This window comes from Cysteiniphilum marinum (assembly GCF_014857925.1).
Lineage (GTDB): Bacteria > Pseudomonadota > Gammaproteobacteria > Francisellales > Francisellaceae > Caedibacter > Caedibacter marinus.
Window position 1 is genome coordinate 1 of sequence record NZ_JACYVZ010000008.1, and the last position, 57,671, is coordinate 57,671.

A 57,671-nucleotide genomic window follows, 5' to 3' on the forward strand; every position below is an offset into this window, starting at 1 on the left:
CTAATTAACAAGCTACATGGTATTTTCAATAGTCTAGGTTATAAGCTAAAGAAAGAGACTCTTACCACCCAAAAGGGTCTTAATGGCTTGTTGCAATATGATTTAGACGAACTCACCAAGCTTGAAGTAAGTATATTCAAGCAGCAAATTGAGCAATTAACCCAAGGAATTAAACAGATGGATATTCTATTGCAAGGTGCTGGGGAGAAGCTATCTGGTTTTGAAAATATTAACAGCATAAAAGGGATTGGTCAGAAGTCAGCTTCAATTTTGCTTTCTTGTATTGGTGATATTAAAGACTTTGAAAATGCGGATAAGTTGGCTGCATATTTTGGTATTGTGCCGCGAGTATCTAACTCAAATGAAACGGAACGTAGCGGTCGGATTACCAAACGAGGGACAAAATTGGGCAGAACGACACTTGTTCAATGTACTTTGGTTGCAATTAGATACAGTGATTTCTTGAGATCTTTTTATGAGAAAATTAAAGCCAAGAAAGGTTCAGGTAAAGCAATTATAGCGACAGCTAGAAAGCTGTTAAAAACAATTTATTTAACACTTAAAAATAATTGGGTTTTTGAAGATTTCCCCAACTATGTTTTGAGAAAAAATTAAACATTTAACCAACTGAAGAGTTGAAAATTAACATAGGAGAATGGAAATGATAAGGAATATGGCATTAATTACATTAGCAATGATCTCAGGTGTAAGTATTAGCAATGCGACTGAGCTTATTAAACAATATCAAATGATCCGTCATCATATAGAGGGTGATCAAACGAATATCATGCAGTCCAAATCACTTGTAGGCAGCCCACTGGCGGTGATTGACTATGCTGAGCTTGGTGTCGGTGTCATGCCGCTAGATAATGCATTAGCGGCGGTTAATTGTATCGAATTACCCAAAGATGATGAGGTTTCCTTTGGTGTCTCTGAAGGGAGTCTGAGCTTGAAGTTTATAAAAGAAGAAAAAGAGCTTGCTCAAGAGCTTAATATCAACTCAACAATTAAAGGTAATTATGGATTATTATCGGGCAGTTTACAGGCTTCTTATCTGAGTTCACAGCAAAACAAAAGTAATGCATTAAGGCTTACTTTTTTATCGAAAACCTATCGCAAAGTGCGTTTAAATTCACCTGTGAAACTCAATCAAGATGGTCAGATGTATCGCCAGACACCACAGCTATTTGCAAAACGCTGTGGTAGTAGTATTGTTGTTGGGCAGTCATTAGGTTCATATTTGTTAGCGTCAATCAATATCGATATGGAATCTTCTGTTGCTATGAGTGAGTTTAAGTCGCAGCTTGATATCAGCTATGCTACCTTTGTTGATGCATTGATGAGTGTCAAAGCAGCATCAAAAAAGCTTGGTCTTAAGACGAGCATTAGCATTACGATTAAGCAAGTTGGCGGCAATCCATCATCAATTAATTCGATTCTAAATAAAGCGGGTGTTAAGGACGGATTTTTATATTGTAATGCTGATAATATGGATAAGTGTATTGGGATTGCTAATGCGATTATGGAGTATATTGCTGATGATAAAACAACCACGGGTTATTCGTATCAGTTACAGCAAATTGACAGAGCAAAAACGTATTCACAATTAAAATCAGCAGGTGCAGTTAATATCGGGTTACCTTCAGAGATTGACAGTAGTAGTATTGTTGAAGATGCGAAAGCACCAGAGTATTTTGATGAAAAATCAAAAAAGCTCTTTGATGTATACAATGCGCAGGCAAGCATTTATTCGGCAGCACAAAGTTTATCAAGTCTCACAGAGGATGGTAGTGATCTGCGTCGCATATTGACTCATTTTAAAGAGATTGCCAAAAGTAATATGACGACCATTGAGCACAATTTAAATCAATGTATGGGTGAATCAGGTTTTGATCATTGTAATGCGGATGTGAAGCTTGCCACATATGATAAATCCTCCCTTAGTGCACTAGAGCTATTTAAGCATGTCGGTGTGTTAAAAAATAACTTCAAACAATATGCGCTTTATCCATGGACATCATTGCTACCAAGTAATCAAAGTTGGATTGTGGCCGTGAAAAATTCTGTTGATCAAGCCGGTGCAAGTGCTCAAAAACGAGTGTTATTATCCGGGGATTTTGGCACACAAAGTAATTATATTTATCAAGGGGTCGCACCCGTTGCTAAGCTTGGCAAGCGTTATGATAACCAAGATTTCTATGCACAGAATGCAGATGAATTTAATTTCAATGGTCATTATTACTATTTAACCTTTGATCAGTTATCACAAGATGGTTTGCAATTTGAGGCACCAAGTTTGGGTATCAATGGTCTTCCAACAAAGAGTGCCACGGTTTATTTATGGGACCCTGACAATACTTATGGCTATGGAGGGTTGATGTCATTTAATTATCACTACATCAAAAACAATAGTGATTATCAGGATATTATCGAGCATATCGTCAGTTAAGGAGAGCAAAATGAAGATAAAACATATATATAGTTTGGGTTGTTTGTTACCTGTGGCAGCCTTGGCAAATGTTGGTATTGATGTCACGGTTAAAAATAATTGCGTTAACCCGATTGAGGTGACAGCAAAAGAAACGCACTTAAAAAAAGTTATTGCCCAAGATAGCGAGGTGTCATTAGGGCAAATTGCAACAGCAAGTTACGATTCACCACCGTTAAATGAAGAGATTACAGTTAAAGAATCAGGAGATTCTATTATAAATGTCATTGGCAAAATCCGCTTGAAATTAACGCCAGGGCTGTGGACTAATACCATGTATGTTGCCCCTTTACAAGGTGCGCTGACGATGTCTGTTTATGATTGGTGGACAGAAAATCTCAATGAGACATCAACTTGGTGGAATCGCCCAAGTGGCACGCCAAAAGTACGCATCAATGTTTGTTAAAATCTAGGAAGGAGTCATATATGTTTCGTACAAATAAAAAAACATTATCAGCTGTTATGGCATTATCTTTAATGGGATGTGCAGCACTAAGCAATGCGGATGCAAGATCAGAATTAATCTTAGAGAATAATTGCCCTTATCCAGTGACTTTTAAGCTAGATGGCGATAATGCCGGATCAAGTTTCAGTACAGAAGTTTCACCCAATCAATATTACTTAGCGGGTAGATATACCAATAGCAATACGTTTAGCCATACGACTTCAGATATTCATATATCTTTTGCACCTTCTATAGATGCCAAGGCGCGATCCGGTAGCGTTCAATACTTGTTAAGTAATGATTGGACAAGCAATAATGCAATCTTTAAGAAGCTCAATGGTGAGATTGAGGTTGAACATGGTAATCTTGCTCAGGATTATCAAAAATCATGGCATAGCTATACCTTGTCAGGGAACTATAATATTCCAAGCTTTACCGTGTCTGCTTGCTCAAGTGCATTAGCTATCAAGGGAAGTGCGCTTGAACATGTCAATCGTGTCTTAATTTTTGGCGATAGTTTAAGCGATCAAGGCAATATTTATAAGTTCTCAGGCGGGTTAATTCCGAAATCCACCCCTTACTATACTGGCATGTTTTCTAATGGCAATGTATGGGCAGTGCAGCTTAAAAATATGCTTAAGCCTTATGGCGTTGAAGTGAGCAACTACTCGGTTGGTGGTGCCACGGTTGTATTGTCACCAAGCTGGGCAAGCCAAGGCTTACCTTATAATCTAGCGGCAGAAGTTAAACTGTATCAGTTAGATAAGCAAAGCTGGCCACAAGGTGAGAATAAACTGGCAATCTTCTTTATTGGTGCAAACGACTATCTCACCGCCGATAAATCGATGAGCAAAGAGGCAATGGATCATGCGGTGAGTCAGGTTGTTGGTAAGATTATTTCCTCAATTGGCGAAGTTGGTGCAGATAATGCATTAATTATTGGATTGCCAAATTTAGCATTAACCATTGAATCAAAAGAGCTAGGCAATGAAGCTGTGTTAAGTTATATGAGCAACCTACATAACACTTTATTAAAGCAGTTTGCAGCGTCTCAAAGCAATGTTAAATTTATTGGTATTGATGAAATGTTTGAATCCATGTTAAAAGACCCAGAGCAGTTCAATCAAACCTATCACACGCGACTAGACCCCAAGGTGATAGGGCAATCTTGTTGGCAAGGTGGATATTTTACAACACATTTAAATGCCGAATCTGAGGATCCAAATGCTTTTTATCGAATGTTGCTAATGAAAAATGCAACGGGTGAAAATAATCTAGAATACATTAATAAAGTGCCATTATCTGCTGATATCAAAGCAACAATTATGGCTTCAACCAGTGGACAAATGTGTAATGACCCATGGCGCTATGCTTTCTGGGATCATGTTCACCCAACGTATCAGGTACAAAAAGCACTGTATCAGTATGTAATGCATCAGATTGGGGTTAAATAACTTGAGAATGCCTATATGTAAAGCTCAATGATAGTCAAGGTGCTAGTGTAGTTCATTTTGATGCTAGTATTTGTGATGAGCGCCATTTTGGGTAGTTGACTGCTGAAAAGCGCTTTGGTTGTGAACAATGGCAAGCTTGAAGTTCCCATCAACATATTGCTTCATCAAGAAATTAAGTAATGTCTGGTAAGGCAAGCCTTCATGCTCAGCCTTTTCTTTAAAAGCAGCAAGCGTTGCTGGATCTGGCTTAAAAGAAATTGGCTTTCTGACTTTTTGCATGGTTGCCTTAGCCATTTGCTCAAGCTGTGCTTTGCGTTTTGTAAACTCATCCTCTGTGATGGACTTGTATTCTCCATGCTTATCAGCTTGCATAATAGTTTCTTCAATGGCATCAAGCGCTTTTATATTATTTTTTTGGGATGTATTACGCATTTGTATCGCCTCCAAATCGTTTAGTTTGCTTACGGTCTGCATAAGCGGTAATCAATCTTAGATTATTGTTACGCTGTTCTGTGGCAACAGAGTAAACATAGTCATCAATACGAACGCGCAGAATGCTTTGATTAGAATGGTTAACATTATCGTCAATCGCTAGTAAATCACCATTTTCAATTGCCGCAACAATCTGTTCAAATGAAATATGTCTTTCTTGTCTGAGCTGTTTATTTTTCTTTTCATCCCATTCAAACATTTAAGGCTGCTGTTCTTTAGTACCTATGATTATTTTAGTAGATACTCAGTATATATCAAGAGGGTTTAGTGTGAAGCAAGTTTTGAGCTAACAATTCGATTAAGGCTAATGCCTCGTTCAGTAGCTGTAATTGCAAGCTTTTACATACTCGGTGGGAATTGCTGGAAAAAACTAAGGATGCTGATTCGTTTCAAAAAAATGAGACAGATGCTACTATGGGATAGATGTGCCATTTATGGAGCGGTTACAAATAAATGATCACTTTGGTTTTGATGTGATGGATTTGTTTTAATGAGTATACTTTAAATTAGTCGGAATCGCGCTTTATTAAGCGTGAATTGATGATAAAATTTTAAAACAGGGTTTATATCATTATTAGTTTTCTTCATTTGGCTATAAATTAATTGAGCTTGTTCATAAGATGGTTCCTCACCAAAATCCGTACTGATTTCACTTAATGTTGTTGCAATTTGAATCCATTGAATATTACTGATAATGTCAGTAATCAGATCTTTTCCTCTGAAAATATGATGTTCAAGTAAGCTAGAAGGTAAGTTTTGACTTGAGATAAATGCATCTGACTGCTGAGGGTCAGGAATAACAAGTGTGTCTTTTTTCTTAATACGTATGAGTACAACATCACTTCCTTGAAGATATTTTGTGGCATAAGTCAAAAAATTATCTTTTAATCCATATAGATCAAAGAAATATATATGCGTAGCACACATATAAGCTTCGGCATTCCATTTTAACTTAGCCAATACCATACAGGCTAGAGCAAAGGTAGAATTAGGGTTATCATATATTAAGGTTTGTAATATACTTTGGCGTTTTTTATTTTCTTTTACCATCTCATACAGCCTCATGAGGCTGATGCGAGCATTTTTAATTTTATTTTTTTTAAATGCGGGAAGGGTGTCAAATGCTAATCGAAAATGTTCAATTGAGTCAGTAGAAAGCTGACAAAAAAGGGTTAAATCAAGTGGTTTTACTTTGTTTTGTTCAGCTGATTGTTTATTTATGATAGTTTGTTGAATATCATATTCAAATTTATTGAAAAGTTCAGCGATATAGTCTGAGCAATAGAGTCCATTTTTTGCTAAGTTTTGTAGATTTAAGTCATAAGCATCATAGTTTTTAGCAATCTTTTCAAATATTGAGTTATCAATAAATTCGCATACTTTATAGTTCAGTTCACTTGTTGTAACGTCTGAATTTATAAATATTTTACTGGCTTTTTGCAATAGTTGATTATAATCTGCCTGTACTCGTTTGTATCTACCTTCAGCTAACGCGCCATGTTCATTTTCACGAAGTTTAAAAGTGCGGTTGTATGACGTAGTAAGTCCAGAATGTTCTATGAATTCTCTAAATGTTGATAAGCGAGTAATATGATAATAATAATCATCACGTACTTTTTTATTTTTGGTATAACATAACCATTCAGATGGTATTTTTTTATAATTAAAGGACATAAATAACCTCAAAATTTAACTGTAAACAAATGCTTTCATGATGTTGAGTGATGATAGCTAGACTAAATATCCTACTTCTTTGTTGGTTTTTATAATAACTAGTGATTTTCCTAATGTTTTTAGGTTATAGATTGATGTTGATACACTTCATTTAATTGGTACTTTTACTAGCTGTTTTTATTTGATCAGAACTTATAATTTTACGTATATGGATTTATCTAGAGAAGTATATTGGAGATAGCATATATGCTAAGCAGTAGAGATATTAAAAAAATGGCAGACACAGAAGGAAATGGCGTACTTGGTAGTGGTGGCGTGTGTAGGGCATTAACTACCCATGTGGTTACGAGACTTATATAAATTAGGATTAGATTCATCTAAAGAGGGCTACTTTCTTATTCTTTATGAGGGGCATGCGGTTGCTGCATATAAGAGCCATCGGTTTTTTAAGTCAGATGCATGCTTTTTTTATGATCCAAATATGGGAATATATTATGGAAGCTCAGTCAGTAAGTTGATTTGATATGTAAATAATGAAATTGTTACAATAGACCCTAATTTCAATACAAATATCACAAAAATTCTTAAGTTTGTTTGGTAGCAAACTAGTGGTGAGGTAAATATATAAAATGAGAAAAGTTATATCATATGAGCAGCCATCAGGCTATTGTTTTGGGATTTCAAACTATTTTTTACAACAAGCTGCTTTACATGAAGGTAAGTTATTATTCATGAATGAACAGGAGGTAAACGACTTTATTACTCGTGTTATTAAAAGGCTTAAAAGATTAAATAGCTCATATTTGCGGATGATTCAATTAACTGAAGCACGAGAGGATACCTTAGGGTTTGGAGAAAGAAGTTCAAACTTAAGACAAACAATTAGTCACTCTCAACATTTTACAGGTGGAATTACTCGTAAAAGGAATGAGTTTTCAACAGCATTACCAGTTAATGGGGGTGGATTTTGGGGGAGATTGACAAATTCAATAGAGCTAAGTACTGCAACATCTTCTATTGCTCTTTACAATTATAACCCAATGAAGATGTATATATTATCCTTTAATGATAACTATGGCCATACTGGGCATGCCACAGCTATTTTATCAATCTTATTGGATTCAGGCATTGAAAAAGTATATTTTTTTGACCCTAATCAAGGAGTCTATGATATAAATAATCATAGGTTATTTATTGATAATCAAATCCAACTTCAATCAGCAAATGGAACTTTAAATCTTAATATTGCAGCTTTGCTAAATAACAATCAAAGAGATCTCATAGGTATTGAATCAGCACTATCAACTACTAAAAAAGTAACAGCAATAAACGTTTTTTTAAAACAAATTGAGATATCATCAATTCAAGATGTTAGATGGAACAATTTTGATTTTATGTTAGGTCATTTACTTGAAATGCTTAAAATTTTTGAAGCAACGACCACTACTGAAGTCAAACAGAATAAGCTAAAAAACTATATAGGCTCGATAGTCAGCCCAATAAGACCTGCTTTGGCGCAATTAAAGCAGCGCTATGCTGCCCAACAGCTATCGATAGCAGGTGAGAGGTATATGTATACTTTGCTATTACATTTAATAGCATATGCTATTGGTGCAAGACAGGAGTATAAAAGGCTTCCTACAAATAGTTATTCATCTTTAGCTTATGAGATGGCTTATTATGCTTATCGAATAGGGATGTCGTTAAAGTTGTTAAATAAGTCGCATATTTTACCTGATAATGTTGACGTTGGGTATGTTTTAGAGGCCGCTGCTCGGTTATATAAAAATGCTAATGGCCTGTCTCATTTAGATACCCTAATAACTTGTCAAAAGAATCAGCTTCTTTTTAAGGTCAGAAGTTTGTAAGTATTATAAAACTCAGCTGTACCTTTATTTTAAAGACCAACATCCCTCTCAATAAAATACCCATGAAACTTGCCAATTAAAAAGGCAAGTTTTGTTAATTTGTAGCAGCCAAATTTTTGTTTGATATTGGCAATATGCCATTCAACGGTTTTGCGTGATATCCCTAAGATAGTGGCGATTTCACTGCTAGATTTCCCTTCGACAAGCCAATTTATACATTCCATTTCACGCGTCGATAAGTCGATATTGGCGTCAGTGGCTCCTGTGGTTTGTGCATATTTTACAAAAAGACTTTGATGAATGTCGCGCAGATTCATCGAAAAGCCGTAAAGCTGATTATTTTTATGATGCGTTGCACAAAGCATGGTGTTGTGAATGAGTTGGTTATTGTCGTTACGATATGCTTGCTGCTCAATAAAATAGTAGGGCTCATTTTCATTTTTAGTAAAGCAAAATGTATCATGCTCACGAAATTTATGCGCTGATTCACACCACGGTAAATCAACATCTTTACGCCCAATAATGCTTGTTGCTCTGGCGGCTTGTGTATGATATTCATTAGCATACAAATAGCTGCCAGATTGATCCTTAATAATTACTGAAGCTGGTAGATGCGCAATCAGTTGCTTTATCGTCTGTCTATCATCATGGTTACGCTTTTCACGCTTCACAACTTTAACACTAATATAACGTTCGCTAATGCCTTGATGGTGCTGATACCATCTTAATGTGAGTGTTTCATCCGTCGTATTATGATAACTTGTAAGCTCATTGTGGGGATGTGTTAGTAGCTTTTCAATGTTATCAGTAGCATGAGATAAGTTGATTGGTAAATCTAACAGCATCTTGGCGTAGTCATTATAAAATGTAATGTTTAAGTTTGGTGTGCTAATAATGAGTGGAATATGCATATTGTCACAGAACGAAATAATAGTCTGTCGAGTGTCCATAAATTAAGTGTGTGGGTGATATTTTTGGCGGATTATAGGTGGAAAAAAGTGGAGTGTAAAATTTATATAAAAACCTGTAGAAAGCTTGCTATAACAGCCAATTGGTTGTGATCTTTTCAAGATTATGAAAATAATAGTTGTAGTAAATATTCTAACATTTTATCACTTTTATTATTTTATAAAGTGGGCATGATATTTGCCAATCATAAATGCTAATTTACTGGTTTTATAACAATTTAGTTTGCGCTTGGCATTATCCAAATGAAATTCCACGGTTTTATGGGATATATTTAATTGACTGGCAATGGCTGATGCTGTGTGACCTTGGACCATGAAATTAACACAGCGAATTTCTGATTCGGTTAGGTTGATGTCAATATCAGGCGCATCTGCTTGAGCAACCTCAGATGCCAATAGTGCCTCATGTGCTTTGGACATATTAAGGGCGGCACCATAAATATAATCTTGACCATCGATAGTGGTATAAAATTTCATGGTGAGAACAAGTGCGTTATGCACGTGCTCATACACAAAAAGGCTGGATTTGGTTTGTAAAAGTTTTAAATCATTCTGTGCTATTTTATTACCGTCTTCGTCACCAAAAGCATCATAGTGTGAACGTCCAATAAGAGAATCAAACCCAGCTAATTGATTATGGTATGCATTACTATACACGTAAACACCTTGTGCTGTTTTTATAAAGATTGATATTGGTAATGCTTCAAATAGATTGGTAAGCCCTTGGTGTGTATTTTTCAAATATTTAGTAACGATGCGAATACTAAAACAATAATATTCATGATCGCTACTAAGCAAATCCCAGCGCAATTTGAAATCATACGTTTTGTTGGTAATCATACTATAGAAAGTCTTACCTTTAGCGAGTAATTGGATATCTGCAAAGTTTAGATTGATCTCTTGTTGTAGTGAGTCATCAAAAATATGTGGAATATACAGATTATAATATGCTACAGAGAAATCATGTCGACATACGATAAGCGGAATTTGCATATTTTGACAAAAGTCGATATAACACTTTGTGGTAGTTGTTTTATTGATCATAGCATTACACGAGATATCAATGTTTAACAAAGTTGGTGTGATATTTTCCTAATAAAAATGCAAGGCTTGATGCTTTTTTACAGTGCAACTTTTTTCTAAGCTTTGCAAGATACCATTCAACTGTTTTTTGTGAACGATTTGTCAGTTGGGCAATTTCCCAAGCACTTTTACCTTGAGACATCCAATAAGCGCATTCAAACTCCTGTGGCGAGAGTGATGTATCATTGACATCAATTGGAATTTGTTCCATTTGCTGTAAAAGTTTTGTATGAATAAAGCTAAGATTGATTGATGAGCCGTAAAGATCTAAACCATCACTTGTTTTAATTGATAAGAACGTTGTTTTTTTGCTGTCAATGGTAACGGTTTCAAAAAAGTAATTCGGTGCAATATCGCTAATAACCTTATAATCATTTTGGGTAAGGCGCTCGGCATAGTCATACCAGATGAGCTCATGATCGGTTTTATTGTTGATGCTTTTCACACCTGCAAGGCGGCATAGGTAATCATTACCGTACATATAAATACCTTTTGCATCTTTCACATAATTGGCAATAGGAATTTCCTTGGCAAAATGTTTTAAAATTTGCCGATAGGATTTAGGCAGCTTCATAAGTTCAGCGATATTAATACCTATCCAATAGTGGTTTTTAGATTGATAAATAACATTCAAGCGTAACGTGACCACTTGACTGTTTGTTTCATGTGTTATGTATTGGGTGCCTAAACGCGATAAACTTTCAAATGAAATTAAGCTGTGAAATTCATTTAATGGTAAATTAATTAGATCAAAGTTTGCTGTGGTCTTAATGGGTTTTCCCAAATCGTTATAGCAAACAGCAACGATATTTAGTTTGTAACAAAAATCCTCAATATTTTCTTCTATACTCACGCTCGAATTGCTAGGTACCCCATGAACTGTAGCAAAACTCATAAAAAAGCTCCTTATTTTGTGATTAAAGCAAACTCATTTTGCTGTTTCTTTATGGTATGTTGCCATCGGCTTATGATCCACTGGGAAAAATACTGGGAGAAGATAGTCTATTGGTTATGCAACATTTGTGCTTACCAATAGACTGTAACTTTTAGCATATCTTCTTCCTAATTTCTTAAGGGAAAGGTGATCAAAATGAATGTTATCTTCATTAGCCAATAACAGCATTGATGAGGCAATACTCAGGTTGTTGGTTTGTTTTGCAGCTAGATGTAGCTGTTGATTAACGGTTGTGCTAAAAGGAAATCGATGATCTAGAAAACTCCCGAGTTCTCCTGTAAAATATCAATGATAGAAATACGTTGATACGCCATTGATATGCGTTTGTTTATGTTAAGCTTTCTGCTGCACTACGCCATTGAGTAGTGACTTCTTTGGCTTGGTTTTTAGTGTCTTCTTGTTCGCTATAGCGATCGTGTAAAAAATCATGCTTGCCTTGAAAAAGCAGACAGTATTTGAATAACTCCTCCATCACATCAATCACACGATCACGGTAATTAGATAACTTCATAGTGCCATCATCATTAAATTGCTTATATGCCATGGCAACAGATGACTGATTCGGGATTGTGATCATTCGCATCCATCGACCAATCGTGCGCATTTGTGTTAGTGTATTAAATGACTGAGATCCACCATTAACCTGCATAAGTGCAAGTAGTTTTCCTTGGGTTGGTCTAACGGCATCAATGGATAATGGCATCCAGTCAATGACATTTTTCAATACAGATGATATTGAACCATGTACTTCAGGGGATACCCATACCATTGCATCACACCAATCGATAAGCTGTCTTAAGTATTGCACAGATTCAGGCAAAAGCGTTTCATCAGGTGATTGTGTCAGTCCAATATCCGCCAATGGTAATGTGTGAGGATGAAATATTTTAGCTTCAGCACCAAAGGTGCTAATAATTCGCATGCTTTCTTCTGCCAGTAGGCGACTATATGAAGTGGTACGTAATGAACCATAAAGAAATAAAATGCGTGGCGCCCTTATCTGTTCATGATTTTGGTATAAGTGATGTCTAACGGATGTAATACTATGATTTGGTAAAGTGGCTTCAGTCATATCTTGTTCTTTATTATTTGCTTGTTTTAAGCGCATATTAAAGCAATCATTATCGAAGTCACTATGACGGAAGAATGTCACGGGTTTTTAGTCGATTTTTCTCGTATGTTTTAAGACAATAATCGCTTTAAATCTTTGTGTGAAATAAGAAAGGGGACGGGGATTGTTCGATGCATTTGCTTTTCTTCGACCAGAAATTCGGTTAATTGTTTCTTGTGTCCGTCAAATTGCAATTTGGATTTTGCGCGATAAATATAATCATCAATGGTTTTATGACTTAAATGGTAAAAATAGGCAATTTGCTTTGATTTAAATCCTAATGAACTTAGGTACAAGATCTCAAACTCCCGAGGTGTTAATGCGTCAAATTCAGTCGTTAAAATGAGTGAAACTTCACCTAAGGCACAGCTTTTTACTGATTTTAATTTCATTGAAAGTAAAATAGCAAGCTCAGTAATTGCCGCTTGTGACAATGCCTTCCAACCCAAGAAATCTGTACCAATAAGCGTATTATCTTCGTATTTAGGCGAGCGTTTAAAAATAACACTTTGTAAACCGTTGTGATAATAGTGGGTGTCTAAGCAAAATAAAGATGTATTCAAACGCTCAATCATTCGATCTTGATAAATAAAATGATCAGAACAGCCAAAGACAGAGGATTCACTATCAGAGCGCCCAATAACATGATCTGATGAACCATAAAGTTTAGCGCAATGCTCACTTGCTTGAGTGTATATTGATTGCTTGTCTTTTGATCCGATACAGACAAGCTCTTGTGTTGAGATTAAACCAGATGGTAAATTCATAGTCCAAAAGCAAAGTGTTAAATAATGTGTATATCATATCAAAAGTGGGACTTGTTTGCATGAAATATCTTCAATTCACATCTATCCTCAATGATTAGTTCCATAAAGTAAATTACATAAAAATAAAAACTAAACTTCAAAATCACTGGTGCCTACGTCAAAAGTAAGTTAAAATGCGCCCGTTTTTGTGTTTAGCACAAATTCGTTTAGCACAAATTCTAGAGCAACAATAATTAATATAGAAAATTTTGGAGAATAATAATGGTCGTAATTCGTATGGCTAGAGGCGGCGCTAAGAAGCGTCCTTTTTATAGAATCGTGGTAACAGATAGCCGTAAAGCGCGTGATGGTCGTCCTATCGAGCGTGTTGGTTTCTTTAACCCATTGGCAAAAGAACATGAAGAGAAAGTACGTGTTGATCTTGAGCGTGTAGACTACTGGTTAGGTACAGGTGCTAAGATGTCTGATCGTGTCACTTCTATTGTTAAAGAAGCGCGTAAAGCAACAGTACAAGCTTAAGTAAAAAGCACTAAGCACGCTAAGTGCTTATGTCGAGTTTTTTAAGAAACGCCAATCACGCTCGTATTGTTGATTGGCGTTTTTGTTTTATACCGCTCGTAAATCATTTTGTGGTGTTCAATGTCGAAGAAGTTTTTGATGCTTGTGGGTGATTGAATTGCAGGTAATAGCTGGGACTATTGCCAAAGTTAAATCACCCACAAGGGCTTAAAATTCAATGGCAGAAATGCTATAAAATGGTTTATGGGCGGTAGTATGTATTTTATTTGTTTTAAAACTGATTGCATAATAAGGTTGTTAACATGTCACAACAAGATAATGCACAAAGTGATGAAATGATCATCATTGCCAAGGTAGGTGCAACATATCGTTTAAAAGGCGAATTAAAACTATATGTCTTAAGTGATTCGATTGAAACGGCGTTGTCTTATGGTCAGTGGTATATCAAAAAAGCAAGTGATCGCACGTGGGCAGTGTTAACAGGTGAGTCTGTCAGTCGCATAGGTGATAAGATTGTGATTCAATTTGCCGATGCCAATGTTAAAGAGATTGCAGCGAAATATACCAATGCTTTAATTGCTGTGCCAAGATCGGTGTTAAAAGAGACAGCAGAAGATGAGTACTATTGGGTAGATTTAATCGGTATGCAGGTTGTCAACAAAGAAGGGCAGTCATTTGGCAAGGTTGATGATATTTTAGATACAGGTGCCAATGAGGTGCTTTGTTGTAAACATAAAGATCAATCGTATTTAATCCCTTTTGTGAATGACTATGTTATTGAGGTCAATAAGGATCAGAAGCGAATAACCGTTGATTGGCAATACGACTATTAAGAGAAAGCACAATGATTAACTTTGCAGCGATTACGATATTTCCTGAAATGTTTGATGCGATTACCCAATATGGCGTTTCAGCACGCGCATTTCAGCTTGAAAAAGCGGGGTTTATGACCATTAATCCACGTCAGTTTGCAACCAATCGCTATCAGACAATTGATGATCGCCCTTTTGGTGGTGGGCCTGGCATGGTGATGATGTATGATCCACTGCAAAAAGCCATTCTTGAAGCCAAAAAAAGATTGAACAAACCCGCTAAAGTTGTATACTTGTCGCCGCAAGGAAAACCCTTAACTCAAAACTTGGTTAAAGAGTTTGCTTGTGAAGATGCTTTAATCTTGCTTTGTGGTCGTTATGAAGGTATCGATGAGCGTTTGATTGAGCGTCATGTTGATGAAGAAGTTTCAATAGGTGATTATGTCTTAAGCGGTGGCGAGCTACCGGCAATGACATTGATTGATAGCATCGTGCGTTTATTGCCTGGTGTATTAAATGATCAAGCGTCAGCTGTTGAAGATTCATTTTACGATGGTTTATTAGATTGTCCGCATTATACGCGCCCTGCAACACATGTCGATGCAGGTGATGTACCCGCGGTACTGTTATCTGGAGATCATCAAAAAATTCATCAATGGCGACATCAACAAAAGTTGAAACGCACTTTTCTACGGCGTAAAGAATTGATTGAGTGCCTATGTCTATCGAATGAAGATAAGCAATATCTTGAGCAATTAGCCCAAGATGAAAAACAATAAATGTGATAGAGAATGCACAATTAGGAGAAAAAAATGAAGAATAAATACTTAGAAATGGTTGAAAATTCACAACTACGTACTGACTTACCAACATTCCATCCTGGTGATTCAGTAACGGTTAACGTATGGGTAAAAGAAGGTGATAAAGCGCGTATTCAGGCGTTTAAAGGCTTCGTACTTGCGATCAAGAATCGTGGTATCAACTCTGCGTTTACTGTACGTAAAATGTCATCTGGTGAAGGTGTTGAGCGTACATTTCAAACACACAGCCCAATCATTGACAGCGTCGTTGTCGAAAGACGTGCTAAAGTTCGTCGCGCTAAGCTTTACTACATGCGTGGCTTGACTGGAAAAGCAGCAAGAATCAAAGAAAAAGTATAATTTTCAAGGTTGGCATCGCCAACCTTTTTTGTTTTTATGACTTGCTTTAAATGAACCTTTCAATTTTTTATTAAAGTAAGTTTTCCTCATATTATAAAAGTTTTTCATTATTATATTTTTTGATCCAAAATATTGGTTAACGTTGTCTGAAATATTGATTAAAATAGTTTTAATGTACTTAGATAATTTCAGAGTTTTGAGTGATCTCAAAGGATAATATGAAAAATGGTTATTTAACGCGAATGAAAGTTAGTGGGTTTAAATCTATTGCTGATTTAGACAGTTTAGAGCTTGGAAGTTTAAATATTTTAATTGGTGCTAATGGCGCAGGAAAGAGTAACTTTATTCAAATTTTTCGTATGCTGATGTCAATGAGTGAGGGCAGCTTTACGTCATTTATTAGTAGTCGTGGCAGAGCTGATAACTTTCTTTATAATGGTCCAAAAATTACAGAAAGAATAAAAGTTTCTTTTGAATTTCAGTCAACAAACAATATGGAAGCGAGAAATTACTATGCTCTTGAATTAGTGCCAACAGTAGAAGAGGATTTTCTAATTGAAGAAAGTAGAGCATTTCAAAAGAACCCTTCCATAGGTTTTGAATTTGAGACTGACGAAATGGATTCAAAGCTGCATGCAGAAAATATAGGATGGTCATGGCCATCAAAGGATACATGGCACAGCTATGGACTACCCAGTAGAGAGAGCAGAATTTCTGAGTTAAAAAGTGAGAGGTCTGCAGATGGCAAATATAATGGCATTGGATATTTTGTGCATCGTTCGATATCTAACTGGGTTGTATATCACTTTCATGATACAAGTGCTAACTCACCAATGCGTCGATCAGATATTGTTGAGAATAATAAGAAACTTTATGGTAATGCAAAAAATATCGCATCATTTTTATTAAATTTAAGAAATCACTCTCATGATTCTTATATGGAAATTCTTAATGCTATTAGATAATGAGTGGCTTGAAAGTATAGAAAATTTAATTGCTGTTAAAAATGCGTGATTACTCCGAAATCATTAATCAATTTATCGATGATATCTGGCTAAGTGAAGGCTTAAGCCAAAATACCTTATCCTCTTATAAAACCGATTTGAATCATCTGCTTAAATTCTATCAAACGCATGATGTAGTTAATCTGAAACTTTCAGAGCTACAAGTCTTTTTAGCCAAGCGTTTAAATGAGGGCTATAGCGCCCGATCTAATGCACGAATGATTTCGACCTTGCATAAATTTTACGGGTGGTGTTACGCGCAGCAAAAGATCACCATAGATCCAACACAGAAGTTAATATTACCCAAATTACCCAAAAGTCTACCTAAAGATCTATCTGAAGAAGATGTTGAGAAATTGCTAGATGCACCTGATTTAACAACAGATATCGGCATTCGCGATAAGGCGCTATTAGAGCTTATTTATGCCACGGGTTTGCGTGTCAGTGAATTAGTTAATTTAACTTTGGATGATGTTAATTTACGCCAAGGTGTTGTGCGTGTAATGGGTAAAGGCTCAAAAGAGCGTTTGGTACCAACCGGTGAATATGCTTTGGAGTATTTACATAAATATATTAATGAAGTACGTGATGGTTGGCTACAGGGTTTAAAGATTGATAAATTATTTGTATCGCATCATCGAAAAGGTATTACCCGTCAGACGTTCTGGCACCGTATTAAGTTTTATGCTGATCTTGTCGGTATCAAAAAAGAGATTTCACCGCATACCTTGCGTCATGCGTTTGCAACACATTTACTAACCCACGGGGCTGATTTGCGCTCAGTGCAAATGCTTCTGGGGCATAGTAGTGTCTCAACGACGACGATTTATACGCATATCTCGCAAGTGCGATTAATGAATTTATATAAAGAACATCACCCGCGTGCTTAACTTGTTTAAATAATTGGGAAGAAGAAAAGTAGCATGTATGGACTGCAGTTAATATTTGCTCAAAAACACGTACCCTGAGCATCAGACGAAGTGGGCACGTTTGGAGGTAAGGTGCTTAGTAATGATAGAGAAATAAGTTGTGTTATTGTTTCACCTCGCCCCTTGTGGGATTGCTCGTGCAGCATAAGCTGCGCGGGTGAGGGGGAATTGTAAAGGCTTCGACTTACGCTCAGCCAACGCTTATGTAGTAGAGAACAAGTGTTTATTAAACTTCGTTTGTATTAAGGTTTGATGGTTCAAGTAATTTACGCACTTTAACAATCTTAACCCAATAGATAATATAGATCACCATGCAAGCCACAGATGCAAATGGCGATATGATTGGGATAAAGGTAACAATGGGTAATATCACCAAAGCTAGCCCCAAGATAAATAAAGTATCACCTCGTAGTTTAATGGTCATATCTTGATACTTTTTAAGCGCATTGCCAACACCAAAGGGTAAGACGATCCACTGGAAAATATAACCGACGACTGGAATAAGAAAAAGCCAAGCAAACCATGGCTTGGTGACTTGCTTATCCTTATCGATGATTTTCAGCAGTTTATAAACGCTCCATGAAAAGGCAATCGAGAAAATATAGAAAACAACGATCATAATAAGTAGCGCAATGCCCATGCCTAAAATGGCGTGTGGGTCGCTTGATAAAGTGGTGGTTTGGGTGGTAATGCTTTCCTGACTCATCGTATGTTAGCTCCATATGTTTGTAAATAGTTATTGCATTGCAAGTATGGCAAAGTCTTGCTATTTTTCAAATTGCATCTAGCTTTAAAAGCTTAATATTTTCATTATGATCGATATGAATATAACTTCCTGTAGTAAACCAGTCACCTAAAACATAGCGTGTATAGTTTTTTTCATGGTGGGTATTAAACAAGTGGGTATGCCCATGAATTAATAACTTATTGTCACCTAAATATCGTTTTATGCCTTTTGGCGTTACATCAATTATTTTGTATTTTTTGTTTTTCTGTTTGCTTTTAGTGCGAATTTTTTGTGCGATGCGTTGGCGTGTTTTTGCTGATAGGGACAGATAAAGTTTTTTAACCAATGGATTGCGGACAATATAGCGAAACATTTGATAGCTTTTATCATCAGTACATAATAAATCACCATGCATGAGTACGATGTCTTGATGTTTTAATTGCAAAAGATACGGATCGTTAATAAGGGTTACCTTTGATTTTTGTGCAAAGGTTTTGCCAATTAAAAAGTCACGATTACCATGCATGAAATAAATCGTTAAACCTTTCTCATGCGCATCAAGAAGTGCCTTGATAATACCTTCTTGCATGTGGCTTATTACATCATCACCAACCCAGTAATCAAAAAAATCACCCAAGATAAAAAGGGAATTGCCTTCGTGGCTAATGTTGTTTAAAAACGTCTTAAACAAATCAATAGTTTGTGGCCGTGATTCATTTAAATGCAAGTCAGCAATAATGTAGTAATTCGTTATCATCATAAAGCGAAAGCTTAGTCATACATAAATCATAAATGTTCTTGAGTCACTTGGTAAGTGCTTTTTTAGATTTACATTATTTTTTGTTTCGAAACTTTGAAAAAGATGTATACCCACCACAAACCATTTTACAGAATTGCTTGCTTTGCATTTTGCATACTTTTGACAAGCTATCTTGCAACTAGATGCTGCACAATGATCTGCGATGAGTATATAGAAAATAAAAATTAAGAAATATGATTTGAAATTGCGTTTAACCCATTGAGCAGCATTTCAGGGGATTGCATTACCAATAGCTGTACTGACTGTTTATCTAAGGTAATACAACCATCAATGCCAAGCGCAAATAAGGTACTTGAGCTGACCTTATCAGTCGTTTTAAGCTCGATATTAAGGCGCGTTAATGAACACATGCTGACATTAACAATATTATCATTGCCACCCAGTGCGTTAACAATAGCATCGATGTCATAGTACTTGGTGTCTTCGGTCACTGTTTTTACGGTTTTTGAAGTTGTTTCGGTGTGATTGCCTAGTATATCTTGGGATATGCTTATAAATGATATATCAGCAGAATGAGGTAACGCTTCATTCATCTCACCTGCGATTAAATCCGCCTCAGGTCCTAGGATCACTTGAACGGTTTTACTGTCAGGCACAACAATGCCGCGCGCACCAAGTTTTTTAAGCAATGCTTGATTGATATTACTACTGTCTTTAACTTGTAAGCGTAAGCGCGTTGTGCACGCATCGATATTATCTAAGTTGTTTTTCCCACCTAAAGCACCAATAAAGTTAAGCGCACGTGACTCAGTCAACTGTGGAGCTTCCTTTTCATCTTCTTCAACCACTTCATCGACCTCGCGACCAATCGTTAGCAGGTTAAACTTCTTAATAAAGAAACTAAATAAGAAGTAATAAACAACAGCAGTCACCGCACCCACAGGCAGCAATAACCACGGATGTGTATCCATCTTAAAGAAAAGCACATAGTCAATGAGTCCTGCTGAAAAGGTAAAGCCAAGTTTGACACCTAGTACATACATTACGACCATTGAAATACCAGTAAGTAGGGCATGTATTAGATATAAAACGGGTGCCAAAAACATAAAGCTATATTCAATCGGCTCAGTCACTCCAGTTAAAAAAGCAGTTAAGGCGATAGAAAATAACATACCAGCAACAGCCTTTTGCTTGTGGCTATGGGCATGGCGATACATTGCAAAACAAGCTGCAGGTAAGCCAAACATCATAATGGGGAAGAAACCTGCCATAAACGCACCTGCTGTTGGGTCACCTGCCATAAAGCGTGCAATATCACCATGAACAACACCCGCGGCGCCATGAAATGAACCAAATTGAAACCACACGAGATTGTTTAAGATATGATGTAAACCAAACATCAATAAAATACGGTTAAAAAAACCATATAAAAACAAACCAATCGAGCCTGAACCAATTAACCAATTACCAAAGGCATTGATACCGTCTTGAATTGGTGGCCAAATAAACCCAAAGAGAAAGCCCAGTAATACCGCAGTAAGTCCTGTAATAATCGGCACAAAGCGTTTACCGCCAAAAAATGCAAGGTATTCGGGGAGTTTGATTTCATAAAAGCGGTTATAAAGCATACCAGCAATAATACCGATAACAATACCTCCAAGCACACCAGTATTAACGCCGGTATCAATGGTATTGATAACACTGTTCATAATAAAGAAGCCAACGACTGCAGCAAGGGCAGCAGCACCATGGTTCTTCTTAGCAAAGCCCAAGGCTACACCCACAGCAAATAAAAGTGGTAAGTGAGCAAAGATCGCATTACCAGCATCAGCAATGGCTTTGATGTTGAGTAGATCGGGTTGTCCAAATCGCAGTAAAATACCAGCAACAGGTAATACTGCAATTGGCAGCATTAAAGCGCGACCAAGTTGTTGCAAATTTTGAAAGTTAAATTTCTTAGCCATTAGTTTTCCCCCTCATTGAAACTAATTTGTTGACGCACAAGTGCTCTTACAGCTTCAGCTGAGTCGAGTTTCAAAGCGTGTTGTGCTAGCTTTTGGCAATCAGTCAAGTTAAGTCCACGAATCAACGCTTTGTTCTCAGCAAGCATATTGCTGCGCATTGATAAATGATCAATACCTAGGCCAATAAGTATCGCAAGTGCTTCTTGATCTGCAGCCATTAAGCCACAAATGGACAGCTTAGTATTGTGCTTTTGTGCAGCAACATTGACCATGTTAATGGCATGAATAACCGCCGGATGCAAATGATCAATTTCAGCGGCAAGCACATCATGCTCACGATCCATTGCTAAAAGATATTGTGTCAAATCATTGGTGCCAATTGACATAAAATCAACTTCTTTGGCAAATAGCTCAGCTTGAAAAACAACACTTGGCACTTCAACCATAATGCCCAAGGGCTGTTTTATGCTAATACCAAGTTTCAGACGTTCTTCTTCATAAATGGTTTTGATCTGACGAAACTCAGAAATATTTGTAATCATTGGCAGCATAATATGCGCGTTTGGATTTTGTGTGCGAATGATTGCACGCAATTGTGTGCGTAGAATCTCAGGGTGCTTCAAGCATAAGCGTATGCCGCGAACACCTAAAAAGGGGTTCATCTCATGTGGCATATTTAAATAATCGATTTGTTTGTCGCCACCTGCGTCTAAGGTGCGAATAGTAATAGGTGTATCATTAGTTGCATCTAATACTTCATTATAAATACTTAATTGCTCATCTTCAGTTGGCGCTGATACGCGGTCATAGAAAATAAATTCGCTTCTAAAGAGACCAACACCTTCAGCCCCTGATTGCGCGAAGTTGAGACATCCTTCAGGTGACTTGATATTCATATAACAATGGATCGTATGATCATCCTTTGTTTTAGCTGGTTCTGTTGCTTTAGCGCGTATTACTGCTAAGGCATCATTTAAAGTAGCGATCTTAGCTTGATATTGCGTTATTGTATCAAGATCAGGATTAATAAGGGCATAACCATCCGTTGCATTTAAGATAACATCTTGAGCACAGTGGTTAAATAAACTGCTATCCACTTGGATTAACAAAGGTAGGTTATTGTTATTGGCAATAATCGAAACATGAGAGGTACGTCCGCCTTTAGTTGAAATAAAACCGACAACATTTTGATCTGCCTCTAAAATATCTGATAAGGTAAACTCATCTGCGATAAGAATGGTTGGCTTGGTATAGTGCGTTTTAGTCGGTGCGCTATTAGTCAGTAGATAGAGTACTTGTTTGCGAATATCTTTTAAATCGGCAACACGTTCTTGCAGTAGGGTGTTTTGAGTCTTCTCTAAAATGGTGATTGATTCTAAAATTGCATGATCCCAAGCATATTCTGCTGTTTTGCCTTGAGCTAGAAATTGAGTGACGTTGTTATTAATATTCGCATCATTTAAAAGCTCTATATGTGCGCCAAGCATTGCATGCTTTGCTTTATCATGTGCATAAGTAGTCATTTGTGCTGATAGTTGCTTCTCATGTTTTTCTTTTGCTAATGTAAAGCGCTTAAGCTCTTGTGCTTCTGGTACATTTGTCTCATCGGCATAGTTAAAGCTTTCTTCATTAATCCGCTGCAACTCACCAATAACAAGCCCTTTGGCAGCAGAGATACCAAAGTATTTATTACCGTTAACTTTAGCCTGATTAAGTTCAGATTTTGTCGGTTGTGCTTCGGCTATGTGATCATCGACAAAGTTAACAAGTGCATGTTCTAATGCGCAAGCTGCTTTTTCCGCATCTTCACCGCTGACAGTCAATGTGATTTTGTCATTGAATTGCACATTTAGTCCCATCAAAGCGACAAGACTTTTAACATCAGCACTGATATCACCTTTGTATATCACTGCAGTAGCATCAAATGATTTTAATGTATGTGCTAATAATGCCGCGGGACGTGCATGCAGGCCATGTGGGTTTTTGATAATAATACTACGTGTCACAAAAATCTGCTCTTGTGTCTTTGATAATGGCTTATTACTATCATTATGTGCTGTGCTATCTAAGGTGATGATTGGCATTTGAGCCGAGCATCTTCCTTTTATCTTCAATAAAAGATCATCTTCTTGATAATCAGTGATAATTACCGGTGTAATTAAGGATTTAATCTTTTTACTGATAGTGGTTAAATCAAAGCTAAGTAGTAGTGTGTTGATATCAACCTGATCATTGATTGACACATGTAGATCAATTCCTTGGCCATTAAGGGCAACACTCTCAAGCCCCAAGTGAATCAGTACATCATAGCCTGATTCAGTAGCAATGGTAATGGCGTGCTTGGTCTTAGCTATATTTTTAACAATGCCTGTTACTGGCGAGTAGATGTTTTGATCCAAAGGCTCAATTGCAAAGCCATTGCCAACCATTTTTTGTGCAAATACTGGATCTGGTACTTGATCCAATTCAACAATAAACCCATTAACGGGTGCGTATAATGTTAATCCCATTGTCTATCCCTCACTCTCATTGTTTTATACCCCGTAATTTTACTTGGCTTTGTACTCACTAGAGTTACTAATATTTTACAATGTTTAGCCAAATCAAAAGTAGCTATAAAATACATCTTATGTAGTTTATTTTCAATAAATATGTATTATTTACTGTGATGTATACCATGGGTGTAGTATTAAGTATGGGTGTGAATCCTTTCGTACTGTTTAGCTTTCATTGATTGCTAAACGTATACGGACAAGCAGTCCATTGGGTTGTAAGTTTTTAAAACTAAGCTCTCCGGAATTAAACTCAATAGCCACTCGAGTAATAGCCAGTCCCAATCCATGACCATCAATGTTTTGATGGGCGTCGTGTTGTGCACGTGTAAATGCACAAGCAATATTTTTTAAGTCATTTTCTGAAATGCCAGGACCATTATCTTTAACATCAATGACAATGTGATCATTTTCAATATAAGCATTCAATGTGTAATTAGGTGCATACTTTACCGCGTTATTGATGATATTTAGTAATGCGCGCTTTAATAAATTAGGGTATCCCAAGAAAAAAGTATGTGCTGTTAGCTGATTGTCAAAAGTAAAGTTATAACCACGTTGGCTAAGCTGCTGATATACGTTATCGAGAAATGCGCATAAATCAAAATTCACTTTGGTATTGTTATTACCACGTTCAGCAAAGGCCAAAGAGGAGTCAATGATCATTTGCATCTCATCGATTTCTTGACTTAGGATTGCTTGCGCTTTTTCATTATCAATAATGTATTTTAAGAGTTTTAATTTAGTCAGCGAGTTTTTCATATCATGCGACATTGACGATAACATAATCGTTTTTTCTTGTAACAATAATTGAATTTGCTGTTTAAGGATGAATACATCTTTATTGAGATATTTTGGTAATTTATTGGTTTGTCTATCAGCAGTTGCTGAGTTTAATAATAATTTAGGCAGAACAAAGCGCGCCAAGTACCACATGAAAAATAGTAAAAGAATAATCGCAATGCTAATACTAATACTGCTACTTAAAAGATAAGGCAAGTCATCATCAGGGTTTAAAAAAACATAAAAAGTAATAATCTTATGTTCTTTATCATCGTTAATTGGGCTGGTAATAAATAATTCATGATGCCTCAATAAATCAGAATGCATTTGATCAAATAATTCATTGCTTACAAAGGTACTCTTTACTTCATAGGCGCCAGCAACTTTTTGAAAGATAATATTAAATTGATTGAGCTGTGTACTTCGGTCGACTTTCGTTTGAAAGTAGACAAAACGTGGCTCAACATTAGCTTGCGTTAAAAATTGATTACGAATGCGCAGTAAACTAAACAGCGAGTTTTGTACTAATGAATCCTCATATTTTGAGTGATAATGTAGGTGAATTGCGGTAATAAATAAGCTATTGAGAATGACTAGAATCAGCATAATGCTAATGAGTTTTGGAAAGCTAATATAATTCTTTAGAAAAAGTGTTGTGAAGTGTTTATTTATCTTTGGTGTGAATTCATTTGGCATGCTTTTTCCATTAATTACATATCAGATCCTTTTGCAGCTTAAGTATAGAGCGCCAAAGCGATAATGCAAAAATAGTAAAATTGAAAAATTGAAAAACGGATTAATGGCTAAGCAAGCATTGAAATCGCAACGATAAACATCATCAAAATAAAAATCTTGCGTAAAAACTGACTCGGAAGAATATGCACAAGCTTAGCACCCGTCAGGCCGCCAATAAGACAAGGGATTAATGCCGAGGCAAAGATGACTAAATTAGCGTAGCCAAAGTTATGCCAACTAATGCCCATTGCCGGAATGCCAAGGCAAATAAGCCAAATGCCAGCAATCGACGAATAGGTAAATACGATCACGGTTGATGTGCCGATGGCTTTTTTAATTTTGATGCCGCATAGTGCGAAAAAGGGCACGGTAAATACCGAGACGCCTGTGAGTGTTGAAATGCCTCCGACAAAGCTTGATAGCGTACGATATAAAGACCGGGGGACGTGGCGTTCAGTGTCTTTTTCTTTATGGAAAAACAACAACCAAATAGCAGCGATTAATACGACAATGGCAAAGGTATACCTTATTTGATCACTGTGAATGATCGAGGCAATAAAGGCGCCGATTAATGCACCTGCTGTCATGAAAATGATACTTTTTTTGTAAAGAGCAGCATCAAAATTTTTGTATTTTACGATTTGCTTATAACTAGCAATGATACCTAAGGGAATTGAACATAGTGAGCCAGTGGCAATGGTCATTTGCATCGCTTGGGGCATGTCGGCATAGAAATGGCTAATAATCCAGAAAATGGCAGGTACTGATAGCAATCCAAAACCACCACCAAAGATGCTGGATAAGCAGCTTGCAAAAAATCCAACTAATGCTGAATATAAGATAATCATATGTGCTGGCGTGTTTATTTGAAGTGGCTTATTGTAGGTTTTTTTTACCTAAAGTAATACAAAGGTGACTGCAATTATTGAGTTTATGCCATATTTTTTATTAATATGAATCGCTGTTATGGTTCTTAAGGTATGTAAATAGATGCAATTTAGAAAATTAATGTTATTAACTTCATCGATGCTGATATCATTGTCCAGTGTTGCAATGAATAAAACAGATTTAGCTAATTTCAATAAAGCGGAAAGCCTGCTTCAGGCGAAAAATTATAAAGACTACTATCAAGTCAAGGCAAAGCTTACTAAAACACCGTTATATCCCTTTTTGCAATATCAAGAAATCTCTGTTGACCCTGATGAGTTTAAAAAAGAAACTATCGACGCTTATTTAAAGCAAAATCAAGGCAGCTTCTGGGCAAGTCAATTGAAAAAAGATTTGGCAAACTTCTATCTGAAGCAAAAAGATTGGCAGAAGTTTTTAGATTATTATGACAATAACTTGGGCTTTACGGGTAAGTGTTATGCTGTTGTTGCCGAGTATAACGTTGGTGATAAAGAAAAAGCGATTAATGATTTTACTACTCTGTGGCTATCGCGTGCTAATTTGCCCCGAGCTTGTGATGACTTTGAATCTACTTGGGAAAGTAAAGCTGATTTAAGTGAGCGTCAAATTAGGCTCAAAGCCTATGCGCTAGCTTCTTCAGGTCGTGTTAAAGAGGCTCTGAAATGGATTGATAAAACAACGAATAAAGAACTTCAAGGCTTCTATGAATTATGGTTAAAGGCTACACAAAACCCTAAAAAATACATGGATGATTGGACGGTTCAATACCATCATATTAATGGTTTCTCATCAGCTGTTATCAGTGTCATGGCGAACTTATCGGCTAAAGATACACATTATGCTGAAGATTTTTGGCTTGCCTTTAAACAGAAGCATCTGCTCGATAATAAAACGATTAACCTAATCAATGCGGAAATTGCGATTGATTATGCCAGAGCGCACAACAAAAAAGCGATTCAATGGCTAAAGGATATCGAAAATGAATATGCCACAAGCTTATTATGGCAGTGGCGTTTACGTACGGCAATATACTGGAATGATTATAGAGAGTATTTAAATTGGTATAACAAGTTACCGCAATCGCTTAAATCAAAGGATGATTGGCGTTATTGGCAGGCGAAAAGTTATCAAGCCTTAAAGCAAGATGACAAAGCCAAACCAATTTTAACAGCGCTGGCAAAAGAGACGAGTTATTATGGTTTTTTAGCCGCCGATGATTTAGATTTATCATATGCATTAAATAATAAACCTGTTAAGGTGGATCAAAAAACCGTAGACGAGATGGCAAATAATCAGACGGTTTTGCAGATCTTTGATTTATACCAGATTAAAGAATATGGTTTATCGTTTGCCTTATGGCGCTTTAGTCGAAATGGCTTCACCAGCGAGGAGCAATTAGCCATTGCCAAGCTTGCCGCGCAACAAAGGATTTATCAGATATCAACCAGTGCCTATGCTAATGCGGGAAATTGGAACAATCTAGCAGGTTTATATCCGCTGGCATTTTGGTCGGATGTGCAAAAGGCAGGTAAAGAGTTTCATATCAAACCAGAGGTGATCATATCAATGATGCGTCAAGAATCTGCTTTTCGTGTGCATGGTGTATCTTCGGCAAGTGCCACAGGGCTTATGCAGCTTTTACCAACGACAGCGGCATTTCTAGCAAAAAAATATCGTATGAGCTATGAGGATGATGATTTATACAAACCTAATAAAGTGATTATGTTAGGGGCTGCTAATTTAAACTTTATGGATCAATTGTTTAACAATAATTTGATTATCGGTATGGCAGCATATAACGCAGGGCAAGGTAATGCAGCAAACTGGTTACCAGCACAACAACTAGATGCAGATCAATGGATTGAAATCATTCCCTTTGGCGAGACGCGCAAATACGTTAAGAATATCTTGCGCAATATGGTGGTCTATAATCAGGCGATATTAGGTAATAAGAAGTTTCGATTAGCGCAGGTAATGCAACCAATATCACAAAAAGATAAAACTTAAAAATAGGATGCTTAAACCGTTGCCTAATTCCCATCTTTTCAAGAGGGGTGGCAGCCGTAGGCTGACGGGGTGTTTATAAAGCCATAGTTTTTCTAAAGTGCGTAACTTCAGTTTATAACAGTTCTTATGGTCGGTAACATTCTTGATTTTGACCTGCTTTACTGCTAGATTCACGATCATTTATGATTATAGACACTAAAGCATGAACACTAAAAATTTATCCTCACTAATATGGTCTGTTGCAGATTTATTGCGCGGTGATTATAAACGCTCTGATTTTGGCAAGGTGATTTTGCCCTTTACAGTTTTAGCACGTGTTGAGGCAGTTCTTGCGCCAACACGGCAAGAGGTGATCAATGAATACAATAAACACAAAGATTTAGGCATTTCACTAGATAGGATATTAAATTCTAAATCACAAAACACGTTTTATAACACATCAGAATATACACTAACTAAACTGAAAGCTGATGCGGATAACTTAAGCGCAAATCTTATGACTTACCTTGATTCTTTTAGTGACAATATCAAGGATATTTTCAATCGATTTAAGTTTCTAGATCAGATACATTACCTAGATGAAGCAAACTTGCTTTATAAGGTTATTGAGCGCTTTACAAGAGAGGATTGCGACTTAAGTCCTCAAGCGGTTTCAAATTATGAAATGGGTAACTTATTTGAGGAGTTGATTCGCAAGTTTGCTGAGGAGTCTAACGAGACCGCAGGGGAGCATTTCACCCCTAGAGACATTGTGCGCTTGGCTACGTCTTTAGTATTTAGTGCGGATAATGCAATCTTAACGGATCAAGGTGTGGTGCGTTCACTCTATGATCCAACCGTAGGCACTGGTGGTTTTTTAACATCCGCCAGTGAGTATATCGCAGAGCTTAACCCTAATGCACATTTAAAAACTTATGGGCAAGAGTTAAATCCCGAGTCATTTGCTATTTGTAAGGCAGATATTTTAATCAAAGGTGAAGATGCGGATAATATTAGATTTGGCAATACCTTAAGTGATGATCAACTTCAATCTAAAAAGTTTGATTATATGCTTTCAAATCCGCCCTTTGGTGTCGAATGGAAGAAGGTTGAAAAGGCAGTCAAAAATGAACATAAGAAGCTAGGATATAACGGGCGTTTTGGCGCAGGATTGCCACGAGTTAGTGATGGTTCATTACTATTCTTAATGCACCTTATTTCAAAAATGCGTCCTGTAACAGAAGGTGGAAGTCGCATTGGCATTATTCTTAATGGCTCACCATTGTTTACAGGTGGGGCTGGATCTGGTGAGTCTGAAATCAGGCGTTATGTGCTTGAAAACGACTTGTTGGAAGCCATTATTGCTTTGCCAACGGATATGTTTTTTAACACAGGCATTTCTACTTATATCTGGATATTAAGCAATAAAAAATCACCTAAGCGCAAAGGCAAAGTGCAACTGATTAATGCCACAGATAAAGACAGTCCCATGCGTAAGTCACTGGGATCGAAACGTAAATACTTAGATGAAGATGCTATTGCTGAGATTGTTCAAGCGTATGGCAACTTTGAACAAACTAAGACAAGTAAATTATTTGATTATACTGAGTTCGGTTTTAGACGGGTCACTATCGAGCGACCATTAAAGCTTGCCTTTTACCCGAAAGACGAGAATAACCTCAATGCGCTTAAAGAGGATAAAGCATTTTTGAAGCTTAAAGATGAGCAGCAGCAAGAAATACTGAATGCCTTAAGCAATTGCAAAGATGAGTATTTATCAAAAGATAAATTTACAAAAGACTTAAATGCTCTAAAGGTCAAAGTGACCGCAGCACAGTTTAAGCTATTGCAAAAACATCTAGCTAAGATAGATGATGATGCAGAAGTTTGTTTTGACAACAAAGGTAATCCAGAAGCCAATACGGATTTAAGAGATTATGAGAATATCCCACTCAAGCAGGATATATATAATTACTTTGCAAAGGAAGTCAAACCACATGTACCTGACGCTTGGATTGATGAGAGTAAGCGCGATGAAAAGGATGGAAATATTGGCATTGTTGGTTATGAGATTCCCTTTAATCGTCACTTTTACGAGTATAAACCGCCCCGCGCGCTAGAGGAAATTGACGCGGAATTAGATGCAGTAACTAAAGAAATATTAGAACTTTTAGGTGAGGTACATTCATAATGGCACAATTTAGATTAACCGCTAAAATGGCAAGCAGGCTTAAAATAGCCGACTTGCCACAACCGCAAGCGCAGTCTTTGCCTTTTTATGATGATTGGGCAGTTGACTTACTAAAAATCCAACGCAAAGATGTTGCGGTGTTTATGCATATCGATACACGAGTTGTATTAGCTATTCCATTATTTGAAATAGGTGGAGCGAAATATCTCTTTGATTCGCTGCCATTAATAATCGAACGGGAAATTAATGAACTTGAAATACGAGGCTTTGAAGACTATGGTTGTCAGATTCGTGATTATTTTGAGCCGAAGTTAAATAAGCTTACGTTTTGTAAAACAGATAATCGCAGTGTTACCACGCACCTTAATCAATTTAAACAAATTTTAGAGTATGAGTGTTCGCGCCATGGTGAAGTCAGTCAAATGGTCTGTGATAAAACCATGGATTACTGGCAAAGTGCTTTAATTACCAATCCACATACCAAAAAAGGTTATACAAGACCTATTGAACTTTGGCAATCTTATCTTGATGGCGATTGCGTTAATGACGGTGGTAAGGTAAATAATATGGATAATGTGATTCCCTTTCCACAAGGAGACAAGTTGTGAGTGGCAAACTAAAGCCTTATCCACAGTATAAAGAAAGTGGTGTTGAGTGGTTGGGGGAAGTGCCTGAGGGTTGGAATAATGTGTCGCTAAAGCGTTGTCTTCTTATCAATCCTAGAAAGTCAGAAATAGCATCGTATACGAATTTTGATTGTAGTTTTATTCCTATGGAAAAACTGAAAACAGACGTAATTAAACTTGATTTGGTAAAATCAATTAAAGAAGTATATGAAGGATATAATTATTTTCGCGATGGTGATATTTTGATGGCAAAGGTTACCCCTTGCTTTGAGAATAGCAATATAGCTATTGCAAATGATCTATATAATGGTATTGGCTTTGGATCAAGTGAAATTTACACATTGAGACCATTAACTGATGTGTCAACAAGATACTTGTTCTATCGTTTGCAGGAGTCTGTTTTCATGATAATGTCAATTTCAGAAATGACAGGTGTAGGAGGTTTAAAAAGAATTCCTCAAGAGTATGTTGCTAACTACATAGTTTCCTTGCCACCACTTAACGAACAAACCACCATCGCTAAATACCTAGACCAACAAACCGCAAAAATAGATCAACTTATTGAGAATTATCAAAAGCTAATTGCGCTTTCTAAAGAAAAGCGTACAGCTTTAATTACCCATTGTGTGACCAAAGGTTTAGATCCAACGGTTAAAATGAAAGATAGTGGTGTTGAATGGTTAGGAGATGTGCCTGAGCATTGGGAAATCAAAAATGTAAAAAGGTTTTTCAGAATGATTACTGATCCTGCACCTGTAAATAATGATTTAGAATTGCTATCTGTATATACAGACATTGGAGTAAAGCCACGAAAAGATTTAGAGGCTAAAGGCAATAAGGCGACAACTACAGATGGTTATTGGAAAGTAAAAAAAGGTGATCTTATAGTCAATAAACTATTAGCTTGGATGGGAGCTATAGGGAGGTCAAACTATAACGGTGTCACAAGTCCAGCATATGATATTTTGAGACCATGCAAGGATACTGATAGCAATTATTATCATTACTTATTTCGTTCTAATATTGTCCATCAAGAATTTAAAAGATGGTCAAGAGGTATCATGGAAATGAGGCTCAGGCTATATTTTGAGGAGTTAGGCAATCTACCTATGCCTTTTCCACCTAAAGATGAACAGACTAAAATAATCAATGTGATAGAAGAACAAACCATAAAAATAGACCAGACCATTATCAAAGCTGAACAGGCAATTGAACTACTCAAAGAAAAACGCACCGCCTTAATTACCGCGGTAGTTACAGGCAAAGTGGATGTCAGGGAGTGTGTTTGATGTCAGTGGAGAACCAATCACAATTTATTATTTATCAGACTGAGGCAGGTAAAACAAAAATAGAAGTCCGCTTGCACGATGAAACTGTCTGGTTGTCTCAAAAAAACATGGCGGAGCTGTTTCAAGTTACACCTCAAAATATCACTTTACACCTTAAAAATATTTATCAAGAAGAAGAACTTGATCAAAATTCAACTTGTAAGAATTTCTTACAAGTTCAAAATGAGGGCGGAAGAAAAGTGGAGAGAGTTCAAAAACTCTACAACCTAGACGCTATTATATCTGTGGGATATAGAATTAAGTCACATATTGCAACAAGATTTCGTCAGTGGGCAACCAAGCAGCTTAAAGAGTATATTATTAAGGGCTTTGTGTTGTTAGATGATGAGCGTTTGAAAAATCCTGATCAGCCTTTTGATTATTTTGATGAGTTACTCAAACGTATCCAAGATATTCGCACATCTGAAAAGCGCTTTTATCAAAAAATAACGGATATATACGCCACCAGTGTTGATTATGATCCGACACTTGAAACGAGTATCACCTTTTTTAAAACTGTTCAGAATAAATTGCATTGATCAATTACCAAAGGGAAGAGGCAAGAAATGAGTACAAAACACCACGAGAAAAAAATGGAAGAGCAAGTTGTTTTAGATATGTGCGCACCCGAGTGCGGTTGGGTTGAAGGCATTTCAAGTGGCTATAATAAATCTTTAGCGTTATATACCGAGGATTTACTTGAGTATATTAAAACGACACAACCTGAAGCCTATGAGAAATATCAAAACCGCTTCAAAGACAAGGCGGATGATGAGATTAGCAAACTCGTTGCTAAGAAGATTCATGACAAAGGCGCTCTTCAGTATTTTAGGCATGAAATAAAAGCCCATCCAGCAAGATTGAAACTGTGCCAATTTAAACCACAGCTACATAATGAAACTTTAGAGCGTAATTATCATGCCAATATTTGTCGCGTGGTTAGACAAGTGTTTTATTCTGAAAACAATAAAAACAGCATTGATTTGGTGTTATTCGTCAATGGTATTCCTGTGGCAACCATCGAGTTAAAAACCGACTTTACACAAACGGTTGACGATGCGATTGAGCAGTATAAATCAGATCGCTTACCCAAAGATCAGCTAACACGCAAAGATGAGCCATTGCTTACTTTCAAGCGTGGTGCGTTAGTACACTTTGCAGTAAGCACCGATGAAGTCTATATGACGACTAAGCTTCAAGGCAAGGATACCTTTTTATTGCCCTTTAACAAGGGCAATAATGGTGGCAAAGGCAATCCACATAAACCTCAAGGTTTTGCCACGGAGTATTTATGGCAGGAGGTGTTAAGCAAAGAGAGCTTACTTAATATCTTGGCGAAATTTATGCACCTTCAAGTGGAAGAAAAAACAACGGCCAAAGGTGTTAAATACAAGAAAGAAACCCTGATTTTCCCGCGCTATCATCAGCTTGATGTGGTCAGAAAATTACTACAAGCCGTACATGTTGAAAAGGTTGGTCAAAAATATTTAATCCAGCATAGTGCCGGCAGTGGCAAGTCCAATTCCATTGCATGGCTGTCACATCAATTATCATCCTTACACAGTAATGAAGGTAAGCGTTACTTTGATACCGTGATTGTGATTACTGATCGCACGGTTTTGGATAGTCAGCTACAACAAACGATTAAACAATTTGAACAAGTTGATGGCTTGGTGGTACCTATTGAGAAAACGTCGGATTTTCAAAGTAAATCCAATCAGCTTGCTACAGCATTAAAAGATGGTGCTGCCATTATTCCTGTGACGATTCAGACCTTCCCTTTTGTGTTGGAAGAGATACAAAAAACAACTTCATTAAAGGGTAAAAACTTTGCTATTATTGCTGATGAGGCGCATTCGTCGCAATCAGGAAAAACAGCGCAAAAAGTAAAAGAAGTATTAAATGCTGAGATGCTTGATGAGGAGATGAGTGCTGAGGATGTGCTAAATGCAACCCTAGAGAGTAAAGGCAAATTAACCAATATCAGTTTTTTTGCATTTACTGCCACACCAAAATACAAAACGATGGAGCTTTTTGGACGACCTACAAAACCCAATGAGCCCACAGGCAAGGATAACCTGCCACTACCATTTCATGTCTATACAATGCAACAAGCCATTGAAGAGGGCTTTATTCTTGATGTCTTAAAAAACTATACGACCTATGAAACAGCATTAAAAATCGTCTCCAAAGATGGCGAGCGTAAGGTGGAAACTAGGCAGGCTAAAATCAAGCTTAAGCGTTATACCACATTGCATCCTTATGCGATTGCACAGAAGATTGATATTATTCTCACGCATTTTGCCAATTCAATTAAGCCATTGTTGAACTATCAAGCCAAGGCGATGGTGGTAACTTCCTCACGCAAGGCAGCAGTAAGATACAAAATTGAATTTGATCGCTTTTTAGAAAAAAATAAAGGCAATCCACTTTTTGATAATGTTGCGGCAATGGTTGCCTTCTCTGGTAAGGTTAATGATGATCATGAAGGGGAAGAAAAGGAATATACTGAGCTTAATATGAATCCTAGGTTAAAGGGGCGCGATATGCGTGACGCCTTTGATAGCGATGATTATCAAGTTATGCTTGTTGCTAATAAATTTCAAATAGGCTTTGATCAACCAAAGCTGTGCGCCATGTATGTTGATAAGAAATTAAGTGGTGTGGATGCCGTGCAAACATTATCACGTTTAAATCGCACCTACACCGGCAAAGATCATGTTTTTATTTTGGATTTTGTCAATAAAGCCGAAGATATCAAAGAGGCGTTTGAACCATATTATAAGACGGAAGAAATTACGAATGTAACGGATGAAAATTTGGTTTACGAACTTTATGAAAAGCTCGATGAATATGGCATATTTACACCATCTGAAATAGAGGCTTACTCTCAAGCATTTTATCAGAATAAAAATCTTCAAAACCTAATGAGTGCTGCTATTAAGCCTGCAGCAGATAGGTTTAAAGGTCGCTATAGACAGGCTGTTGAGGCAATCAAGCGTGCCCAACTTGAGCTAGATCGCGCCAAGGATGCTAATGATGAGATTGCGATTAAAAATACAAGCTCTGAGCTCAAAGAAGTATCAGAAGCCAAAAATTACTTAGATGTTTTTAAAAAGTCCTTATCAACCTTTATCAGAATGTATGACTTCTTGTCTCAGGTGCATGATTATAATGATGTCGAGTTAGAAAAATTCTCAAGCTATGCGCGAGGTTTGTTGCCAAACCTGCATACCACTGAGTTAGCCCCTCAAGTCGATATTGGTGATGTGGTGCTGACTAACTACAAGTTGACAAAGCAGGCAACTCAAAGCATTGACTTAAAAGGTGGCAAGATAGATGCGATCAATCCTGGGCAAGCTAAAGCACGAGACCAAAAAACTGAAGTGTTCAGCAAAATTGTTGATCAATTCAATGCGTCATTTTCAGGTGAGTTTAGCAATGAAGATGCTATTAACTTTGTGACGAGTGTCAAAGATAAAGTGAAAAAAGATGAAAAAACCATGGCGCAGATTTATGCAAATGACAAACAGCGTGCGTTGGAAGGAAGTTTGCCACAATCAGTAGAAAGCGCTGTTGTAGATAGCTTACGTACGCATACGGATTTAAGCATGCAAGCGCTAGGACAAAAAGAAAAAATGGCATTAATTACATCAATGATTGCGGATATGATCTACGCAGAAAAGGCAGACCGTGCACTTGTAACTAAATGCAGAGAGTAAAAAGAGAGTAAAAATGCTTTGCGGTCGGTATATGTCCGCATTATTAAAATCAAAGCAATCTAAGGGTAAACCAATGTGCCAATCATGGCATAATGATCAGACAAATCTGGCATATCTCCTAGACGTTTATTTTTAAGTGCAACGATTTCAACAGTTGATTGTGTAGCACTTGGGCATATTGCGCCATCGATACAAAGAATGTGATCAAGTGTCGTTCTTTCATCACTGACTGCCATGCTATTGGTTAATTTGTCATAGCTAAAGGGTAGTGTGTTTTGAGCAAAAGGCGCGCTTGATTTTAAATGCAGCATATTAAGCAATGTTTGGTAAACGATATTTCCCGTTGTGGGTTCTGTGGTACTCGAATAGCCGCTATCTGCGTTAAAGTCGCCCATTAAAATCACCTTGTCATTGCTTGTGTAATGTTGATTTGAAATGGCTTCTTGCAAAGCACCCATTTGTCTTTTCCAAACATTAAATTCATTATCATCGATAGTGCCGCTAAAGCTTTGTGCATGTAGTGAAATGAAGTTATATACTTGGTGATCTTTTTCAATAGCAACAAATACTGCCCCTTTGTTAGAAATCCCTTCAAGTCCATAAGAGCGTGGGAAAACAGCATAGTGAGGCTGACCAACAATTGGATATCTGCTGTAAATAACAACGCCACCATTAAGCAGATTTAGATGCTCTAAACTTGGTTGACCCACGATATTTGTCCGATATTTATAGCCAAAAGCCTTCATGCGTTTATCCAAGATATAAAAAGAAATTGGCGCAATTGCTTCTTGTAATGCGACAACATCGATATTGTGTTTGGCAATCTCTTTAGGGATATAATAAGCGCGTTGATAAGGCTTATTTAAATTCGTGGTTAATGGGGTAGGGATGTTGGGTAATAAGTTCACATTATACGTCATCACTTTGATCTCAGTAGCAAATAGATAAGATGTAATTACTAACATCAAAGCACTGATGATTAACTTCCATCGTTTCATTGTCTTCTCCTTTAATTTCCTTTTAAGTTGGGGGTGAGCATGTCGCCTCACATGCTCAAGGACAGTGTAGAAGAAAATGATGTGAAGTACATTAAAGCAGGATGAAAATAGTATTTTTCCCTTAGAATTTTAGGTTTTTACTTTTTTTGCTGTTTTTATTGTTTTTAACGCTTTTACTTACTTTTGCTCGCTATTGACGTTAAAATACAGCCCCATTGCAAGTGATGAAATTAACGAAATTGATTTATGTTGGATACTGCTGATTTATTATTTGAGTTAGGCACGGAAGAGCTGCCACCGAAGGCCTTAAAGAACATGGCGCAAAAACTATTAGAAAATGTCAGTAAAGCATTAGATGAGTTAGAGATTGGCTACCAATCTAAGCAATTTTATGCCTCACCAAGACGTCTGGCTTTTGTGATAGAACAATTACAAACAACGCAAAAAGATAAATTAATCGATAAAGAAGGTCCCTTTATCGATAAAGCATATGATGCAGATGGCAAGCCAACCAAAGCCGCTTTAGGCTTTGCCAAGTCTTGTGGTGTGAGTTTTGATAAGCTTACCACCATTGAGCACAGCAAAGGCACACGCCTTTTTTATCAAATAGCACAAAAGGGGCAGCAAACCAAAGAGATCATTGCAGGTATTATTGATAACGCTTTGAAGAAATTACCGATTCCTAAAATGATGCGCTGGGGCGATGAGGAATATCAGTTTGTGCGTCCTGTGCATTGGACGGTATTGCTGCTTGCTGATGAGCTGGTTGATGCTTCCTTTTATGGTTGCAAAACTTCACATATCAGTTATGGTCATCGGTTTCACGCGCCAGATGCAATACATATTAATGATGCCAGTGACTATGTGGGTAAACTAGAGGCCGCACATGTATTAGTTGATTGGCAAGTGCGTAAAGACAAAGTAGTCACTTCTGCTAAAGCTTTAGCCGAGAAACACCACGCCAATGCTGTATTAAATGATAACTTAGTTGAAGAGGTTACAGCCATTGTCGAGTATCCGCATGCTTTATTATGTGATTTTGATCAGGACTTTTTGCGTGTGCCACAAGAAGCGTTAATATCAGCAATGGAAGAACATCAAAAGTGCTTTGCCTTGGTTGATGACAACAATAAGATGATCAATCATTTTATTACCATGAGTAATATCGCGAGTTCCAACCCCCAAACGGTGATTAAAGGTAACAATAAGGTCATGGCAGCACGTTTATCAGATGCTGCATTTTTCTATGATACCGATGTTAAAAAGCCGTTAGAAACGTATGTTGAAAAGCTAAAAGTTGTTACATTCCAAAAAGCGCTAGGCTCTGTATTTGATCGCACAGCGCGTATCGCCTTATTAGCGCAAGCGATTGCTAAGGTCATTGGTGCAGATGATATGCTTGCGCATCGCGCGGGTTACTTAAGTAAGGCAGATCTCATGACCGATATGGTCTATGAGTTTACTGATCTACAAGGCATTATTGGTAAATATTATGCCAAAGCACATGGCGAAGATAGTGAAGTATGTCAGGCAATTGAAGAGCAGTATTGGCCAAAATACGCAGGGGATGAGCTACCTCAAAGTAAAATAGCACAAGCACTAGCCATTGCTGAGAAAATGGATACTTTAGTTGGCATATTTGGCATTGGACAAAAGCCAACAGGGGACAAGGATCCATTTGCCTTAAGGCGTGCAGCGATTGGTGTACTACGTATATTAAAAGAGCATCATTTAGCGATCTCATTATCAACCTTGATTGAGTTATCGATTAACACCTTCCATGCTGATCAATTAACTGCACAAGCAGATTTAAAGAATAGTTTGAAGCAATTCTTTATTGATCGCTTGAAAGTGATCTATAAAGAAGAGGGTGTAGCCGGAGAAATCTTTGAAGCGGTTAAAGCGGTTGATCACGCCGATGTTGCTGATTTTGATGCGCGTATTAATGCCTTACTTGCCTTTAAGTCGCATATAGCATGTGAGCGCTTAGCACAAAGTAACAAACGTGTTGCCAATATTCTGGCAAAAAATGCCATAAATGATGTGAATGAAGTGAAAGATGCGTTGAGTATTGATCAAGACTTATTGCAAGAAGCTGCAGAGATTAACCTATTTGACGCATTGCACTTAGTTGAAAGCAAGTTATCTGCGTTAATAAGTGACAAAAAATACCAAGAGGCGTTATTGATTTTATCAACACTGGATGAACCGATTGCCGAGTTTTTTGAACACGTTATGGTTATTGCTGAGGATAAAAAGATTAAAAACAATCGTCTGGCAATCTTACAAAAAATAGCATACTTATTTCGTCAAGTAGCTGATTTATCAGTTTTATAACAAAAAATAGTAGGGCGTATGCTATACGCCCCTACATGTTAAATAGCCTGCGTGAGTTTTCACTTGCGATAAGATAAATTCAAATAGTGTATTTAATTACCTTATATCCCTATAAGCAATCGTAATTGTTAAGCAATGATTTATGGTGATAGGATGGCGAATCATTGCTCAATTTAACTTAAGGTGATTTATGTCAATTTCTCGTTACTTAGCTTTCGCACTCCCTCTTTTTGGTGTCACTTATGCGCAAGCTTGTACTGATATAAAAGTACAAGCAAAAAATGGCGATGTCGTTATCGGTCGCACTATGGAGTTTGCCATTGATACGAAAGATCAGCTGCAGCGCTATTTACAAGGGCAAACATTTCAAACGACTAATCCAGATGGTTCCATATCGATGCAATGGCAAGGTAAATATAACTTTGTGGGTATCTATGCGCAAGATGCCAAAGATGCTGTGTTTGATGGTGTTAATGAACATGGGTTAGCTGCAGAAGCCTTATTATTCCCACATTATGCTGATTATGGACCTAAAGATATATCAGGTAATACTCATCAGAAGTTTGTGAAAATCAATGATTTATTAGTATGGGTTTTGTCACAATATCAAACCGTTCCCGAAGTTAAAAAGGCTTTATCAACGATTAGAATTTGGGCAGAAAAAGAAGCTGTATTAAAGCATCAAGTACCTGAACTTCATTTTGTTTTTCATGACAAAAAAGGCAATAGCATCGTTGTTGAGTATGAAAATAATGGTCAATTAAAAGTGTATGACAATAAAGTCAATGTAATGACCAATAGCCCAAGCTATCATTGGCATTTGACTAATTTAAAAAACTACTTACATTTATCGCCATACAATCAAAATTCAATAACGTTTAATGGCGAAGAAATCCCATCCATCAGTCAGGGAAATGGCTTTTTAGGGTTGCCAGGTGACTATACATCACCATCACGCTTTGTGAAACAATTTGCTCTTTTACACACCGCCATCCAGCCGCAAAATACGCGTGAGACAATTGTGCTAAGCACACATATTTTGAATAACGTCGACATTCCTAAAGGTGCTATGCGTAACAAGATTGGAAATGATACTGTCTATGGCACTACACTTTGGTCAGTTATTAAGGACTTAAGTCACAATAATTTATATTTTAGAACGTATGATAGCTTGGGCTATGTTAAGATTGATTTAAATACACTATGGCAAGAAAAAAATGGTAAGCCCATTGCCGTTGAGAGTTTAAATTCGTTTGAACATACCCATCGTAAATCATTTTGAGGTGTTAAGTTGCGAAGCAGTTTGTGAAGTTTTTGACAAGTTGGATTGCAGGTAATAGCTAGGACTATTGCCAAAACTCAACTTGGTAAAAACGCGGAAAATGCAAAGCAAGAAATTCTATAAAATGGTTTGCGGTGGGTATAGTTAATGCTTTGTTTATTTATAGTAATGAATCAAGAATAAGTTGCATCAGCTAACACCTCTCCCCTTGTGGGATTGCTCGTGCAGCTTAAGCTGCGCAGGTGAGGGGGATAATTGAAGCTCAACTTATTTTTTCATTATTACTTAGGTACTTAATGCCTTGTTTGCTTTATTTTTGACTGCAACCTATCGATAAATGCACTAATAAACGCAATTCGTTCTTGGGCTTGAGGTAAGGCCTTTTTAATCATAAGCTTTTGATCTTGACTTAATTGGAAATCTTGCGGCTGCATTTGCACTAGCGTAATCAGGTGAATAGGGTCAAATTCAAGAGGTGTGTTAAAACCTATTTTGCCACCTGATGAGTGCATTTCGATTTTATGAATACCAAGGTGAGTGGCGCTTAACTTCAAATGAGTTATATCAAATAAATACTGCGCATGCTCGGGCAATAAACCAAAGCGATCAATCACTTCAACTTTGATTCTATCTAGCTCATCGTGTGTTTCTGCACTAGAGATGCGTTTATAAAGCCCAAGACGCGTGTGCACATCATAGATATATTCTTCAGGGAAAAGTGTAGGGATTCTAAGCTCAATCTGGGCATCTAATTGAAAGGATTGATTGATCTTGGTTGCATCAAATGTTTCGCCTTTTTGTAGTGCTGAGATGGTTTTTTGTAGTAAGTCCATATAAAGATTAAAGCCAATGCCTTGCATATTACCACTTTGCTCTTTGCCAAGCATCTCACCGGCACCCCGGATCTCAAGATCATGGTTAGCCAACATGTAACCGCCACCTAATGACTCTGTTTCTAAGATCGCTTCAAGACGCTTTTTTGCATCTTTTGCTAATGATGCTTCAGGTGGTGTCAGTAAATAAGCATAAGCCTGATGATGTGAGCGCCCAACGCGACCCCGCAGCTGATGCAATTGTGCTAAGCCAAAATTATCCGCGCGTTCAATCACGATGGTATTAGCATTAGCAATATCAATACCGGTTTCAATAATCGTGGTACACACCAAAATTTGATAGCGATTTTGTTGGAATTCAAACATGATTTTCTCAAGTTCACGCTCGCGCATTTGCCCATGCGCTACCGCAATGTTGATATCAGGGAAAAGCTTTTGTAACTCCTCAGCCTTATGATAAATCGTGCTAACACTGTTGTGAAGATAATAAACTTGCCCGCCCCTTAACGCCTCACGCATCACGGCTTCTTTGACAATGCCACTGTTATATTGTCTAACAAATGTTTTCACCGATAGGCGTTTAGCAGGTGCTGTGGCAATCACTGACAAATCGCGGATATTAGAAAATGCCATATTTAATGTGCGTGGAATAGGGGTTGCCGTCATCGTTAGAATATCGATATTAGCACGCATTGCTTTCATTTTTTCTTTGTGAGTGACGCCAAAACGATGCTCTTCATCGATAATTAACAATCCCAAATTATGGAACTTAATTTTCTCAGATAACAATTTATGTGTGCCGATGACAATATCGATATTACCATCGTTGATTTGTTTGATCGCATCATTTTGCTCTTTGGTTGTTTTAAAGCGTGACAGTACTTCAACAGTTGCACCCATTTCACTAAATCGATCACTAAAGTTATCAAAATGCTGTTGTGCTAATAAAGTGGTTGGTGCTAAAACAGCGACTTGTTTATTGTTACTTGCGGCAATAAAGGCGGCACGCATCGCTACTTCTGTTTTGCCAAAACCAACATCACCACACACCAAGCGATCCATTGGTTTATCTGAAATCATATCTTTAATGACATCATGAATTGCAATGGCTTGATCAGGTGTTTCTTCAAAGGGAAACCCTTCACAAAATGCCAGATAGTCTTTCTCATGGAATATATTGCCATAGCCTTGTTTGAGCGCACGCTCTGCATAAATTGCCAAAAGGTCAGCGGCAACATCATTGATCTTTTTAGCCGCTTTTTCTTTTTCTTTTTGCCAAGTATCGGTGCCAAGCTTACTAATAGGTGCATGTTCAAGCTCAGTACCACTATAGCGACTGACTAGGTGTAGTGCATAGATTGGCACATATAACTTTTCATCATTTTTAAATTTAAGCGTTAGAAACTCAGTGTCTTGTGCGCCGAAATCAAGCTTAGTTAAGCCATCAAAACGTGCAATACCGTGTTCAATATGCACTACTGGGCTGCCTAGACTTAGTTCCGATAAATCTTTAAGGGCGACAGTCGGTATGCTTTGATCTTTTTGTTTAATGCGTGTGCGTAGATTAATCGCACTATGATTTGCAAAGAGATCAAACTCGGTAATGATAAGTGTTTTATGATTTTTATTATGGGTAATAATACCTTGGGTAAAAGGTGCAACAGTAATCGCTCGTGCTGAGCCCGATTCAAGCGCATCACTGAAGTTGACATAGGTATCAAGCGTCAAACCCAGTTTGCTTAAGTTTTCATACATAAGCGCTTTTCTGCCAGGACTTTCAGCACAAAAAATAACTTTGTTAAAGTTTGTATTTGTTAATAAATCCAGAAGCTTTTGATAGGGCTCTTTATATTGATAATGTACATGAATATCAGGTAGAGCCTCAACTTCAAGGTTATTTGCCTTGGTTTTATCTTGAGATAACCATTTAATGTGCGTGAAATCTTTGATTAAGCCATTAAATGCAGCAGGGGATAAGAAAACCTGCTCAGGTTGTAAAATAGGGCGCTCACGATCATGGGCTAATTGGTCATGTCTCGTCAAAATATCAGTGTGATATTTCTCTAATGACAATTGGCAGTTATAAATGCTATGAATGATCGTATCTTGTTGTAAATAGTCAAAGAGTGTATTAACACCTTCAAAGAATAGTGGCAGATAAAATTCAATACCACTGATCATTTGCCCTTTAATGATACTTTGATAAACTTGGTTTTGAGTATCTGCGTGCGGTATCATCTCATACCAGTTTAGTGCAAATTGATCGAGTGTTTTTTTATCAAGGACAAACTCTTGTGTTGGCAATATGTTGACTTCATCAATTGGTGAGTGAGAGCGTTGTGTTTCCACATCAATACAGCGGATACTATCAACCTCATCATCAAATAGATCAATACGATAGGCGTCATCCGAGCCCATTGGGAAAATATCCAAGATACTGCCACGCACACTAAACTCACCTCGAGTAATCACTTGGGTGACATTTTGATAACCTGTGGTTTCTAGTTGCCGCTTTTTTAGCGTTAGATCAAGCCTGTCACCTCTTTTGATCACAAAAGCATTAGCATGCAAAAAGGACTTTGGTGGTAGATATTTAGTCAGCGTATTAACACTGGCAATGATAATGCTATTGGGATTATTTTGAATCTGGTTTAAGGTATTTAAACGTGATGAGATCACATCCTCACTCGCAGAGAAATAATCAAAAGGCAAAATCTCAAGATCAGCAAAATGCAAAATGGTTTTTTGTGGCAGTAAAAAGCACAGCTCATCATATAATTGTAGTGCGACTTGTGCACTTTCACACACTAATAAATGAGGCTTTTGATCATTTGCCAAGATGTATTCATTTAAGGCAAGCGATAGTGCCGTAGGAATGGCGTTGGCATAAATATTGCGTGTCGCTTTTGGCAGAATCTGCATGATAAATTTAAATCTAGAATATTGTGTGGCGTTATTTTAGCGAACTCATATGGCATATACCAGACAATACCAGAAAAGATGCTAATTATTGCGCGGTATAGCCACCATCAATGGCAATATTGCTACCTAATAAGAAACTGCCTGCTTGATCAATAAGATAATAGATTAAACTCGCTACTTCTTCTGGTTGTCCTAAGCGTTTTGCCGGTTGTAGTAATTGTTCTTCTTTATGAATGGTATCAATATCAGCCCCTGATTTTTGGCAATAGTTTCGTATTGCTTGCCAATAAAGTGGTGTTTCAATCGTGCCAGGACAAACACAATTGGCAGTAATATGATCTTTAGCATAATCAAGAGCGATGTTTTTGGTCAGCTGAGCAATAGCGGCTTTTGTTAAGCCATAAACTGCTGAGTTATTTTTAGCAACAAAAGACTGATCAGAACCGATAGTAATAATGCGTCCACCATGTGCGTTTTGCTTCATTAATGAAATGGTTTCTTTAAGCACAAAAAAGCATGAGGTAAGGTTAGTGTTTAACACGCGAAAATAATCTCTCTCTGATGTATTTTCAATGCTGGCAGAGAAATGAATGCCAGCATTAGAGATAAGCGCGTCAATACGTGGATATTTTTCTTTAATGTGTTTAAAAGACTCACTGATTGCCGCAACTTGACTTAAATCCGTTTGAATATAATCAACACCAGAAACTTCATTTGGGGCGATATCTAGATTAATCACCTGATAATCATTGGCATGAAACAGCGCACAGCACGCCTTGCCAATGCCTTGGCTGCCACCGGTAATAATAATGGTTCTTTTTGAGGTCATAACGAGACTTGATTGCTTTACTTATGGCTATTAACTTTAAAGAAAAAGTGACTGAAAGCAAATGATAATTTATGCTTCCATGTTGTTAGATATTCACGTTTTGATGGCGAGTGTATAGAGTTTCTGCTTTGAAAACAAATATAATTGATCGCTTGTAGCAAGTTCAAAGTCAGATAGTCGCAACTATCTTTCGAGTCAAGACATATCATGAAAATATTCAGGGAAAAAAATGCCGCCTTTCATAAAAAATAACGTTAGAATATCCAGTGTATTTTGTTATTTTTAGGTTATGAGGAGCCCGTCATGTCGTTGACAGAAGCAATACCAACAATCGATATCCAAGCAGCATCCTTGGATATTTGGGATAGTAAATATCGTTTAAAAACACGCTTAGGTGAGCCTGTTGATCAAGATATTGATGCGACATATCAGCGTGTTGCCAAAGCATTATCAGAGGTTGAGGCAACCAAAGCGTTGCAACAAAAACATTATGAAGAGTTCTTGTGGGCATTAAGAAATGGTGCCATTCCCGCAGGAAGAATTGTCTCTAACGCTGGTGCACTTGAGCATAAGCCTGCGACTTCTACGATCAACTGTACGGTTTCAGGCACGATTCATGACTCGATGGATGATATTTTGCAAAAAGTACATGAATCAGGATTAACACTTAAAGCCGGATGTGGAATTGGTTATGAGTTCTCAACATTGCGTCCAAAAGGCGCATTTGTTGCCGGAGCTGGTGCGCATACTTCAGGTCCCATGTCATTTATGGATATCTATGACAAGATGTGCTTTACCGTGGCATCAGCAGGTGGCAGGCGCGGTGCACAAATGGGCACCTTTGATGTTGGCCATCCTGATGTCTTTGATTTTATCCGTGCCAAACGCGAAGATGGGCGTTTGCGCCAATTTAACTTATCATTATTGATTACCAAAGATTTTATCGATGCCGTTGAGCAGGATGGACAGTGGCATTTGGCTTTCCCGATGACTGAGGCTGAACAACAGGCACATAACATTGATTTGCAAGATACAACACAAGTATTATGGCGCGATTGGCCGGTTAAAGATGACTATATAAATGATGATTCAGGCCTTGTTGCTTGTAAGATTTATAACACAATCAAGGCGCGTCGTTTGTGGGATATGATCATGTCCTCAACCTATGATTATGCTGAACCTGGGTTTATCTTGATCGATAAAGTTAATGAAGATAATAATAATTGGTTTTGCGAGACCATTCGTGCTACAAACCCATGTGGTGAGCAGCCATTACCACCTTATGGTTCTTGTTTGTTAGGTTCGGTTAATTTAACTAAATTTATTGAAGCACCATTTACCAAAGAGGCTCGTTTTGATTGGGATAAATATCGTAAAGTTGTGCGTATCTTTACGCGCATGCTTGATAATGTCGTCGAAATCAACGGTCTTCCATTAAAAGAGCAACGTCATGAGATCGAATCCAAGCGTCGTCATGGCATGGGCTTTTTAGGCTTGGGTTCAGCAATTACCATGCTTAAGATGAAATATGGCAGCAAAGACTCGGTAGCATTTACCGAAGAAGTTGCCAAACAAATGGCATTAGAAGGTTGGCGTGAAGGCGTTAAATTAGCCAAAGAAAAGGGTAGTGCACCGGTGCTTGAGAAGGACTTTGCCGTTACAGAAGAGTTCTTACGCTTACGTCCTGAGATGGCAGCAGATGGTGTGAAAGTTGGTGACATAATCAAAGGACGTATGTTGCATGCTAAATATAGTCGTTATATGCAACGCATAGCCAAAGAGGATATCTCTATTATTGACGCCATTTGTGAGTATGGCTGTCGCTTCACACATCATACATCTATTGCACCTACGGGTACGATCTCGTTATCATTAGCAAATAATGTGAGTAACGGTATTGAGCCAAGCTTTGCCCATCACTATGCGCGCAATGTCATTCGTGCAGGTAAAAAATCCAAAGAAAAAGTAGATGTATTTTCCTATGAGTTATTAGCGTATCGTCAGTTAGTTAATAACGAAGCAATGCCATTTGCTAAAGATCAGGCACAGCAATTACCTGAATATTTCATCAGTGCTGATAATGTCAAACCGAAAGAGCACGTTGATATTCAAGCAGCCGCACAAAAATGGGTTGATTCAAGTATTTCAAAAACCGCTAACGTGCCGACGGATTTCCCATTTGCTGATTTCAAAGACATATATCTTTATGCCTACCATCAAGGTTTAAAGGGATGTACAACCTTTAGATTTAATCCTGAAGTTTTCCAAGGTGTTTTGGTTAAAGATGAAGATCTTGAGAAAACCAAATATCGTTTCACGCTTGATGATGGTTCAATGCTTGAGCTAAAGGGTAATGAAATGATTGAGTATGATGGTGAAGAGCATACAGCAGCAAACCTATATGACGCTTTAAAAGAAGGATATTACGGGAAGTTCTAATGCTTATACCATCAAAAACTTCTTTAGCATTAAGCATCACAAAGTGATTTAGATGAGTATAATACAGAAACTTTGGCTGTTTAGGTTGGATAAATAGCTAAGACTATCCGATAATATACTCAAGCAATTAATCCATAAGGAAAAATTATGTGGGCAATTATCGGTAGCAGTGGATTTGAAGAGTTTGATGAGTTTGAAATAGTAGAAACATTGCCACGCGAGACACCATTTGGACTATGTTCAAATGGCTTTTATCGTATTAAGGTTGGCAATGCTGAAATGTTGTTCCTGTGTCGCACTGGACAGTCTGAAAATATCTTACCAAGTAAAATAAATTATCGCGCTAATATTTATGCACTGAAAAAGCATGGCGCAACAGCTATTCTGGCGTTGTCATCTGTGCGCAGCTTGCAAACGGTATTAAAACCTGGTGATATGGCAATCCCTTATCAGTATATTGACCGCACCAAAGGATTGCGTGAATCGACTTTCTGTGATGATGGCATCTTAGCCTATGTTTCATTAACCCATCCAATTAGTGAAAAAGCGGCTGATATCATCAAAAAACGAAAAGCACATTTTGATTTTCCGATTCATTTTGGGCAAATTTGCGTGTGCATTGATGGACCACAATTCCCAACGATGATTGATGCTAAATGTTATCAAGCAATGGGTGGTGGGGTGATTGGCATGACGGCTTTTCCTGAGTTTGCCTTAGCACGAGAAGCGGGACTTCATTATTTGCCTTGTAACTTTATTGTTGATTATGTGCCGTGGGCGGATGATATTGATAATAATGACTGCATATTACAAACCCGTTTTGATAATCATGCTAAGGCGGTGATGTTAATTCATTGGGTTAGTGAGAAATTAACTGAATTTGCGCAAAGTGATTGTAGTGATCAAGGCATTGCAAGCTCTATCAGTGGTATGGGTGATCGGATGACACCGCGCCAACAAAGTTGGTTTAATGTATTAGCCAAATCTAATAGTGAAGTTATTGTTGCCAAAGAAACTGCTGAAAGTATTCGTGAAGTAACCCTTTATCATGGGCAAAAAGCCGTACCAGAAAAACTGCAAAACTTATTAGACTTTGTCAATAAATATAGAAAAGACGAGGTTTTATCCATTGCCGGTGTTCGTAAATCAGCAGCATCGCTTATGTTATATGCCGGTAGCAAGGTTGATATTGCCTCTGTGCGTGATTTCGCGGTGAAGGTAGAGGGGCGCGAGATTAATGTACGCTTGTACCATCCAAATCCTAACGAGCATTTGCCTATTGTGATTTATACGCATGGTGGTGGTTTTGTGTCTGGAACGCTTGACTCATTTGATGCGCCATGCAGGCATTTAGCACATACGACAAATCGCGTGGTGTTAGCTATTGACTATCGTTTGGCACCTGAGAACCCATATCCAGCTGGATTTAATGATGTCTATCAAGTCGCCAAATGGGCATATGAGCATGCTGCTGATATTAAGGCGGATCATAACGACTTTACCATGATTGGTGATAGCTCAGGAGGTAACTACACGGCACTTTGTGTTGAAAAATCCATTCAAACCGGTGACTTTCTAGTAAGCAATCAAGTCCTTATTTATCCAACAACTGATTTAACACATAACACAGAATCAATGCGTGAGTTTAGTCAAGGGTATTTGCTAGAATCACGTCAAGTCAATTGGTATAACGCACAGTATCGTCCTAAAGATATGAATGGTACTGAGCCAGAGATATCGCCACTGTACATTAAAGATCTTGAAAAAATGCCACGCACTATGGTATTTACTGCAGGCTTTGATCCATTAAGAGATGAAGGGTTGCTCTTTGCGCAAAGTTTAATGGAAAAAGGTGTGGATACACATCATTATCACTTTGATAATATGATTCATGGCTTTATTAACTTTGGTAAGTTGGTGCCACAGGAATGCGAGGTTTTATATCAGCGGATTGAACGTTTCTTAGCTGCTAAATAAGGCTATGACTTTTTAGAGCTTTTTAAATTATCCCATGACTTTTGCCAGCGGTTAATATTGTCTCTTGCGGTGGTGTTGAAATAATCATTTGGTGTTATTGCCGCATTTGGCTTTTTAGTAATGGCGGCAGTGGCATGCTTTTGTCCTAGATATAAATCAAGTGTTTTGTTAAAACACATAACCAACGTGTTTTGCATATCGGTACCATAAGATTTAATAACTTGTGCTAAAAACTCATTACTAAACATTTGTCTTGGGCTCGTCTCCTCAAGATCATTAATAATCTGCATTAATACACTTCGGGTAATGTCTTTGCCGCTTTTATTTTCAACTACGACGACATTTTCATGTTCAATTATCAGTTTATGTACACCCTCTGCGGTAATGTAGCAACTGTCCTGTGTATCATATAAACGTCGATTAGGATACTTCTTAATAAGCCTAACCTCGTTTTTATCGTATTGCTTCTCCATGAAAAAATTCCCATCATCTAGAAAACTTACTTGAATCGCAGTGTAACATAAATCATTCATTATCAATATATGAGAAAAGCAAATACACGGTGCAAAAAATAATTTATGCTCAATTTCTTTTATTTACGAAAGATTTTTGCATGAAAGCGCAGAAATATCATTATTTTAGCGTATTTATGTATATACTATAGGCGTTTTAGTTAAGGGAAAAGTTTTAGGAGAAACGATGGCAAGTTTAGAGCAAGAACAACATTCAAGTGGTTTTGAACATGGTCGCATTAAAGTAATCGGTGTTGGTGGCGGCGGCGGTAATGCCGTAGGTTACATGGTCGAGAAAGGCTTACAAGGTGCGCAAATTTATGCGATGAATACAGATAAGCAAGCACTTGATAAAAATGCCGCACCCCATAAGGTACAAATTGGTGAATTTATTTCCAAAGGACTAGGTGCCGGAGCAAATCCTGAGGTTGGTCTTAAAGCTGCGCAAGAAAGTATGCATAATATTGAAGAGGCTATTGCTGATTGTGATATGTTATTCATTACTGCAGGCATGGGCGGTGGTACTGGTACAGGAGCTGCTGGCGTTATTGCTGAAGTTGCAAAACGTAAAGGTATTGTGACGGTGGGTGTGGTAACGACACCTTTTTCATTTGAAGGGCGTCGTCGCGAGGTCGTTGCTAGACAAGGTATTTCAGCACTTCAAGAGCATGTCAATTCCTTGATCGTTATTCCGAATGATAAATTACGTAAATCATTAGGTGACAGAACAACACTAATGGAAGCATTTCATGCTGCCAATGATGTGCTTTTTAATGCGATGTCATCAATGACTGGGATTATTAGAACCCCTGGTCACATTAACGTTGACTTTGCGGATGTAAAAACAGTTATGGCATCCCCTGGTTTGGCAGTAATTGGCACAGGGCACGCCGGTGGTGAAGATCGCATTTTAAAAGCGGTTGATAAGGCGGTTTCTTGTGATCTGTTAGAAGATATTGAGCTGAAAGATGCCAAAGGTTTATTGGTATGTGTCACCTCTAGTAATGATATTTCTTTAGGTGAATTCACCGAGTTAGGTGATCGTGTGGCAGAGATTGCATCTGCTGACGCGCCAGTTATTATCGGTACCTCCATCAAAGAAGATATGGGTGATAATGTCGATATTACGATTATTGCAACGGGCTTTGACGTTGATGTCACAACTGAGCGTTATAACACGATTCGTCAGGTGAAAGCACAGACTCAATCTAGCCAAAATAGCTTAACCGAAGGGCAAACCTTGGCGCGTAAAATAAATCCAGAAGATAATTAATAACTGGAGTTACGACTTTTGCTATTTCAACACCCCGCCTCGCAAGCTTAAGCACCCCTCTTGCAAAGAGGGGAATTAAAATCACCGACGTCCAATTCCTCTCTTTGCAAGAGGGGTGGCAGCCGTAGGCTGACGGGGTGTTTATAAGGTCATAGTTTTTCTAAAGTGTGTAACTTCGGTTAATAAGCTTACTTAACAACACGGACTATTTTGACAATATTGCGCATAATGCGCTTTTAATTTACGGTGTATTACCTTGTTGCTTGCTGTTCTTGGCAGTTTTTCAATTAAAATAACATCGCTTATTTTAAACAATGGGTTTAAATACTCTTTAAGCAATGTTTGCATTTGTGATTTTAACTGACAAAGATCGATTTGTGCTGTTGGTACAACATAAATAATAAGTTTAGATATGCCTTCAATTTCATCATTAACTGCCACTGCAGCAAGCTCATAAATATGCGCTAAATTTAAAAGCACTTGCTCAATCTCGGCACTTGAGGTTTTAATCCCACCTAAATTCATGGTGTTATCAGCACGTCCTAATGAGCGGTAATAGCCATTGGATGTGCGCTTTAATAAATCACCATGTCGACGTAATGGCATATTATTGTAAGATGGCATATCACGATAATATATATCACTGTTATTAGTATTTAATAAGCGGTTGGATAAGCCTAATGCACAAGAACTTAATGCAGCTTCACCAACACTCACAGTGTTTTGTGGCAAAATGTGATGCCTCTCATCCAAAAGCTTAAGCTCAATACCAAAACATACTTGCGAGAATTGGGAAGGGACATTCGCCTGCAACAGTGTTGAGCTGATATAAGCACCGCCAATCTCAGTGCCGCCACAGTATTCTATAATCGGTTTATAGCCGGCATGTAATGATAGATAAAACATATCTTCAACATTAGAGGACTCACCAGTGCTGGCAAAGAGCTTAATATGCTGCCAGTTAACGTTCTCAAGCACAGCATTCGTGCGCCAAGCATTAACAATGCTAGGAATGACACCGAGTTTAGTGACTTGAGTTTTTTCAATAAACTCGGCGAATTCAAGCGAGGTCGGTAAGTCTTCAGTTAATGCCATTGTTGCCCGATTTAAAAAGACAGCAAATACAAGCCAGGGTCCCATCATCCAGCCAAGATTGGTTGGCCATGCCCAAATGTCTTCTTTGTTAGTATCCATATAAAGCTTGGCATCGGTTGCTACTTTAAGTGCCGTACTTTGTTCCCAAATAATAGCTTTTGGTGTGCCTGTTGTGCCTGATGAGAATAAAATATTAATAACACCTTGCGCATTATGTAGATAGGGATTAGGCACGGTACTTATGTTATGCGGAGTTAATAAGTCATCAAAAGACATGTCATGAGCACGTAAGTTAATGCTTTGATTCTTAGTGTTTAAGCAGATAATTGATGAAACCTGACAACTCACAATCTTTTGATAGAGCTCAAGCGTTTTATTGCCGCGAGTGATCACATCCTGAGTCATCACAAGTTTGCAATTACTAACACTAAGTCGTTTATTGATTTCATTCTCGGAAAAACTATCGGCAATTGAAACAACACTTGCTCCAAGATAGATAACAGCCAAGTAAGTTGCCACTGCCTCAATGTTCATTGGCATAATAATAGCAACGGTATCATTTGGGCTTAATTGATAATGGTGTTGAAACCCTTGAGCGATTGTAAGCACTAAGTCTTTAAGCTCTGCATAATTGATTGTTTGATGGGTACATTTACCATAACGAACCCCTTTATAAATAATTGCAGGCTTCATCGCAAGATCATCTTTAACATCAATACAACAATCAGCAATATTAAAAGAAGCACCTGGCAACCATGTTGGCGTGTAGGGGAATAACGACATATCAAAGCTTGCTGTTGATTTTTTGTTAAAAGGTAAATTCAAATCAGCAATTGCTTGCCCCCAGAAAGCTTGAGGTGAGTCAATGCTGTATTGATAAAATTGAGAAATATCCGAGAAATTAAGCTCATTAAGCCATTTGCCTAAATAGCTACTTTTCATTGTTTCACTATCTGGCAACCAAATGGGTTTAAATTCGCTCTTAGCATAACAAAGGTGATATAGCTTATAATGGCTATCAAAAGGAATATCGGGTGTTAAATAGTATTGTGTTAGTTGTTGCCACTTTTCCTGAGGTGATAATTTGCTTATAAGCAGTTGTTTGATAGCATTTATATCAGCTATTAATGGTGTATTGCATAAAAAATCTAAATCCTTATCCATGGCTTTTCCTTTTTGAAATTGATTTAAAGCACAAAACAAGGATATTGTAGCTAAAATTAAATTGAAGTAAAAAGGTTCATTCCTGCAAAGTATTCGCTTGACCTTAATCCCAAGGTCGGAATAGAGTGTAGATGAGCTTATTTCAATGCAACTAAAAGGAGATATGAATGTTTGAATACCAAAATATTATTTATGCAATCGATGTTAATGACGATGTGGCAAAAGTATTAGATCATTTGGTTGATTACGCTAAAACCAAAAAAGCAAACTTACATGTTATCAGTGTCCATAAAACCGTTTTTGACTATGGCTATGGCGCAGGTGTTTCAGAGAAAACACCTAACCAGTTAATCAAGGATCGCTTGACACAGAAATTTACTGAGGTCACGGCTGATATTGATAAACACAATTATGTGATCTGTAAAGTCATTGATGCGGATTCTGTTGCAGATGGCATTATTGAATATATTGAAAAACAAAACATTGATCTTTTAATTCTCAACGGTCACCATCATGGCGTTTTTGGGCGCATGGGTTCAGTGGCAAGCAAGATTTCTAATAATGCACCGTGTGATGTGGTTATTCTAAAAAATGCTTGATGCACATCAACAATTAAATGATGGTCAAAGTATCAGTCGTTATCTTAGTTTATTAAATCAAATCGATGACAAAACAATCGTCATTACGGCAAACACTCGCCTAAAAGATCATTTAACGGCAATGTATTTAGACTATACGCGTAATCAGCAGCAGTATGTCGTATTGCGTGATGTTTGTATGAGCTTTGATGGGTTGGTTGATGCTTTATATACGCACGCACAGATGATTGAAAGTGCGTTACCTCAATTAATCAGTGATGATGAGGCACATTTTTTATTGTTGAGTTACCTTAAAGAAGATGCGGATGTTTTTATGCCCAATGCGCAGCAGGCAAAGCTTGTACTGGGTGCATGGCAGCTGTTACAACAATGGAATCTTGATGTTAAAGCGCTTGAGAGTGAAACAGAAAATAAGAATGTTCGTTTGTTTTTGCGCTGGATCGAACGCTATCAAAACACCTTGATTGAACATAACTGGATAGATAAGTCACGCCTCATCACAGCGCTTTTGGCAAAGCATGAGATATTAGCTAAGACCTTTGAGTATTTGGATTATCAGAAAATCATCTTAGTTGGTTTTGACACCTTGACACCACAAATGGAGGCATTTTTTGCGCACTGTGTATCTAAGCTTAATATTACGATAGATAATTGGACTTTAGTCAATACAAAAAGCAAGTTGCAAATAACCGAATATCTTGAGGATCAACTGGAGATCCAAAAAATTGCTAAAGCCGTTTTTGAATTGAGCCTAAGCGAGCCACAAGCAACAATTGGTGTGATTGTACCAGATTTACAGACGCAATTTGGCGCTTTGATTGATGCCTTTGATCAGTATTTTATTGCAACTGAAGTCAAACAAAATCCTTTGTTAGATAACAGCGTACGCGAATATACCATATCAGGTGGTGAAAGCTTATTGTATCAAGGCATTGTTTATCAGCTGATGCTATGGCTTAAGATGAGTAAAACGCTAAGCTATGATGATATGAAATTGATGTTAAGCTCAAGCTATCTTAAAGGGCATGCTGATTACAAAGTAGCAAGATATCAAAAGCTGCAAGCGCTTAAATCGAAAGTACCTGAATCCATTGAATTTGCTAAGTTGATTAAGCTTAAGTTATTTACTGATGATTGTGATCCAATCTTATTGGAAGTGATCACGCAAATGTTACGTTTCCATAAATCGCATAGGCAAGAGGGTAAAATCACAGCCTTTGCTTTTATTGAAAAGCTAAAAGAAGCACTTGCAATCCTTGGGTATCTTGATCATTGCAAGCTTACCAGTATAGAGCATCAGGCGTTAGCACAGTTTTATAAGCTACTTAATAAGCTTATTATGTTAACGCGTTTAGAGGTTAAGCTTGAGTTTAATCAGTGGTTGATAGAGTTACAAACCTTAGCCAGTAACACGCTTTTTCAAACTGAAACAACGACGAATCCACGTGTGCATATCCTAGGGATGCTTGAGGCAACTGAAGTTTACTTTGATCATCTGTTTGTGATACGCATGAATGATAGTAACTGGCCAAGTCTTGCTAATATGAATCCTTATTTGCCTTTGTCATTGCAACGATCGCACTCAATGCCACATTCCAGTGTCGAACGTGAGCTTCAATTTGCCAAAACCATTACCAAGCGCTTAACCAAACAGGCGAAACATATTCATTTAAGCTATGCATTATTAAATGATGAAAAAATACAAATGTGCTCCCCTTTACTGATGGGGTTGTCTACGATTGCGTATGATCATACAAAGCTTGATTATAAAAGGAATGATGAAGTGCAGTTTGATGTATTTGAGGACAGCTCATTGTCAGCCATGACAACAGAAGCTTGTCAAACACTCAAGGGTGGATCGCAAGTTTTTAAAAACTTTGCTGAATGTCCGTATCGCGCGGCATTGATTCACCGATTGCATCTGGATGCCGATAAGGCGCATAAGCCAATATTATCAGCACTTGAGAAAGGTGTGATCATTCATCACGTACTAGAGCAGATTTGGCGCGAGTTAAGAACATATGACAACTTAATTAATATATCAAGAGATGTATTGATTGAAAAAGTAGCGCAACATGTCCAATCAGCGTTAAATATGCATGTGGCGTTAATCAATATGCTGCCACAACTTATTAAAGAAGTTGAGATCATGCGTCTGCAAGAGGTGATCATACAGTGGCTTGACTATGAGAAATCACGCCAAGAGCCGTTTGAAATCTTAGCCCTTGAGAAAGAGCTCAAATGCACAATTGCAGGTGTGACACTTAAGCTACGTTTAGATCGAATTGATCGACTTAAAGATAATCATACCGTAGTTATTGATTATAAAACGTCTAAAAGTTATCTCATTAGCGATTTGCTCAAATCACCGATTACTGAATCTCAATTGCCATTATATGCCATCTATGAAAATGCTGATGCTGTAGCAGTTGCGACAGTAAATGGTGCTAAGATTGGTTTGCAAAGTATCTCAAGCATTGATGATTGGATACAAGAAGGGCAGCCAAAATCTTATCCTACCAAAAAAGTATCTGAAGATGCGCCGCAAAATTACACGGCATTAAAACATTATTGGCAAGCGCAACTGGATGAGCAAATGTCAGGTTTTGTTGCTGGTGAGTCGATGTTAACACCCTCAGCGGCGAGCTGTCAGTATTGTGAGTTTGCGATTGTTTGTCGTGTGAGTTATTTCTAGTCATCTTTAGTCATCAAGAAAGACACTTGTGATTATTGATCTTTTTGTATACTAAATGTGCATATATTCTTTTGACTTTAAGAGGAGCATATTATGAATACCAATAAGTTGTTATCACCTGTTAAGTTTTTTAAAGTGTCACGCCTATCTCGCTATTTAGGCTTTGGCTCATTGTTTTGTTTTTCGCCGGCGTTTGCCGATATCTTACAACTTGAAAAGGGCAGTTATACTGACAGTTTGAATAATAGAGTGGATATCATTAGTGGCAAACCATTTACTGCATTAAATGCCATACCCAAAGTCTCCTCACAGTTGAGCTCACCTTACCCAACAACCGATTGGTGGTCATCGCTTATTTGGAGCTTTAATAATCAAAACATGTTTTCAGAAGCGATGTTTCCACATCCATTAAGTGTCAAAACAAATGCCAAAGGTTTAGAGATTGGCTATCCACAAGAGGCGCGTGTTTATTCGCATGAATGGCAGGGCAAAATACTGCAACGCAATTCAGGTTATCAATACCCACATTTTGCTGATATGACGGTTGGTTTAGATGGTTTTAACGTTGATAAGACGGTTGTTGATGATTATTCCGATTGGAGTGTGACAAGTTTATGGCAACAAGGACAAGATGAGTTAAGAGCGACTTTTGGACATGGATTACCTTTTACCTATTTTGAAAAAAAAGGCAACAAAGATGTGGT

The 57,671-nt window shown here is 37.5% G+C and carries 44 protein-coding genes and 1 pseudogene (1 of these 45 running past the window's edge); 25 read left to right on the forward strand and 20 right to left on the reverse strand.

The annotated features are described in order from the left end of the window. The 4 genes from IE867_RS05850 to IE867_RS05865 form a co-directional block, all read left to right on the forward strand. The coding region (locus IE867_RS05850; RefSeq protein ID WP_225629974.1) for a transposase at positions 1 to 615 on the forward strand (615 nt) is incomplete at its 5' end. Positions 616 to 661: 46 nt separating this feature from the next. Further along, entirely contained in the window at positions 662 to 2,449 is a 1,788-nt protein-coding gene (locus tag IE867_RS05855; RefSeq protein ID WP_192483841.1) for a hypothetical protein, read from the forward strand. A 10-nt stretch (positions 2,450 to 2,459) separates the two neighbouring features. Next, positions 2,460 to 2,894 carry a hypothetical protein gene (locus IE867_RS05860; RefSeq protein WP_192483842.1) on the forward strand — a complete coding sequence of 145 codons (435 nt, stop codon included), beginning with the start codon at positions 2,460 to 2,462 and terminating at the stop codon, positions 2,892 to 2,894. A gap of 20 nt (positions 2,895 to 2,914) precedes the next feature. Then, entirely contained in the window at positions 2,915 to 4,387 is a 1,473-nt protein-coding gene (locus IE867_RS05865) for an SGNH/GDSL hydrolase family protein (RefSeq protein WP_192483843.1), read from the forward strand. Between the two features lie 63 nt (positions 4,388 to 4,450). Here the strand turns inward: IE867_RS05865 and IE867_RS05870 are convergent, their stop codons facing one another. The 3 genes from IE867_RS05870 to IE867_RS05880 all read right to left on the reverse strand — a co-directional run bounded on the left by IE867_RS05870 (position 4,451) and on the right by IE867_RS05880 (position 6,553). Beyond that, complete coding sequence (locus IE867_RS05870; protein ID WP_192483844.1) at positions 4,451 to 4,819, reverse strand: hypothetical protein; 369 nt, start codon at positions 4,817 to 4,819, stop codon at positions 4,451 to 4,453. Beyond that, positions 4,812 to 5,078: a BrnT family toxin gene (locus IE867_RS05875; protein ID WP_192483845.1), complete on the reverse strand. Its 267-nt coding sequence runs from the start codon at positions 5,076 to 5,078 to the stop codon at positions 4,812 to 4,814. The genes IE867_RS05870 and IE867_RS05875 overlap by 8 nt, the downstream gene beginning before the upstream one ends. Before the next feature lie 302 nt (positions 5,079 to 5,380). After that, positions 5,381 to 6,553: a hypothetical protein gene (locus IE867_RS05880; protein WP_192483846.1), complete on the reverse strand. Its 1,173-nt coding sequence runs from the start codon at positions 6,551 to 6,553 to the stop codon at positions 5,381 to 5,383. Positions 6,554 to 7,182: 629 nt separating this feature from the next. Here IE867_RS05880 and IE867_RS05885 point away from each other — a divergent pair. Next, positions 7,183 to 8,421: a hypothetical protein gene (locus IE867_RS05885; protein ID WP_192483847.1), complete on the forward strand. Its 1,239-nt coding sequence runs from the start codon at positions 7,183 to 7,185 to the stop codon at positions 8,419 to 8,421. A gap of 29 nt (positions 8,422 to 8,450) precedes the next feature. Here the strand turns inward: IE867_RS05885 and IE867_RS14640 are convergent, their stop codons facing one another. From IE867_RS14640 to IE867_RS05915, 6 genes and pseudogenes are all read right to left on the reverse strand, one after another. Next, entirely contained in the window at positions 8,451 to 9,332 is an 882-nt protein-coding gene (locus tag IE867_RS14640) for a helix-turn-helix domain-containing protein (RefSeq protein ID WP_225629975.1), read from the reverse strand. A 210-nt stretch (positions 9,333 to 9,542) separates the two neighbouring features. Beyond that, positions 9,543 to 10,433: a PAS and helix-turn-helix domain-containing protein gene (locus IE867_RS05895; protein ID WP_192483848.1), complete on the reverse strand. Its 891-nt coding sequence runs from the start codon at positions 10,431 to 10,433 to the stop codon at positions 9,543 to 9,545. A 16-nt stretch (positions 10,434 to 10,449) separates the two neighbouring features. Next, positions 10,450 to 11,367, reverse strand: coding sequence for a helix-turn-helix transcriptional regulator (locus IE867_RS05900; RefSeq protein ID WP_192483849.1), 918 nt, complete (start codon positions 11,365 to 11,367; stop codon positions 10,450 to 10,452). Positions 11,368 to 11,481: 114 nt separating this feature from the next. After that, positions 11,482 to 11,694 (reverse strand): annotated as a pseudogene (locus tag IE867_RS14970) (hypothetical protein); the annotation flags it as partial. Between the two features lie 61 nt (positions 11,695 to 11,755). Next, positions 11,756 to 12,535 (reverse strand): arsenical resistance protein ArsH, encoded by a 780-nt coding sequence (arsH, locus tag IE867_RS05910; protein WP_203249663.1) that lies wholly within the window; start codon positions 12,533 to 12,535, stop codon positions 11,756 to 11,758. Positions 12,536 to 12,609: 74 nt separating this feature from the next. After that, positions 12,610 to 13,305, reverse strand: coding sequence for a response regulator transcription factor (locus tag IE867_RS05915; protein ID WP_192483850.1), 696 nt, complete (start codon positions 13,303 to 13,305; stop codon positions 12,610 to 12,612). 261 nt (positions 13,306 to 13,566) lie between these two features. Between IE867_RS05915 and rpsP the strand changes: the two genes are divergently transcribed. The 6 genes from rpsP to xerD all read left to right on the forward strand — a co-directional run bounded on the left by rpsP (position 13,567) and on the right by xerD (position 17,690). Further along, positions 13,567 to 13,824: a 30S ribosomal protein S16 gene (rpsP, locus tag IE867_RS05920; protein WP_117001349.1), complete on the forward strand. Its 258-nt coding sequence runs from the start codon at positions 13,567 to 13,569 to the stop codon at positions 13,822 to 13,824. A gap of 302 nt (positions 13,825 to 14,126) precedes the next feature. Beyond that, positions 14,127 to 14,657, forward strand: a complete 531-nt coding sequence (rimM, locus tag IE867_RS05925; protein ID WP_192483851.1) for a ribosome maturation factor RimM — start codon at positions 14,127 to 14,129, stop codon at positions 14,655 to 14,657. Between the two features lie 14 nt (positions 14,658 to 14,671). Beyond that, positions 14,672 to 15,415 (forward strand): tRNA (guanosine(37)-N1)-methyltransferase TrmD, encoded by a 744-nt coding sequence (trmD, locus tag IE867_RS05930; protein WP_328706691.1) that lies wholly within the window; start codon positions 14,672 to 14,674, stop codon positions 15,413 to 15,415. 33 nt (positions 15,416 to 15,448) lie between these two features. Continuing rightward, positions 15,449 to 15,796 carry a 50S ribosomal protein L19 gene (gene rplS / locus IE867_RS05935; protein WP_117001346.1) on the forward strand — a complete coding sequence of 116 codons (348 nt, stop codon included), beginning with the start codon at positions 15,449 to 15,451 and terminating at the stop codon, positions 15,794 to 15,796. A 218-nt stretch (positions 15,797 to 16,014) separates the two neighbouring features. Next, positions 16,015 to 16,761, forward strand: coding sequence for an AAA family ATPase (locus IE867_RS05940; protein ID WP_192483853.1), 747 nt, complete (start codon positions 16,015 to 16,017; stop codon positions 16,759 to 16,761). 41 nt (positions 16,762 to 16,802) lie between these two features. Then, positions 16,803 to 17,690, forward strand: coding sequence for a site-specific tyrosine recombinase XerD (gene xerD / locus IE867_RS05945; RefSeq protein ID WP_192483854.1), 888 nt, complete (start codon positions 16,803 to 16,805; stop codon positions 17,688 to 17,690). Between the two features lie 265 nt (positions 17,691 to 17,955). Here xerD and IE867_RS05950 read toward each other — a convergent pair whose 3' ends face one another. The 6 genes from IE867_RS05950 to IE867_RS05975 all read right to left on the reverse strand — a co-directional run bounded on the left by IE867_RS05950 (position 17,956) and on the right by IE867_RS05975 (position 26,098). Continuing rightward, complete coding sequence (locus tag IE867_RS05950; protein ID WP_192483855.1) at positions 17,956 to 18,435, reverse strand: hypothetical protein; 480 nt, start codon at positions 18,433 to 18,435, stop codon at positions 17,956 to 17,958. Between the two features lie 67 nt (positions 18,436 to 18,502). Beyond that, positions 18,503 to 19,216: a UDP-2,3-diacylglucosamine diphosphatase gene (locus IE867_RS05955; protein ID WP_192483856.1), complete on the reverse strand. Its 714-nt coding sequence runs from the start codon at positions 19,214 to 19,216 to the stop codon at positions 18,503 to 18,505. A gap of 224 nt (positions 19,217 to 19,440) precedes the next feature. Then, the gene (gene nagE, locus IE867_RS05960; protein WP_192483857.1) at positions 19,441 to 21,180 is read right to left on the reverse strand and encodes an N-acetylglucosamine-specific PTS transporter subunit IIBC; all 1,740 of its coding nucleotides are present in this window, start codon (positions 21,178 to 21,180) and stop codon (positions 19,441 to 19,443) included. Continuing rightward, positions 21,180 to 23,690 carry a phosphoenolpyruvate--protein phosphotransferase gene (ptsP, locus tag IE867_RS05965; RefSeq protein ID WP_192483858.1) on the reverse strand — a complete coding sequence of 837 codons (2,511 nt, stop codon included), beginning with the start codon at positions 23,688 to 23,690 and terminating at the stop codon, positions 21,180 to 21,182. Before ptsP ends, nagE begins: the two co-directional genes overlap by 1 nt. Before the next feature lie 210 nt (positions 23,691 to 23,900). Then, positions 23,901 to 25,211: a sensor histidine kinase gene (locus IE867_RS05970; protein WP_192483859.1), complete on the reverse strand. Its 1,311-nt coding sequence runs from the start codon at positions 25,209 to 25,211 to the stop codon at positions 23,901 to 23,903. Between the two features lie 107 nt (positions 25,212 to 25,318). Next, a complete protein-coding gene (locus tag IE867_RS05975; protein ID WP_192483860.1) occupies positions 25,319 to 26,098 on the reverse strand; it encodes a sulfite exporter TauE/SafE family protein in 780 nt (259 codons plus the stop codon). Between the two features lie 142 nt (positions 26,099 to 26,240). Here IE867_RS05975 and IE867_RS05980 point away from each other — a divergent pair, with 142 nt between their 5' ends. The 6 genes from IE867_RS05980 to IE867_RS06005 all read left to right on the forward strand — a co-directional run bounded on the left by IE867_RS05980 (position 26,241) and on the right by IE867_RS06005 (position 36,012). Then, positions 26,241 to 28,166, forward strand: a complete 1,926-nt coding sequence (locus IE867_RS05980; RefSeq protein ID WP_192483861.1) for a lytic transglycosylase domain-containing protein — start codon at positions 26,241 to 26,243, stop codon at positions 28,164 to 28,166. A gap of 202 nt (positions 28,167 to 28,368) precedes the next feature. Then, positions 28,369 to 30,336, forward strand: a complete 1,968-nt coding sequence (locus IE867_RS05985; RefSeq protein WP_192483862.1) for a type I restriction-modification system subunit M — start codon at positions 28,369 to 28,371, stop codon at positions 30,334 to 30,336. Further along, entirely contained in the window at positions 30,336 to 30,944 is a 609-nt protein-coding gene (locus tag IE867_RS05990) for a DUF6933 domain-containing protein (protein ID WP_192483863.1), read from the forward strand. The genes IE867_RS05985 and IE867_RS05990 overlap by 1 nt, the downstream gene beginning before the upstream one ends. Next, entirely contained in the window at positions 30,941 to 32,251 is a 1,311-nt protein-coding gene (locus IE867_RS05995; protein WP_192483864.1) for a restriction endonuclease subunit S, read from the forward strand. The genes IE867_RS05990 and IE867_RS05995 overlap by 4 nt, the downstream gene beginning before the upstream one ends. After that, entirely contained in the window at positions 32,251 to 32,829 is a 579-nt protein-coding gene (gene rhuM / locus IE867_RS06000; RefSeq protein WP_192483865.1) for a RhuM family protein, read from the forward strand. The genes IE867_RS05995 and rhuM overlap by 1 nt, the downstream gene beginning before the upstream one ends. A gap of 27 nt (positions 32,830 to 32,856) precedes the next feature. Continuing rightward, a complete protein-coding gene (locus IE867_RS06005; protein ID WP_192483866.1) occupies positions 32,857 to 36,012 on the forward strand; it encodes a type I restriction endonuclease subunit R in 3,156 nt (1,051 codons plus the stop codon). Positions 36,013 to 36,071: 59 nt separating this feature from the next. On the opposite strand, the gene IE867_RS06010 is transcribed toward IE867_RS06005, so the two are convergent. Then, positions 36,072 to 37,010, reverse strand: coding sequence for a sphingomyelin phosphodiesterase (locus IE867_RS06010; RefSeq protein WP_192483867.1), 939 nt, complete (start codon positions 37,008 to 37,010; stop codon positions 36,072 to 36,074). Between the two features lie 246 nt (positions 37,011 to 37,256). On the opposite strand from IE867_RS06010, the gene glyS reads away from it, so the two are divergent. Together glyS and IE867_RS06020 are read left to right on the forward strand one after the other, a co-directional pair. Continuing rightward, positions 37,257 to 39,347 (forward strand): glycine--tRNA ligase subunit beta, encoded by a 2,091-nt coding sequence (gene glyS / locus IE867_RS06015; RefSeq protein WP_192483868.1) that lies wholly within the window; start codon positions 37,257 to 37,259, stop codon positions 39,345 to 39,347. A gap of 190 nt (positions 39,348 to 39,537) precedes the next feature. Then, the gene (locus IE867_RS06020; RefSeq protein WP_192483869.1) at positions 39,538 to 40,629 is read left to right on the forward strand and encodes a linear amide C-N hydrolase; all 1,092 of its coding nucleotides are present in this window, start codon (positions 39,538 to 39,540) and stop codon (positions 40,627 to 40,629) included. A 293-nt stretch (positions 40,630 to 40,922) separates the two neighbouring features. Here the strand turns inward: IE867_RS06020 and mfd are convergent, their stop codons facing one another. Next, on the reverse strand, positions 40,923 to 44,384 hold the full coding sequence (gene mfd / locus IE867_RS06025) for a transcription-repair coupling factor (RefSeq protein WP_192483870.1): 3,462 nt from the start codon (positions 44,382 to 44,384) through the stop codon (positions 40,923 to 40,925). Positions 44,385 to 44,469: 85 nt separating this feature from the next. Then, positions 44,470 to 45,213 (reverse strand): SDR family NAD(P)-dependent oxidoreductase, encoded by a 744-nt coding sequence (locus IE867_RS06030; RefSeq protein ID WP_192483871.1) that lies wholly within the window; start codon positions 45,211 to 45,213, stop codon positions 44,470 to 44,472. A 303-nt stretch (positions 45,214 to 45,516) separates the two neighbouring features. On the opposite strand from IE867_RS06030, the gene IE867_RS06035 reads away from it, so the two are divergent. Next, positions 45,517 to 47,652, forward strand: coding sequence for an adenosylcobalamin-dependent ribonucleoside-diphosphate reductase (locus tag IE867_RS06035; protein ID WP_192483872.1), 2,136 nt, complete (start codon positions 45,517 to 45,519; stop codon positions 47,650 to 47,652). Between the two features lie 147 nt (positions 47,653 to 47,799). Then, entirely contained in the window at positions 47,800 to 49,629 is a 1,830-nt protein-coding gene (locus IE867_RS06040; RefSeq protein WP_192483873.1) for an alpha/beta hydrolase fold domain-containing protein, read from the forward strand. A 2-nt stretch (positions 49,630 to 49,631) separates the two neighbouring features. Here IE867_RS06040 and IE867_RS06045 read toward each other — a convergent pair whose 3' ends face one another. Beyond that, the gene (locus IE867_RS06045; protein WP_192483874.1) at positions 49,632 to 50,102 is read right to left on the reverse strand and encodes a polyhydroxyalkanoate synthesis regulator DNA-binding domain-containing protein; all 471 of its coding nucleotides are present in this window, start codon (positions 50,100 to 50,102) and stop codon (positions 49,632 to 49,634) included. Positions 50,103 to 50,328: 226 nt separating this feature from the next. Between IE867_RS06045 and ftsZ the strand changes: the two genes are divergently transcribed. Beyond that, on the forward strand, positions 50,329 to 51,414 hold the full coding sequence (ftsZ, locus tag IE867_RS06050; protein WP_192483875.1) for a cell division protein FtsZ: 1,086 nt from the start codon (positions 50,329 to 50,331) through the stop codon (positions 51,412 to 51,414). 192 nt (positions 51,415 to 51,606) lie between these two features. Here the strand turns inward: ftsZ and IE867_RS06055 are convergent, their stop codons facing one another. Continuing rightward, positions 51,607 to 53,673 (reverse strand): AMP-binding protein, encoded by a 2,067-nt coding sequence (locus IE867_RS06055; protein WP_192483876.1) that lies wholly within the window; start codon positions 53,671 to 53,673, stop codon positions 51,607 to 51,609. Positions 53,674 to 53,840: 167 nt separating this feature from the next. Between IE867_RS06055 and IE867_RS06060 the strand changes: the two genes are divergently transcribed. The 3 genes from IE867_RS06060 to IE867_RS06070 form a co-directional block, all read left to right on the forward strand. Next, positions 53,841 to 54,272 carry a universal stress protein gene (locus tag IE867_RS06060; protein WP_192483877.1) on the forward strand — a complete coding sequence of 144 codons (432 nt, stop codon included), beginning with the start codon at positions 53,841 to 53,843 and terminating at the stop codon, positions 54,270 to 54,272. Next, the gene (locus IE867_RS06065; RefSeq protein WP_192483878.1) at positions 54,265 to 56,967 is read left to right on the forward strand and encodes a PD-(D/E)XK nuclease family protein; all 2,703 of its coding nucleotides are present in this window, start codon (positions 54,265 to 54,267) and stop codon (positions 56,965 to 56,967) included. The genes IE867_RS06060 and IE867_RS06065 overlap by 8 nt, the downstream gene beginning before the upstream one ends. A 93-nt stretch (positions 56,968 to 57,060) precedes the next feature. Then, positions 57,061 to 57,671: the start of a glycosyl hydrolase gene (locus IE867_RS06070; protein WP_192483879.1), read on the forward strand. Its footprint extends 3,583 nt past the window's final position; 611 of the gene's 4,194 nt are visible here — the first part of the coding sequence; it begins with the start codon at positions 57,061 to 57,063; its stop codon lies beyond the right edge, outside the window.

What these genes read in the sequence shown, in the direction of transcription:
- IE867_RS05855 (WP_192483841.1), top strand. Translation starts at nt 662, where the DNA reads ATGATAAGGAATATGGCATTAATTACATTAGCAATGATCTCAGGTGTA.
- IE867_RS05860 (WP_192483842.1), top strand. Translation starts at nt 2,460, where the DNA reads ATGAAGATAAAACATATATATAGTTTGGGTTGTTTGTTACCTGTGGCA.
- IE867_RS05865 (WP_192483843.1), top strand. Translation starts at nt 2,915, where the DNA reads ATGTTTCGTACAAATAAAAAAACATTATCAGCTGTTATGGCATTATCT.
- IE867_RS05870 (WP_192483844.1), bottom strand. Translation starts at nt 4,819, where the DNA reads ATGCGTAATACATCCCAAAAAAATAATATAAAAGCGCTTGATGCCATT.
- IE867_RS05875 (WP_192483845.1), bottom strand. Translation starts at nt 5,078, where the DNA reads ATGTTTGAATGGGATGAAAAGAAAAATAAACAGCTCAGACAAGAAAGA.
- IE867_RS05880 (WP_192483846.1), bottom strand. Translation starts at nt 6,553, where the DNA reads ATGTCCTTTAATTATAAAAAAATACCATCTGAATGGTTATGTTATACC.
- IE867_RS05885 (WP_192483847.1), top strand. Translation starts at nt 7,183, where the DNA reads ATGAGAAAAGTTATATCATATGAGCAGCCATCAGGCTATTGTTTTGGG.
- IE867_RS14640 (WP_225629975.1), bottom strand. Translation starts at nt 9,332, where the DNA reads ATGCATATTCCACTCATTATTAGCACACCAAACTTAAACATTACATTT.
- IE867_RS05895 (WP_192483848.1), bottom strand. Translation starts at nt 10,433, where the DNA reads ATGATCAATAAAACAACTACCACAAAGTGTTATATCGACTTTTGTCAA.
- IE867_RS05900 (WP_192483849.1), bottom strand. Translation starts at nt 11,367, where the DNA reads ATGAGTTTTGCTACAGTTCATGGGGTACCTAGCAATTCGAGCGTGAGT.
- arsH (WP_203249663.1), bottom strand. Translation starts at nt 12,535, where the DNA reads ATGCGCTTAAAACAAGCAAATAATAAAGAACAAGATATGACTGAAGCC.
- IE867_RS05915 (WP_192483850.1), bottom strand. Translation starts at nt 13,305, where the DNA reads ATGAATTTACCATCTGGTTTAATCTCAACACAAGAGCTTGTCTGTATC.
- rpsP (WP_117001349.1), top strand. Translation starts at nt 13,567, where the DNA reads ATGGTCGTAATTCGTATGGCTAGAGGCGGCGCTAAGAAGCGTCCTTTT.
- rimM (WP_192483851.1), top strand. Translation starts at nt 14,127, where the DNA reads ATGTCACAACAAGATAATGCACAAAGTGATGAAATGATCATCATTGCC.
- rplS (WP_117001346.1), top strand. Translation starts at nt 15,449, where the DNA reads ATGAAGAATAAATACTTAGAAATGGTTGAAAATTCACAACTACGTACT.
- IE867_RS05940 (WP_192483853.1), top strand. Translation starts at nt 16,015, where the DNA reads ATGAAAAATGGTTATTTAACGCGAATGAAAGTTAGTGGGTTTAAATCT.
- xerD (WP_192483854.1), top strand. Translation starts at nt 16,803, where the DNA reads ATGCGTGATTACTCCGAAATCATTAATCAATTTATCGATGATATCTGG.
- IE867_RS05950 (WP_192483855.1), bottom strand. Translation starts at nt 18,435, where the DNA reads ATGAGTCAGGAAAGCATTACCACCCAAACCACCACTTTATCAAGCGAC.
- IE867_RS05955 (WP_192483856.1), bottom strand. Translation starts at nt 19,216, where the DNA reads ATGATGATAACGAATTACTACATTATTGCTGACTTGCATTTAAATGAA.
- nagE (WP_192483857.1), bottom strand. Translation starts at nt 21,180, where the DNA reads ATGGCTAAGAAATTTAACTTTCAAAATTTGCAACAACTTGGTCGCGCT.
- ptsP (WP_192483858.1), bottom strand. Translation starts at nt 23,690, where the DNA reads ATGGGATTAACATTATACGCACCCGTTAATGGGTTTATTGTTGAATTG.
- IE867_RS05970 (WP_192483859.1), bottom strand. Translation starts at nt 25,211, where the DNA reads ATGCCAAATGAATTCACACCAAAGATAAATAAACACTTCACAACACTT.
- IE867_RS05975 (WP_192483860.1), bottom strand. Translation starts at nt 26,098, where the DNA reads ATGATTATCTTATATTCAGCATTAGTTGGATTTTTTGCAAGCTGCTTA.
- IE867_RS05980 (WP_192483861.1), top strand. Translation starts at nt 26,241, where the DNA reads ATGCAATTTAGAAAATTAATGTTATTAACTTCATCGATGCTGATATCA.
- IE867_RS05985 (WP_192483862.1), top strand. Translation starts at nt 28,369, where the DNA reads ATGAACACTAAAAATTTATCCTCACTAATATGGTCTGTTGCAGATTTA.
- IE867_RS05990 (WP_192483863.1), top strand. Translation starts at nt 30,336, where the DNA reads ATGGCACAATTTAGATTAACCGCTAAAATGGCAAGCAGGCTTAAAATA.
- rhuM (WP_192483865.1), top strand. Translation starts at nt 32,251, where the DNA reads ATGTCAGTGGAGAACCAATCACAATTTATTATTTATCAGACTGAGGCA.
- IE867_RS06005 (WP_192483866.1), top strand. Translation starts at nt 32,857, where the DNA reads ATGAGTACAAAACACCACGAGAAAAAAATGGAAGAGCAAGTTGTTTTA.
- IE867_RS06010 (WP_192483867.1), bottom strand. Translation starts at nt 37,010, where the DNA reads ATGAAACGATGGAAGTTAATCATCAGTGCTTTGATGTTAGTAATTACA.
- glyS (WP_192483868.1), top strand. Translation starts at nt 37,257, where the DNA reads ATGTTGGATACTGCTGATTTATTATTTGAGTTAGGCACGGAAGAGCTG.
- IE867_RS06020 (WP_192483869.1), top strand. Translation starts at nt 39,538, where the DNA reads ATGTCAATTTCTCGTTACTTAGCTTTCGCACTCCCTCTTTTTGGTGTC.
- mfd (WP_192483870.1), bottom strand. Translation starts at nt 44,384, where the DNA reads ATGCAGATTCTGCCAAAAGCGACACGCAATATTTATGCCAACGCCATT.
- IE867_RS06030 (WP_192483871.1), bottom strand. Translation starts at nt 45,213, where the DNA reads ATGACCTCAAAAAGAACCATTATTATTACCGGTGGCAGCCAAGGCATT.
- IE867_RS06035 (WP_192483872.1), top strand. Translation starts at nt 45,517, where the DNA reads ATGTCGTTGACAGAAGCAATACCAACAATCGATATCCAAGCAGCATCC.
- IE867_RS06040 (WP_192483873.1), top strand. Translation starts at nt 47,800, where the DNA reads ATGTGGGCAATTATCGGTAGCAGTGGATTTGAAGAGTTTGATGAGTTT.
- IE867_RS06045 (WP_192483874.1), bottom strand. Translation starts at nt 50,102, where the DNA reads ATGGAGAAGCAATACGATAAAAACGAGGTTAGGCTTATTAAGAAGTAT.
- ftsZ (WP_192483875.1), top strand. Translation starts at nt 50,329, where the DNA reads ATGGCAAGTTTAGAGCAAGAACAACATTCAAGTGGTTTTGAACATGGT.
- IE867_RS06055 (WP_192483876.1), bottom strand. Translation starts at nt 53,673, where the DNA reads ATGGATAAGGATTTAGATTTTTTATGCAATACACCATTAATAGCTGAT.
- IE867_RS06060 (WP_192483877.1), top strand. Translation starts at nt 53,841, where the DNA reads ATGTTTGAATACCAAAATATTATTTATGCAATCGATGTTAATGACGAT.
- IE867_RS06065 (WP_192483878.1), top strand. Translation starts at nt 54,265, where the DNA reads ATGCTTGATGCACATCAACAATTAAATGATGGTCAAAGTATCAGTCGT.